52 protein-coding genes and 3 tRNA genes (2 of these 55 cut by a window edge) are annotated in these 57671 nt (G+C 53.3%); 15 read left to right on the forward strand and 40 right to left on the reverse strand.

Translation table 11 applies throughout. The features are described 5' to 3' along the window. From HUF18_RS00520 to HUF18_RS00540, 5 genes are all read right to left on the reverse strand, one after another. Positions 1-330, reverse strand: the 5' end (the start) of a protein-coding gene (locus HUF18_RS00520; RefSeq protein ID WP_145470370.1) for an MBL fold metallo-hydrolase. 432 nt of this gene lie to the left of the window's left edge; only the first 330 of its 762 coding nucleotides appear in the window; it begins with the start codon at positions 328-330; its stop codon lies off the left edge, out of view. Next, the gene (gene bamC / locus HUF18_RS00525; RefSeq protein ID WP_186436007.1) at positions 327-977 is read right to left on the reverse strand and encodes an outer membrane protein assembly factor BamC; all 651 of its coding nucleotides are present in this window, start codon (positions 975-977) and stop codon (positions 327-329) included. Before bamC ends, HUF18_RS00520 begins: the two co-directional genes overlap by 4 nt. A gap of 13 nt (positions 978-990) precedes the next feature. Next, positions 991-1866, reverse strand: coding sequence for a 4-hydroxy-tetrahydrodipicolinate synthase (gene dapA, locus HUF18_RS00530; protein ID WP_145470366.1), 876 nt, complete (start codon positions 1864-1866; stop codon positions 991-993). Positions 1867-1950: 84 nt separating this feature from the next. Then, positions 1951-3021: an AI-2E family transporter gene (locus HUF18_RS00535; RefSeq protein ID WP_145470364.1), complete on the reverse strand. Its 1071-nt coding sequence runs from the start codon at positions 3019-3021 to the stop codon at positions 1951-1953. A 4-nt stretch (positions 3022-3025) separates the two neighbouring features. Continuing rightward, complete coding sequence (locus HUF18_RS00540) at positions 3026-3268, reverse strand: sulfurtransferase TusA family protein (protein ID WP_225690714.1); 243 nt, start codon at positions 3266-3268, stop codon at positions 3026-3028. Positions 3269-3425: 157 nt separating this feature from the next. Here HUF18_RS00540 and HUF18_RS00545 point away from each other — a divergent pair, with 157 nt between their 5' ends. After that, positions 3426-4886 (forward strand): M48 family metalloprotease, encoded by a 1461-nt coding sequence (locus HUF18_RS00545; protein WP_225690716.1) that lies wholly within the window; start codon positions 3426-3428, stop codon positions 4884-4886. Positions 4887-4987: 101 nt separating this feature from the next. On the opposite strand, the gene nadA is transcribed toward HUF18_RS00545, so the two are convergent. From nadA to clpB, 15 genes are all read right to left on the reverse strand, one after another. After that, entirely contained in the window at positions 4988-6022 is a 1035-nt protein-coding gene (gene nadA / locus HUF18_RS00550; RefSeq protein WP_225690718.1) for a quinolinate synthase NadA, read from the reverse strand. Positions 6023-6184: 162 nt separating this feature from the next. After that, a tRNA-Lys gene (locus tag HUF18_RS00555) sits at positions 6185-6260 on the reverse strand. Between the two features lie 73 nt (positions 6261-6333). Continuing rightward, positions 6334-6409: transfer RNA gene (locus HUF18_RS00560), tRNA-Lys, on the reverse strand. A 185-nt stretch (positions 6410-6594) separates the two neighbouring features. Next, positions 6595-7371 (reverse strand): tol-pal system protein YbgF, encoded by a 777-nt coding sequence (ybgF, locus tag HUF18_RS00565; RefSeq protein ID WP_145470356.1) that lies wholly within the window; start codon positions 7369-7371, stop codon positions 6595-6597. After that, positions 7371-7922 (reverse strand): peptidoglycan-associated lipoprotein Pal, encoded by a 552-nt coding sequence (gene pal, locus HUF18_RS00570; protein ID WP_145470354.1) that lies wholly within the window; start codon positions 7920-7922, stop codon positions 7371-7373. Before pal ends, ybgF begins: the two co-directional genes overlap by 1 nt. A gap of 31 nt (positions 7923-7953) precedes the next feature. Continuing rightward, positions 7954-9234, reverse strand: coding sequence for a Tol-Pal system beta propeller repeat protein TolB (tolB, locus tag HUF18_RS00575; RefSeq protein WP_145470352.1), 1281 nt, complete (start codon positions 9232-9234; stop codon positions 7954-7956). Continuing rightward, complete coding sequence (gene tolA / locus HUF18_RS00580) at positions 9228-10049, reverse strand: cell envelope integrity protein TolA (RefSeq protein ID WP_145470350.1); 822 nt, start codon at positions 10047-10049, stop codon at positions 9228-9230. Before tolA ends, tolB begins: the two co-directional genes overlap by 7 nt. Before the next feature lies 1 nt (position 10050). After that, on the reverse strand, positions 10051-10500 hold the full coding sequence (tolR, locus tag HUF18_RS00585) for a protein TolR (protein ID WP_225690720.1): 450 nt from the start codon (positions 10498-10500) through the stop codon (positions 10051-10053). Beyond that, on the reverse strand, positions 10500-11219 hold the full coding sequence (gene tolQ / locus HUF18_RS00590) for a protein TolQ (RefSeq protein WP_222428601.1): 720 nt from the start codon (positions 11217-11219) through the stop codon (positions 10500-10502). Before tolQ ends, tolR begins: the two co-directional genes overlap by 1 nt. Next, positions 11216-11686 carry a tol-pal system-associated acyl-CoA thioesterase gene (ybgC, locus tag HUF18_RS00595; protein WP_222428600.1) on the reverse strand — a complete coding sequence of 157 codons (471 nt, stop codon included), beginning with the start codon at positions 11684-11686 and terminating at the stop codon, positions 11216-11218. Before ybgC ends, tolQ begins: the two co-directional genes overlap by 4 nt. A 1-nt stretch (position 11687) precedes the next feature. After that, positions 11688-12713 (reverse strand): Holliday junction branch migration DNA helicase RuvB, encoded by a 1026-nt coding sequence (gene ruvB, locus HUF18_RS00600; protein ID WP_225690722.1) that lies wholly within the window; start codon positions 12711-12713, stop codon positions 11688-11690. A gap of 8 nt (positions 12714-12721) precedes the next feature. Then, positions 12722-13333: a Holliday junction branch migration protein RuvA gene (ruvA, locus tag HUF18_RS00605; RefSeq protein ID WP_145470340.1), complete on the reverse strand. Its 612-nt coding sequence runs from the start codon at positions 13331-13333 to the stop codon at positions 12722-12724. 85 nt (positions 13334-13418) lie between these two features. Beyond that, positions 13419-13934, reverse strand: coding sequence for a crossover junction endodeoxyribonuclease RuvC (ruvC, locus tag HUF18_RS00610; RefSeq protein WP_225690724.1), 516 nt, complete (start codon positions 13932-13934; stop codon positions 13419-13421). Further along, the gene (locus tag HUF18_RS00615) at positions 13931-14368 is read right to left on the reverse strand and encodes a protease complex subunit PrcB family protein (protein WP_225690726.1); all 438 of its coding nucleotides are present in this window, start codon (positions 14366-14368) and stop codon (positions 13931-13933) included. The genes ruvC and HUF18_RS00615 overlap by 4 nt, the downstream gene beginning before the upstream one ends. A gap of 123 nt (positions 14369-14491) precedes the next feature. Continuing rightward, complete coding sequence (gene clpB / locus HUF18_RS00620) at positions 14492-17077, reverse strand: ATP-dependent chaperone ClpB (protein ID WP_225690728.1); 2586 nt, start codon at positions 17075-17077, stop codon at positions 14492-14494. A 259-nt stretch (positions 17078-17336) separates the two neighbouring features. Between clpB and HUF18_RS00625 the strand changes: the two genes are divergently transcribed. Beyond that, positions 17337-18239, forward strand: a complete 903-nt coding sequence (locus HUF18_RS00625) for a DMT family transporter (protein WP_225690730.1) — start codon at positions 17337-17339, stop codon at positions 18237-18239. Between the two features lie 216 nt (positions 18240-18455). Continuing rightward, positions 18456-19364: a LysR family transcriptional regulator gene (locus HUF18_RS00630; protein ID WP_145470332.1), complete on the forward strand. Its 909-nt coding sequence runs from the start codon at positions 18456-18458 to the stop codon at positions 19362-19364. A gap of 72 nt (positions 19365-19436) precedes the next feature. Here HUF18_RS00630 and HUF18_RS00635 read toward each other — a convergent pair whose 3' ends face one another. Next, complete coding sequence (locus HUF18_RS00635) at positions 19437-19880, reverse strand: acyl-CoA thioesterase (RefSeq protein ID WP_145470330.1); 444 nt, start codon at positions 19878-19880, stop codon at positions 19437-19439. 319 nt (positions 19881-20199) lie between these two features. On the opposite strand from HUF18_RS00635, the gene HUF18_RS00640 reads away from it, so the two are divergent. Then, positions 20200-22317, forward strand: coding sequence for a carboxy terminal-processing peptidase (locus HUF18_RS00640; protein ID WP_225690732.1), 2118 nt, complete (start codon positions 20200-20202; stop codon positions 22315-22317). A 78-nt stretch (positions 22318-22395) separates the two neighbouring features. On the opposite strand, the gene HUF18_RS00645 is transcribed toward HUF18_RS00640, so the two are convergent. Both HUF18_RS00645 and yaaA read right to left on the reverse strand, forming a co-directional pair. After that, the gene (locus HUF18_RS00645) at positions 22396-22992 is read right to left on the reverse strand and encodes a YajG family lipoprotein (RefSeq protein ID WP_186436005.1); all 597 of its coding nucleotides are present in this window, start codon (positions 22990-22992) and stop codon (positions 22396-22398) included. Further along, positions 22985-23773, reverse strand: a complete 789-nt coding sequence (yaaA, locus tag HUF18_RS00650; RefSeq protein ID WP_225690734.1) for a peroxide stress protein YaaA — start codon at positions 23771-23773, stop codon at positions 22985-22987. Before yaaA ends, HUF18_RS00645 begins: the two co-directional genes overlap by 8 nt. Positions 23774-23845: 72 nt before the next feature. Between yaaA and HUF18_RS00655 the strand changes: the two genes are divergently transcribed. The 4 genes from HUF18_RS00655 to HUF18_RS00670 all read left to right on the forward strand — a co-directional run bounded on the left by HUF18_RS00655 (position 23846) and on the right by HUF18_RS00670 (position 29320). Next, the gene (locus tag HUF18_RS00655) at positions 23846-24541 is read left to right on the forward strand and encodes an adenosylcobinamide amidohydrolase (RefSeq protein WP_225690735.1); all 696 of its coding nucleotides are present in this window, start codon (positions 23846-23848) and stop codon (positions 24539-24541) included. A gap of 254 nt (positions 24542-24795) precedes the next feature. Next, positions 24796-26106, forward strand: coding sequence for an acyl-CoA dehydrogenase family protein (locus tag HUF18_RS00660; RefSeq protein WP_225690736.1), 1311 nt, complete (start codon positions 24796-24798; stop codon positions 26104-26106). A gap of 15 nt (positions 26107-26121) precedes the next feature. Further along, positions 26122-27327 carry an acyl-CoA dehydrogenase family protein gene (locus HUF18_RS00665; RefSeq protein WP_145470572.1) on the forward strand — a complete coding sequence of 402 codons (1206 nt, stop codon included), beginning with the start codon at positions 26122-26124 and terminating at the stop codon, positions 27325-27327. Between the two features lie 118 nt (positions 27328-27445). Beyond that, positions 27446-29320, forward strand: a complete 1875-nt coding sequence (locus HUF18_RS00670; RefSeq protein ID WP_145470318.1) for a long-chain-acyl-CoA synthetase — start codon at positions 27446-27448, stop codon at positions 29318-29320. Positions 29321-29351: 31 nt separating this feature from the next. Here the strand turns inward: HUF18_RS00670 and HUF18_RS00675 are convergent, their stop codons facing one another. Then, positions 29352-31703, reverse strand: coding sequence for a PAS domain S-box protein (locus tag HUF18_RS00675; RefSeq protein WP_225690737.1), 2352 nt, complete (start codon positions 31701-31703; stop codon positions 29352-29354). 421 nt (positions 31704-32124) lie between these two features. Here HUF18_RS00675 and purE point away from each other — a divergent pair, with 421 nt between their 5' ends. From purE to HUF18_RS00690, 3 genes are all read left to right on the forward strand, one after another. Next, a complete protein-coding gene (gene purE / locus HUF18_RS00680) occupies positions 32125-32619 on the forward strand; it encodes a 5-(carboxyamino)imidazole ribonucleotide mutase (protein WP_145470314.1) in 495 nt (164 codons plus the stop codon). A 61-nt stretch (positions 32620-32680) separates the two neighbouring features. Continuing rightward, complete coding sequence (locus tag HUF18_RS00685) at positions 32681-33751, forward strand: 5-(carboxyamino)imidazole ribonucleotide synthase (RefSeq protein ID WP_225690738.1); 1071 nt, start codon at positions 32681-32683, stop codon at positions 33749-33751. Positions 33752-33760: 9 nt separating this feature from the next. Further along, positions 33761-34315, forward strand: a complete 555-nt coding sequence (locus HUF18_RS00690) for a DUF2058 domain-containing protein (RefSeq protein WP_225690739.1) — start codon at positions 33761-33763, stop codon at positions 34313-34315. Between the two features lie 129 nt (positions 34316-34444). On the opposite strand, the gene HUF18_RS00695 is transcribed toward HUF18_RS00690, so the two are convergent. The 4 genes from HUF18_RS00695 to HUF18_RS00710 form a co-directional block, all read right to left on the reverse strand. Beyond that, complete coding sequence (locus tag HUF18_RS00695; RefSeq protein WP_225690740.1) at positions 34445-35527, reverse strand: hypothetical protein; 1083 nt, start codon at positions 35525-35527, stop codon at positions 34445-34447. Positions 35528-35963: 436 nt separating this feature from the next. Continuing rightward, positions 35964-36266, reverse strand: a complete 303-nt coding sequence (locus tag HUF18_RS00700) for a hypothetical protein (protein WP_225690741.1) — start codon at positions 36264-36266, stop codon at positions 35964-35966. A gap of 157 nt (positions 36267-36423) precedes the next feature. After that, on the reverse strand, positions 36424-36933 hold the full coding sequence (locus HUF18_RS00705) for a ClbS/DfsB family four-helix bundle protein (protein ID WP_225690743.1): 510 nt from the start codon (positions 36931-36933) through the stop codon (positions 36424-36426). Between the two features lie 184 nt (positions 36934-37117). Then, positions 37118-38452 (reverse strand): APC family permease, encoded by a 1335-nt coding sequence (locus HUF18_RS00710; RefSeq protein WP_225690745.1) that lies wholly within the window; start codon positions 38450-38452, stop codon positions 37118-37120. Between the two features lie 204 nt (positions 38453-38656). On the opposite strand from HUF18_RS00710, the gene HUF18_RS00715 reads away from it, so the two are divergent. From HUF18_RS00715 to HUF18_RS00730, 4 genes are read left to right on the forward strand one after another with little or no spacing between them, the layout of a single operon-like run. Next, positions 38657-39826, forward strand: coding sequence for an efflux RND transporter periplasmic adaptor subunit (locus HUF18_RS00715; RefSeq protein ID WP_225690747.1), 1170 nt, complete (start codon positions 38657-38659; stop codon positions 39824-39826). Further along, complete coding sequence (locus HUF18_RS00720; RefSeq protein WP_225690749.1) at positions 39823-40593, forward strand: ABC transporter ATP-binding protein; 771 nt, start codon at positions 39823-39825, stop codon at positions 40591-40593. The genes HUF18_RS00715 and HUF18_RS00720 overlap by 4 nt, the downstream gene beginning before the upstream one ends. Continuing rightward, on the forward strand, positions 40590-41807 hold the full coding sequence (locus HUF18_RS00725; RefSeq protein ID WP_222428599.1) for an ABC transporter permease: 1218 nt from the start codon (positions 40590-40592) through the stop codon (positions 41805-41807). Before HUF18_RS00720 ends, HUF18_RS00725 begins: the two co-directional genes overlap by 4 nt. Positions 41808-41815: 8 nt before the next feature. Next, positions 41816-43012, forward strand: a complete 1197-nt coding sequence (locus HUF18_RS00730) for an ABC transporter permease (RefSeq protein WP_225690751.1) — start codon at positions 41816-41818, stop codon at positions 43010-43012. Here the strand turns inward: HUF18_RS00730 and HUF18_RS00735 are convergent. The 12 genes from HUF18_RS00735 to thrS all read right to left on the reverse strand — a co-directional run. Continuing rightward, on the reverse strand, positions 42975-43955 hold the full coding sequence (locus tag HUF18_RS00735; protein WP_225690753.1) for a 5'-nucleotidase: 981 nt from the start codon (positions 43953-43955) through the stop codon (positions 42975-42977). The two genes, HUF18_RS00730 and HUF18_RS00735, sit on opposite strands and share 38 nt — an antisense overlap. A 3-nt stretch (positions 43956-43958) precedes the next feature. Further along, entirely contained in the window at positions 43959-49736 is a 5778-nt protein-coding gene (locus HUF18_RS00740; protein ID WP_225690755.1) for a DUF3320 domain-containing protein, read from the reverse strand. Between the two features lie 116 nt (positions 49737-49852). Then, the gene (locus HUF18_RS00745; RefSeq protein ID WP_225690756.1) at positions 49853-50119 is read right to left on the reverse strand and encodes a hypothetical protein; all 267 of its coding nucleotides are present in this window, start codon (positions 50117-50119) and stop codon (positions 49853-49855) included. 727 nt (positions 50120-50846) lie between these two features. Further along, positions 50847-50923, reverse strand: a tRNA-Pro gene (locus tag HUF18_RS00750). 107 nt (positions 50924-51030) lie between these two features. Further along, positions 51031-51399, reverse strand: a complete 369-nt coding sequence (locus tag HUF18_RS00755) for a MerR family transcriptional regulator (protein ID WP_145470294.1) — start codon at positions 51397-51399, stop codon at positions 51031-51033. Then, positions 51377-51682, reverse strand: a complete 306-nt coding sequence (ihfA, locus tag HUF18_RS00760; RefSeq protein WP_015487305.1) for an integration host factor subunit alpha — start codon at positions 51680-51682, stop codon at positions 51377-51379. Before ihfA ends, HUF18_RS00755 begins: the two co-directional genes overlap by 23 nt. A 1-nt stretch (position 51683) precedes the next feature. Then, positions 51684-54077: a phenylalanine--tRNA ligase subunit beta gene (pheT, locus tag HUF18_RS00765; protein WP_225690757.1), complete on the reverse strand. Its 2394-nt coding sequence runs from the start codon at positions 54075-54077 to the stop codon at positions 51684-51686. A gap of 26 nt (positions 54078-54103) precedes the next feature. Next, positions 54104-55108, reverse strand: a complete 1005-nt coding sequence (pheS, locus tag HUF18_RS00770) for a phenylalanine--tRNA ligase subunit alpha (protein WP_225690758.1) — start codon at positions 55106-55108, stop codon at positions 54104-54106. A gap of 139 nt (positions 55109-55247) precedes the next feature. Beyond that, positions 55248-55601 (reverse strand): 50S ribosomal protein L20, encoded by a 354-nt coding sequence (gene rplT, locus HUF18_RS00775; RefSeq protein ID WP_145470288.1) that lies wholly within the window; start codon positions 55599-55601, stop codon positions 55248-55250. A 21-nt stretch (positions 55602-55622) separates the two neighbouring features. Continuing rightward, positions 55623-55817: a 50S ribosomal protein L35 gene (rpmI, locus tag HUF18_RS00780; protein WP_145470287.1), complete on the reverse strand. Its 195-nt coding sequence runs from the start codon at positions 55815-55817 to the stop codon at positions 55623-55625. A 130-nt stretch (positions 55818-55947) separates the two neighbouring features. Further along, positions 55948-56496 (reverse strand): translation initiation factor IF-3, encoded by a 549-nt coding sequence (gene infC, locus HUF18_RS00785; RefSeq protein ID WP_145470286.1) that lies wholly within the window; start codon positions 56494-56496, stop codon positions 55948-55950. Beyond that, a protein-coding gene (gene thrS, locus HUF18_RS00790; RefSeq protein ID WP_145470285.1) for a threonine--tRNA ligase crosses the window boundary here: on the reverse strand, positions 56493-57671 show its 3' portion. The gene runs 753 nt beyond the window's last position; only the last 1179 of its 1932 coding nucleotides appear in the window; its start codon lies beyond the right edge, outside the window; it ends in the stop codon at positions 56493-56495. The genes infC and thrS overlap by 4 nt, the downstream gene beginning before the upstream one ends.

Here is a 57671-nt window from a genome sequence, read left to right on the forward strand (position 1 = left end):
CACCGCCAGACCACCCACACTGGTTACCTGATCAGAGCTGATACAACGCCAGAGCGGATGTTCCGTCCATTCCATTTTGCGTGCCGTGCCAAAGGAGGCATAAAACGGAATGCTCAGAGCTTCACATAACGCTGCCACCCCTTTGGCATGATCACCATGCTCGTGAGTAACAAACACACCATCCAGCTGGCGCGGGTCAACACCGGACTCCTGCAGCCGCAGCAGAATATTTTTGCGGTTAAAGCCGCAGTCAATCAGCACTCCGCGGTCATTCTGTAAAACAATGGTGGCATTTCCGCGACTGCCACTGCCCAAAGATGCGTATCTCACTTTTCCAGCTGGGCTTTAATCTCGTTCAGCACATCAGCCGTTAAGGCTTCGCCGGCCAGATTGTCGGCATCGGTCAGCAGAGATAAATACACTCCCTGGCGAGCGCGGTTCATCTTCAGCAGATAGGTTTCTGTCACGACATTGTCGCCCCCCCAGAAACGATCCCACCAGCTCAGCTGCTCTGCATCGTTGCGGGTCGTCATTTCCAGATAATAGGTACCGGTGCTGCGGTTAAGGTCGGTCAGTTTCAGATCAGAGGCACTCAAAGCCTCCGTAACCGAGGCCCAAGCGCTGGCAAAACCACCATCAAGACGCAGGATCAGCGTACCGGCGCCATCTTTTTCCAGACGCGGATTCAGCGCTTCAGAACGGTATTCACTCAGAGAGGCAACGTTATCAGCCTCTTCGTCTTCCGCAATATAACGCTGCGGCTGTGGTGTCTCGAACGAGGATGGTTTTTCCGGAGTAACCGGCAAGGCCGGGATTGCATAGGCATCGGATGTTACCAGGCGGATATCCTGCTCCGTCCGGGTTGGCGCCTGCTCTTCTGCATCCAGATAGTCCATCGCACGGTCACGGAAGGTATCACCGAACATCCAGCTGCAACCGGACAGCATAACAACGGCTGGCAACAATAAAATACGCATGCAATCGCCTGCTTTAAATGAGTTCAAGAGCAGCCAGAGACAGCTCAACTTTTGGCTTGTAACGCTCATCCAGCTCGACCAGCGGCAGACGGATACCACGTCCCATCAGCCCCATTTTATGCAAGGCCCATTTCACCGGAATCGGGTTGGCTTCGCAGAACATGGCATTGTGCAGGTTCATCAGACGCTCATTCAGCGCTTTCGCTTCCGCCGCCTGACCATCCAGCGCCAGCATACACAGCTGATGCATTAAAGCTGGTGCCACGTTGGCCGTTACCGAAATATTGCCTTTACCACCCAGCAGGATCAGCTCATAAGCCGTAGCATCATCACCGGAATAGACCGCCATACGGTCACCCACCAGTTCAATGACTTTACGCGCACGTTCCAGATCACCGGTCGCTTCTTTAACGGCCACAATCTGCTCAACATCCGCCAGGGCTGCGATGGTTTCCGGCAGCATGTCACAAGCAGTACGGCCTGGTACGTTGTACAGAATCTGCGGAATATCCACGGCAGCAGCAATGGCCTCGTGGTGCTTGATCAGGCCACGCTGCGGAGGCTTGTTGTAATACGGAGTAACCAGCAGACAGGCATCGGCCCCCAGATTTTTTGCTTCCTGGGTCAGCTCAATCGCTTCTGAGGTTGAGTTAGCGCCGGTTCCGGCAATGATCGGACGACGACCGGCGGTGACCTTAACCACACGCTCAATCACCGCACAGTGCTCTTCTGTGCTCAGGGTTGCCGATTCACCGGTGGTGCCCACGGCAACAATAGCATCGGTGCCCTGTTTGATGTGGAACTCCACCAGTCCGTCCAGACTTTCCCAATCCACACTGCCATCAGCGTGCATAGGGGTTACCAAAGCCACAATACTGCCGGTAATCATTGAGCTCTACTCCAAAATATCCGCCCGGAACGGGCGCAGAAAAACAAAGGCGCAAGTCTACTGATGCAAGGGATTGGTGACAAGTCAGACGCAGTCACTATCGCTTACTCTGTTATCGGGCCAGGCCTGTAACACCGCTTTAAACAGGGTTGCCAGCGGAATCGCAAAGAACACGCCCCAGAACCCCCAAAGCCCGCCAAACACCAGCACCGCCACAATAATGGCCACCGGATGCAGATTCACCACTTCAGAAAACAGCAACGGCACCAGTACATTGCCATCCAATGCCTGAATGATGCCGTACACCACCATCAGCCAGATGAAATCGTTGGTCCAACCCCACTGCACATACCCCACCAGGGCAATCGGAATGGTGACCACCGCCGCACCGATATAAGGCACCAGCACCGACAACCCCACTGCAATGGCCAGCAGCGCCGCATAGTTCACGCCAAGAATCAGAAAGGCCACATAGGTGACACCACCGACGATAACAATTTCCAGCACCTTACCGCGGATGTAGTTGGCAATCTGCACATCCATTTCAGACCAGATACGGTTCAGCAGTTGCCGGCGCTGCGGTAAAAATGCCGTACACCAGGCCAGAATCTGATCGGAGTCTTTCAACAGGAAGAACACCAGAATCGGCACCAGCACACAATAAATCAGCACCGCCATAACACCGGTAATCCCGGTAATGGAAAAACTCACGGCAAACTGCCCGACCGACGCCAGCTCATCACCTATCTGTTTGGTCCAGACTTTCACCTGATCGACCGACACCAGATCCGGATACTGCTGTGGAAGCAGCATCAGAAGTTCCTGCCCCTTACTGGCCATACGCGGCAATTCATAGAAAAACTGTGTCAGCTGCTGCCAGGTGGCGGGCAGAATAATCAGCAATAACAGCATCAGTACGCTGACAAACAGCATAAAAACCAGCACGGTTGCGCCCAGATGACCAAGCCCCCGGCGCTTGCAGTAATTCATTGTCCCCTGCAACAGATACGCCAGCACAATGGCGGTCAGGAACGGTGCCAGTACCTTGCCTAACGTGATAATAACCAGCAACACCGCCGTAATAAGCAACAGCAACAGCAGCGCTTCTTCGTCGGAAAAATAGCGGTCAATCCAGCGCCGGAATACCTTAATCATGCCCTCAGGCTCCTTTTTTAATCCAGAACTGATAGCAACCATCGACATCGGAAGCGGCCACCAGTTCATTATTGGTCATTGCAATATATTTGCGGATATCACGCCACGAGCCGGCATCGGTTGCCTTCACCCACAACACTTCACCAATCGCCAGCGCTTTAAGCGCCAGCTTGGTTTTTAACAATGGCAATGGGCATTCCAGTCCGGAAGCATCAAGAGCCTGATGATATTGGTTTGAATTAGACACAGCGCACGCCTTTTGCCAAACTGAAGCCTCATTATATACGGATGTCTGCTGATAACGCCTGCACAGGGAATTGCAGTTCAGCGACAATGATCCATAAGACCTGCTGAACTCCTGCACCCTGGCGGGTCTAACGCAAATCAACTTCAGGAATCCGGGCTTGAACTTCCGCCTAACACGTCTGGCGCTGTTGCTGCTGAGCAGTTATGCCGCCCTTAGTATCCCAACCACCCAGGCTGCGACCGCCGATCTGCCGGATCTTGGCGACAGCGCCTCCAGCTATGTATCCCTGCAGGAAGAACATGATCTCGGACGGGTCTGGCTGCGCCAGCTGCGGGCACAGGCAAAAACGTTAGATGACCCGCTGATAACCGAATTTCTGGAAAACCTGATTTTCCGCCTGGTCCCCCACAGCGAAGTAAAACAATCCGAATTTGAATTTGTTGTTGTTGATCGCGCGGAATTAAATGCTTTTGCCGTACCCGGCGGCATTATTGGCATCAACTTCGGCATTTTGTTACACACCCGCGACGAAGACGAGCTGTCAGCCGTTCTGGCACACGAACTGGCTCACCTGAGTCAGCGTCACTTTGCCCGCCAGATCGAAGCCGCAGAAAAACAGGAACCCATCGCCATCGCCACCCTGTTGGCAAGCATTCTGCTGATTGCCACCAACAACCCCGATGCTGGCTTTGCCGGACTTCTGACCAGCCAGGCAGCCAGCATTCAGAGCCGCCTGGCTTACTCACGCGAATGGGAGCAGGAAGCTGACCGTATTGGCATGCGCACCCTGTCCACGGCAGGGCTTGATCCTTACGCCATGCCGTCGATGTTTCAGCAGATGCTGCAGGCCAACCGCTACAATGAACGTCCACCTGAATTCCTGCTGACTCACCCGGTCACGGAATCACGGGTCGCCGATGCCGCTGACCGTGCGCAAAAATACCCACGCAAACCCCGTCTGGCGAGCTTTGAATTCCGGGTACTGCAGAACGAAGCCATAATCCGCTACCAGCTTAATGCTGACAAGCGCGTGGATTACTTCACCCACCAGTTACAGGTCACACCGCGCAGCAGCGCCGAACAGGCCGCTGCGCTGTACAGCCTGGCCAGACTGGCACTGGAAAATAACGACAACAGCGCCAGCCGTGCTTATCTGAAAAAAATCATCAGCCCGTGGCGCGATCACTCTGCCGTAGTCGCCCTGAATGCCAGCAGCATGGCGGCGGAAGATAAATACGCCGAAGCCATCGACGCCATTAACGACGCTTTGCCTTTCGATCCCCAGGATTATCTGCTGCTGAGCACCAAAGCCTCCCTGCTGCGCCAGTCTGGCCAGAAAAATGAGGCAGTAGCCATTCTCAAACAACTGAGCGAATTGCGCAGTACCAATCCGGCGGTCTGGCGCATGCTGGGTGAAGCCGCAGGTGATGCCAATATGATTTTATTGGGCCATCGTGCCAATGCTGAATATCTGTTTTATTCGGGCTACCACGCCAAAGCGCTGCGACAGATGGAACTGGCCTTACAGCTGGCGAAAAAGAGCCATGATTTTCAGCAGGAAGCCGCACTGGGGCAGCGGCTGCGGGTAATGGCCAATACCGCCGCAGTTCTTCCCTGATCGCACTCATAACACCTGAAAAACAGACATAAAAAATGGGCCAGAAGGCCCATTTTTATTTGCTGTGCTCAGGCTTCATTCTATAAAGGCTTTATTAAATTTCAGTCTTTATTGAAATTCAGCATGCGCTGCAGGCTGACCACCGCCTGCTGACGCAGACCTTCTTCAATCAGAATTTCCTGATCGGCATTGACCAGCACATCACGGATGCTCTGCAGACCATTCATCGCCATCCACGGGCAATGCGCACAGCTGCGACAGGTTGCACCGTTACCTGCAGTTGGCGCTTCTATAAGAAGCTTATCCGGCGCCGCCTGCTGCATTTTATAAAAGATGGCTTTATCGGTAGCCACAATCAGCACAGGGTTCGGCAAGTTTTTGGCTGCCGCAATCAGCTGACTGGTCGAGCCGACGGCATCGGCCATTTTCACCACCGACTCCGGCGATTCCGGATGCACCAGCACCGCCGCATCCGGATGAACCTTCTTCAGATCTTCCAGCGCTTTGGCTTTAAATTCATCGTGAACAATACAGGCACTGTCCCACAGAATCATGTCAGCCCCGGTTTCACGCTGCACATAATTACCCAGGTGCTTATCCGGTGCCCAGATCAGCTTCTGCCCCTGCTGTTTAAGATGATTGACCACATCAAGAGCAATACTCGAGGTAACCACCCAATCGGCACGCGCTTTTACCGCCGCCGAGGTATTAGCATACACCACCACGGTGCGATCCGGATGCTGATCACAGAAGGCCGAAAACTCTTCTACCGGACAACCGATATCCAGCGAGCAGGTTGCTTCCAGCGTCGGCATCAGAATGCGTTTTTCCGGACTGAGGATCTTGGCGGTTTCACCCATAAAGCGTACACCGGCCACAATCAGCGTGCTGGCTTTGTGGTCACGGCCAAAGCGGGCCATTTCCAGAGAATCCGCCACACAACCGCCGGTTTCTTCCGCCAGAGCCTGAATTTCAGGGTCGGTGTAATAGTGGGCAACCAGAGCCGCATCTTCCTGAATCAGTAATTCACGGATCTCCTGCTTAAGTGCATCGCTTTGCTCGGCCGTCAGCGGTGCCGCTGGTGCAGACCAGAAATCACGGACAATCTGTTGTGCGGCAGGTATGGTTTCGTTCATACATCTCTCTGTCAGACATGGATATAACGTGGCAATTTTATCACAGACAGAACACTGTCCGCTGCGTCACTCTGCGGACCAGAACCCTGCACAGAACAGATGGGGTTCCGGGAGGCAAATAAAAAGGGGAGAAAGCTTTTCGCTTTCTCCCCTTTTAGATGTTGGTGGGTCGTGCAGGATTCGAACCTGCGACCAATTGGTTAAAAGCCAACTGCTCTACCAACTGAGCTAACGACCCTTAAGTGCTGCGTATGTTACCGGGTTCTAAAAAAAAGTCAACCTTTTCAGTAACTTACCTCTTCCGTAAAAATTGGTGGGTCGTGCAGGATTCGAACCTGCGACCAATTGGTTAAAAGCCAACTGCTCTACCAACTGAGCTAACGACCCGGAAGAGGCGCATATAATACTTAATTTTCCGGAGCTGACAACCCTTTTTTCGAAAAAAGTTTCACTATCAGGGACTTAGCGTCATCCGGTGGCTACAAAAGACAGGTTATGAGCCCAGAATTCATGGGCTTTCAGGCGCGATAACAAAGAATATTCAGAAAGAAAAACAGGCCTTAAAAGGCCTGTCAGGAAAGCTTTGCAAGATAGGACTTGGCCAGTCTGACCGTACCGTCGGCCTTGCCGGTGTACAGATCAATAACCTTCTGCAGCCAGACCTTTGCCTGCGCCACATCACCCTTCTTATGCAGTGTGATTCCCATTTTATAGGTCGCATCGGCTGCTTTGTCATGATCAGGATATTGGGTAACCACCTTACGGAAGCTCTCCAGGGCTTTATCCAGATCGCTCTGAACCAGATAAACCTCACCAGACCAATACAGCGCATTACCTACTAACGGATCCTGCGGGTAATTTTTCACAAAATCGTTAAAGGCTACGTTGGCTTCAGCGAATTTTTTCTCACGCACCAGCGTCATCGCATTTTTATAGGCTTCTGCAGGAGATTCTTTCACTACCGCCACCGGAGCAGCCGCAGGTGAACCACCAGCCAGTAAAGCAGCTATCCGGCGATCAAGATCCAGGTAACGTTCCTGTTGCTCCTGAGTCAGACGTCGGATCAGATTATCCTGCTCTTCTACACGACCACGCAGCTCAGCAATTTCCTGTTGCATCTGTTCCATTTGCATGGACATTTCAGATAACAAACCAGAAGAAGCAGCGGGAATAACAGCAGGAGCATTGTTTGCCGGGGTTGTTACAGCAGCCCGGACAGAGGAGTCGGTCGGAGTGTTCTGGGTTGCCGGTGCGACCGGACGGGCCGCACCAACAGATACCCACTGATCATCCGCATTGGCGCTGGCAGTTACTGCAACCAGCGCAAAGGTCAGGACGACAGATTTCATTAACGGCTCTGGTATTTCACTTCAACGCGACGGTTCTTGGCGTAAGAGCCTTCGTCGTGACCCATCATTACCGGACGCTCTTCACCAAAGCTCACAACTTTCAGCTGAGAACCGTTGGCACCGTTAGCCATCAGAAAACGACGTACGGTCATAGAACGACGCTCGCCCAGAGCCAGGTTGTATTCAACGGTACCGCGCTCATCAGCGTGACCTTCCAGAACAACAGAGGCTGCTGGGTTAGCCGCCAGGAAAGCCGCATGAGCCATCAGAGCCGCTTTGCCTTCGCTCTTCAGAGTGCTCTGATCGAAGTCAAAGTAAAATACAGTTTGTTCACGCAGTGCAGCCTGAGCTTCGTTTGCTTCTGCTTCCAGAGCTTCACCATTTACACCAGCGCTTTCAACAGCATTGGTATCTTCGGCCTGTTGTTCAGTAGCTGTTGGTGCAACAGTAGAACCTGCACCCTCATTTACGTCTCCCTTGCTTGCACAAGCAGAAATCAACATAGCCCCAAAGGCCAAACCTAAGGTTTTATACAGTGCAGTAGTTTGCATAACAGTCTTCCAGTCCGAAAGTGAGTTTGAATTATTGGAAAATCGGCGACCAAGCAGGCTCCCTGACGTCACCATATTTTGATGGTAAGCGGAACTTAACATCGCCATCGACCGATACGGCCGCCAGAATGCTTCGGTTCGCTTCACTCGCAGCATAAATTACCATACTTCCATTGGGTGCAACACTAGGAGACTCATCCAATTCCGTCTCACTGGTAAGAATGTGCACTAATCCACTTTTCACGTCCTGAGATGCGATATGAAAGCGGTCATTAGCCTTATGGACATACACCAGTTTACGACCATCTGCGGTAATCCGAGCACGGGCATTGTAGCCACCCTCAAAGGTTACACGCACTACCTCTTTGTTGGCAGTGTCCAGCTTATATACCTGTGGACCACCTGCCCGACTCGAGGTGAAAAACAGATGACGGCCGTCAACATCCCACTGAGGTTCAGTATCAATGGCATAGTGATTGGTCATACGCTCGATTTTCCGGGTTGCAAGATCCATCACATAAATGTCTGGATTGCCGAGCTTTGACAACACAAATGCCAGCTGGGTTCCATCCGGAGAAAAAGCCGGCGCACTGTTGGAGCCATCAAAAGCCACTACCCGCTCACGCTTACCGGTAGCCAGCTCCTGGAAGAAAATCTCACTGCGACCATTTTCAAAAGACACATAGGCCACTTTCTTCGCATCCGGTGACCAGGCCGGAGAAATAATCGGATGCTTTGAGCTGTAGATCAGCTGTTCCCGCGCACCATCCGCGTCGGCGTAATTCAGGTTAAACCGGCTGCGCTCGCGGTTGGTGGTTACATAAATCAGTTTGGTGGAAAACACACCCGGTACACCCGTCAGCTTTTTAAAGATGTAATCACTGATGTAATGCGCCAGGTCACGTAACTGGGATGCTTTACCTTTTACCCGGTGACGCAGAATTTCCACCTGCTGATGTACATCCATCACATGGAACTGCACCGCATAACCATCAGCCTGCAACTCCACGCTGCCGATGACGACAAAATCCTGTTTCAGGCGTGACCAGTCAGCGTAGATGACCTCACTTAACTGATGCGGCTGAGTAATCATATTGCTGGTAGCCAGCGTGCGGAAATAACCACTGCTGGCCAGATCGTTGGTCACAATAGCACTGACATCTTCCGGCAGAGCACTGCTGCCGTTCCAGCTGAAAGGCACTACGGCAACCGGAATCGCGCTCTGCTTCCCCTGAGTGACTTCAATTAATAACTCGGCCTGACTCAGGCTGGCAAACAGCCACATCAGGACAATCAAACTGTGCTTTACCACGTTGCATTCTCCGGTCTGAATTTCATTAAAAAGCTGCGGAAGTTCTCTTCAAATACCCGCACATCTTTTGGTACCGGCAGTGGCGAGGCTTTATAAACGGCCTGTTCAACGGAACGGTCAAGCGCCGCATTACCACTGCCTTTGGTAATCTGAACCTGAATCACCTGCCCGGTCGGTACCAGAGTAATCCGTACTTCCACTTCCTGACTGGCCGTCACCGCCGGAGGGTATCGCCATACCGACTCCACCCGGGCTTTAATCTGATCGGTAAACTCCAGTGTCAGAGCTGCAGCGCGTTCAGCCTGAATCTTAGCTTCCTGCTGTTCTTTCAATTCTGCGGCAGCTTCTTCCTGTGCCATCTGCTCCAGCAATGCCTGCTCCTGAGCGGCTTTCTGTTTTGCCTGCTCGGCGGCTTTTTCTTTACTGGCCTTTTCTTTTGCTGCTTTGTCTTTTGCCTGCTTTTCTGCCAGTGCTTTTTCTTTTAACGCTTTTTCCTGTTCACGCTTTTTCGCAGCAGCCTGTTTTTTCTTTTGCTCAGCTTCGCGTTTTTTCTGTTCAGCCAGTTTTTTCTTACGCTCCGCTTCCCGTTTGGCCGCCAGCTCCTGACGCTTTTTCTGTTTCTCTGCCTGTTGTTTGCGCTGCTTTTCAGCCGCACTTTCCACCTGCACGACCGTGGCCACTACATGCGGTGGTACAGGTTCAGGTACGCGGTGCTCTGTTGGCCATTCAAGCAAAAACAGCGAGGCCACCAGAATATGCAGCCCCACAGACAATACAACCGGCAGCGAGTACCGTTCCGGATTCAGCCAGCTCATATCAGCGGCGAGCCTCCGGGTCCGGCGCTTCAGTAATCAGGCCAACATTATTAATACCAACACTCTGCAGCCCGCCCATCAGCGCGACCACTTTGCCGTAGGGTACGGCTTCATCACCGCGGATCATCAGACGGGTTTCAGGTACAGCGCCAATAATTTTCTGCGCATATTCCTGAATTTCGCCCAGCGTCATGGCCGTGGGCTGACCTTCATCACGCTCAATAAAATAAATACCGCGTTCGTTAACCGACACGATAATGGTGCTGTCATCCGGCTCAATTTCGGTCGGTGTCGCGTCCACATCCGGCAGGTTAACCGGTACGCTCTGCACCAGCATCGGTGCTGTCACCATAAAAATAATCAGCAGCACCAGCATCACATCGATGTAGGGCACCACATTAATTTCGGCCATCGGCCGGCGCTTGGCCGCAGGAGGAGCCATAGGTTCCATTATTTTTTCTCCGCCGCCTTTTTCTCTTCGGCTTTGACGGCCTGCTGAATTTTATGTGCCTGACGGTACAGCAATGACGAGAACTCATCGGCAAAGGTATGCATGCCGGTTACTGTCTGATCGACGCGGCTGGCGAAACGGTTATAGAAAATCACCGCCGGAATGGCCGCCAGAAGACCCATCGCCGTGGCTACAAGCGCTTCAGAAATACCAGGAGCAACGGTGGCAATAGTCGCCTGTTTAACACTGGCCAGCCCCTGGAAGGAATGCATGATGCCCCACACGGTACCGAACAGACCGATATACGGGCTGGTAGAGCCCACAGTTGCCAGAAATGGCAGATGGGTATCCAGCAATTCAGATTCGCGGGTAATGGCAATACGCATCGCACGCTGTACACCGGCCATTACCGCATCCGGGTCATTGGTATTTTGCTGGCGCATTTTTCCGAATTCTTTCAGGCCCGCCATAAAGACGTTTTCAACTGCACTTGGCACCGCCTTCTGCTGACATTCGCGGTACAGATCGTTGAGATCCACACCCGACCAGAAACGTTCTTCAAAATCGTGCAGCTGCTCACGGCTGGCGGATAACAAACGGGTACGCTGTACAATTACAACCCAGCTCATTACCGAAGCCGCCAGCAACATCAGCATCACCAGCTGCACAACAAAACTGGCGTTGATAATCAACGAAAAAATAGAAACAGACTCGTTCACAACGTCTCCTGACATTCATCATTATGTTCGGACGGATAAGCGGCCCCTGCCGTCATCCGTTTAAGAATGTCCGCGGGTACCGCCTGCGGACGTCCGGTATCGCTGATACAGGCGATGGTTATTTGCGCCTCTACCAGATATTCATGCGGATCAACCGCTTCCGCGCTTTCTGCTGCCGGTTTGCGCCAGACCTTCTGACTCAGCACCAGACTGGCTTTGCGGCTGTGTTCGACGGCCACGGACACCAGAAGTTCATCATCCAGTCGTGCCGGACTCAGGTATTTGGCCTGTACCTCACGCACCACAAATAACACATTCTGATGACGTAATTGTTCCTGACCGTAGCCCAGTGCGCGTAACCACTCGCTGCGCGCGCGTTCCAGAAAGCGGAAATAATTGGCGTAATACACAATGCCACCGGCATCGGTGTCTTCGATATACACCCGCAGCGGCCAGGTAAATGCCATGTTATTGCGCATCCTGATTAAAACGAACCGGTAAATCCAGACCAAAATGCAGATAGGCCAGTTTGGTCGCCATGCGTCCGCGTGGTGTACGGGTAATGTACCCCTGCTGCATTAAGTAAGGCTCCAGCACGTCTTCAATGGTGTCACGTTCTTCACCAATGGAAGCCGCCAGACTGTCAACGCCCACCGGGCCACCGTCGTATTTTTCCAGCAGGGTCAGAAGCAGGCGGCGGTCCATATGATCGAAGCCCTGCACATCGACATTGAGCATATTCAGCGCCGCATCGGCACAGGCATGGTTAACCGTACCATCGCCTTTCACCTGAGCGTAATCACGTACACGGCGTAACAGACGGTTGGCAATACGCGGCGTGCCGCGTGCACGGCGGGCAATTTCTTTGGCACCACTGTCATCCACTTCCAGCTGCATCAGACGCCCGGAGCGCGACACAATATGGGTCAGATCGGCGATATTATAAAACTCCAGCCGCTGCACAATGCCGAAGCGATCGCGCAGTGGCGAGGTCAGCAGACCTGCGCGGGTGGTCGCGCCGACCAGGGTAAAGGGTGGCAGATCGATTTTAATCGAACGGGCCGCCGGTCCTTCGCCCACCATAATATCCAGCTGATAATCTTCCATGGCCGGATACAGCACTTCCTCCACCGCCGGACTCAGACGGTGAATTTCATCAATAAAGAGAACGTCGCCTTCTTCGAGATTGGTCAGCAATGCTGCCAGATCGCCGGCTTTTTCCAGCACCGGGCCGGAGGTCGACTTAATCGCCACGCCCATTTCTTCGGCAATAATATTCGCCAGCGTAGTTTTCCCCAGACCCGGCGGGCCGAATACCAGCGTGTGATCCAGCGCTTCGTTACGGGCCCGTGCCGCGCCGATAAAAATTTCCATCTGCTCACGCACATGGGGCTGACCGATGTATTCGCTCAGCGATTTGGGACGGATAGCCCGGTCCTGATGTTCTTCGGCCGGTTGCGGCTGAGGGCTGATAAAGCGGTCAGTTTCGATCATGGATCACCTTATTTAGAACCCAGAGTGCTGCGCAGTGCCAGGCGGATCATTTCTTCCGCGCTGTCGACACCGGCACTGACTTTATTCAGCATTTTCGCCGCGTCCTGTGGCTTATAGCCCAGCGCGACCAGTGCACTTTCCGCTTCGCGCAACAGATTATCCTGTGAGGCTTTTTCGGCATTATCTGCGGCCGCCCACAATGGCGCCGGCGCCTGCCATTCGGTCAGACGATCGCGCATTTCAACAATTAAACGTTCGGCGGTTTTCTTGCCAACACCGGGAAGTTTGGTCAGCGCCGTGACGTCTTCGTTATGCACACAGACGGCAAAGGCGTTGACATCCATACCGGATAAAATCGCCAGCGCCAGTTTGGGCCCGACACCGCTGACTTTAATCAGGGTGCGGAACAGCGTGCGCTGACTCTTATCACTGAAGCCATATAACTGGTGCGCATCTTCGCGGATGGCAAGGTGGGTATAGAGCACCGCCTGGGTGCCGGTTTTGCCAAGCATGGCAAAGGTGGAAATCGGCGCCTGAATCTCATAGCCCACGCCGTTGACGTCAAGAAGCAGCTCCGGAGCCTGCTTCTCAAGAATAACGCCCTGTAATCGTCCGATCATGATTGCATTCTGACTGCATAACTGGAAAGCGGCCTAGCCTACCAGCATGGCCGGGGCGGCTCAATGGAAGGTAGTGGCAGAGACGCTAACGCATCCGTCCGCGGGTCACGCCTTTCACTCCGGCCTGAGCCATCAGGCTGGCGCTGGTATGGGCATGGCAGATGGCAATGGCCAGCGCATCGGCGGCATCCGCCTGCGGTATACCCGGCAGTTTTAACAGGTACTGCACCATATGCTGAACCTGCTCTTTCGCCGCGCTACCTTTACCGACAACCGCCTGTTTAATGGTGCGCGGGGCATATTCTGCTACCGGCAAGCCCTGCTGTACCGCCGCCACAATGGCCACCCCACGGGCCTGACCCAGTTTTAATGCGGAGTCGGCATTCTTGCCCATAAACACCTGCTCGATGGCAAATTGCTCTGGCTGGTAGGTACTGATTAATTCGCTGACGCCGTCGTAAATTTTTTTCAGACGACCGGGTAATTCGCCCTCGCCGGTGCGGATACAACCACTGACGACGTATTCAATTTTCTGGCCCGTACGGCGGATCACACCAAAACCGGTAATGCGTGATCCCGGGTCAATGCCAAGAATAATCATGGGACTTTCACGGGCGCCTGTTTCTTCAGCGGAGTCGGACTTTGAAGAGCGTCTTGCGGAGTAAATGTCCATTCACGGCCACTGACCTGATCGGTCACCGTCAGATGCTGCCAGCCCGCCGGAAGAATAACCTGCAGACAAGGTGAGGTAATCACCTGAGCGTATTTTCTGTCCGGGTCGGGATAGCGCTCACGGAAGATCAGCTGGTAATCGCCGTCATCCTGCTGCTGCCCCACCAGATCGATACCATAACCGGCGTGTGGACGCTCACCCAGAGCAATGGTCAGGGCATTGAAACGCAGGCTGACACCTTCAGGGGCAGCACACTGATCCATGGTACTGAGTGGCAGGCTGAGCGGCATCACCGTGGTGCAGGCACTCAGCACCATCGTCAGGCCAGCCACAAGCAGGGAGGGTTTTAATAAACGACGCATCACAATCCGTCCTCCGTAACGATCACAGATAGATAAAGACGCCAGTATACACAAAACCCCCGCCACAGAGACTGCAACGGGGGTTTTGTCAGTGGCACTCAGCCGGTTTAAACGGCGCGGAGCTTACCCCGCACGGAAAACCAGCTGATCGTTGTCAACATCGGCAACGATGGTGGTACCCGGCAGGAATTTACCCGCCAGAATATCCTGCGCCAGCGGGTTTTCGATCCAGCGCTGAATCGCACGCTTTAAAGGCCGTGCGCCAAACACCGGGTCGTAACCCACATCCACCAGCTTGCTGATGGCCGCGTCGCTCATCTCAAACGCCAGATCGCGTTCTTTCAGACGGCCGCGCAACAGATCCAGCTGAATATCCGCAATGCCGCGGATCTGATCTTTCAGCAGCGGATGGAATACCACCGCCTCGTCAATCCGGTTAATAAATTCCGGACGGAAGTGGCTGCCGACAATATCCATCACCGCATCGCGCATTTCCTCGTACGGCTTATCGGCAAACATGGTCTGGATCACATCCGAGCCCAGGTTCGAGGTCATCACCAGTACGGTGTTTTTAAAGTCGACCCGGCGTCCCTGACCATCGGTCAGCTGACCATCATCCAGCACCTGCAGCAGAATGTTGAACACATCCGGATGCGCCTTTTCCACTTCATCGAGCAAAATCACCGAATAAGGTTTACGCCGCACGGCTTCGGTCAGCAGGCCACCCTCTTCGTAACCAACATAACCCGGAGGCGCACCGATTAAGCGGGCCACGGAGTGTTTCTCCATATATTCCGACATATCGATGCGCACCATGGCGTCTCTGCTGTCGAACAGGAAGGTCGCCAGCGCCTTACAGAGTTCGGTTTTACCGACACCGGTTGGCCCTAAGAACAGGAATGAACCATTCGGCCGGTTAGGGTCAGACAACCCGGCACGGGAACGGCGCACTGCGTTCGATACTGCAGCAATGGCTTGATCCTGCCCGACTACCGAATCGTGCAGTACCTCTTCCATGCGCAGCAGTTTTTCACGTTCGCCTTCCAGCATCTTAGTCACCGGCACGCCGGTCCACTTCGACACCACTTCGGCAATTTCATCTTCGGTTACTTTATTGCGCAACAGGGTAAATTCCTGCTTACCGGAGGTTTCTGCCTCGGCGGCCGTGGCCAGCTGCTTTTCCAGCTCCGGAATACGGCCGTACTGCAGTTCTGACATACGCTGCAGATCGCCGGCACGACGCGCCGCTTCCATCTCGATTCTGGCCTGTTCCAGCTGTTCTTTCGACTTGCTGGCACCTTCAAGCAGGGCTTTTTCTTTCTTCCACACCTCTTCCAGCTCGACGTAGGCACGTCCGGCTTTATTGATCTCTTCGTTGAGATCGCTCAGACGTTTTTTCGCCGCTTCGTCTTTTTCTTTACGCAGTGCTTCACGCTCGATTTTCAGCTGAATCAGGCGTCGTTCGAGCTTGTCCATTTCCTGTGGTTTGGAGTCGATTTCCATACGGATAACCGATGCCGCCTCATCCACCAAATCGATGGCTTTATCCGGCAGACGACGATCCGGAATATAACGCTGCGACAGCTTGGCCGCGGCAATAATCGCACTGTCGGTAATCTGCACACCGTGGTGCACTTCGTAACGCTCTTTTAAACCACGCAGAATCGCAATGGAGTCTTCCACGCTCGGCTCATCAACAATCACTTTCTGGAAACGACGCTCCAGTGCCGCGTCTTTTTCAATAAATTCGCGGTATTCATCCAGTGTGGTCGCACCCACGCAGTGCAGTTCACCCCGTGCCAGAGCAGGCTTAAGCATATTGCCGGCATCCATAGCGCCATCGCCCTTACCGGCGCCGACCATGGTATGCAATTCATCGACAAACAGAATGATGCTGCCTTCGGCCTTGGTGACGTCTTTTAAAACGGCTTTTAAGCGCTCTTCAAATTCACCACGGTATTTGGCACCGGCCACCAGCGAACCCATATCCAGCGACAGAATGCGCTTATGCTTCAGGTTTTCCGGCACTTCACCATTAACGATACGCTGCGCCAGACCTTCCACCACCGCGGTTTTACCCACGCCCGGAGGTCCGATCAATACCGGATTGTTTTTGGTACGGCGCTGCAGCACCTGAATGGTACGGCGGATTTCATCATCACGGCCGATCACCGGATCCAGTTTGCCCGCTTCGGCACGCTCGGTCAGGTCGATGCAGTATTTATCCAGCGACTGACGGTTATCTTCGGCATTGGCGTCCTGCACACTTTCACCGCCACGCAGTTCGTTAATGGCTTTATTAACGCCGTCTTTCTTCAGACCAGCCGCGGCCAGTGCCTTACCTGTGCTGTTTTTATCGTCCAGCGCCACCAGCAGAAAGACTTCGCTCGACACATACTGGTCACCGCGTTTCTGCGCTTCTTTATCCGCCAGATTGAGCAGACGGCCCAGCTCCGGCGCCAGCTGAATATTGCCATCCGGACTGCTGACTTTGGGCTGCTCGTCCAGCAACGCACGCAGGGCACGGCCAAGCTCAACGACATTGGCACCACAACGGCGCACCACATCTTTAACCGAGCTGCTTGGCTGTTCGAGCAATGCCAACAGTAAGTGGACGGTATCAATCTGATTATGATCCTGCCCCAGCGCCAGACTCTGGCTCTCGGCCAGAGCGTTCTGCAGACTGGTGGTCAACCGATCCATACGCATATTCCAATCTCCTAAATAGACGCTCAGGGCAGACCCGAGCAGAGTTGATTCATTACCGCTTAGATGCGACCAGATTAATTTTTTTCAACACCTTCAAGATTAAATTTAGTAAAACTAATAGAAATTCATCTTGATGCAGCGCAAAGACCCGGCTGCCAAACGTGTGATCGCGTATAATCACCAGCCTTCATCCGTATCGTCAGCCTTCATTTATATAGTGGCGCGATTCACCTTTTAAAGCGTAGGACACAAACCAGCCATGACAGCCCCTGCAATGACCGACGCCCTGCGCCGCGGTGCGTTATTCCTGCTGCTGGGTGAAGCCCTGCTGGCATTAATGGGCGCGCTGGTCAAAGACCTGTCGGACGTGCTGTCGACCGAGCAGATTGTGTTCTTCCGTAATATCGCCGGTCTGATCGTACTCGCCCCTTTATTGCTGCGTACCGGCTTAAGTGAACTGAAAACCCGGGTCTGGCACTGGCATTTGCTGCGCGGTCTTGTTGGTGTCAGCGCCATGTACTGTTACTTCTGGGCGCTGGCTCATCTGCCGCTCACCGAAGCCTTTCTGGTGAAGCTTTCGGCGCCGCTGTTTATGCCATTACTGGCACTCTGGTGGCTGAAAGAACCCGCCGGGCGCCACAGTTGGCTGGCGCTGCTGATCGGCTTTGCCGGGGTCAGTGTCATCCTGCAGCCCGGCGCTGAACATCCGGCCATGCTGGGTAATGGCGACAGCTACAACACAGCGCTGCTGGTCGGTCTGCTCGGTGCTTTTCTGGCCGCACTGGCCAAGGTCACCATCCGCCGTATGTCGGCTACCGAATCCAGCCAGCGTATTGTGTTTTATTTTGGCCTGACCGCCGCACTGGTTTCAGCCCCCGGCGCCCTGCTCAACTGGCAGCCGGTTCCTGACAGCACCTGGCTGTGGCTGCTGGCGCTTGGCGTGGTCGCTACCAGCGGCCAGCTGGCGCTGACCCGCGCCTACCGCATCGCGCCAACCGGCAAGGTCGGTGTTTACGTTTACAGTGCGGTTATTTATGGCGCCCTGATGGGCTGGTGGTTCTGGGGAGAGATTCCGCTGTGGACGACCTGGGCCGGGGCCATTCTGATCGTACTGGCAGGCTTACTGAACCTGTATGCGCCGAAAAGCGGCGCTAAAAGCTGACGAAGTTCAGGACCGGTATCGCCTGACTATGCGCCAAAGCAGCACTGAAACCTGATTTCTGCAGCGTTGTGGCGGCAAGCGGAGAATTCCCGGCACAGGTATAAGGCGTCATTCTCTTAGATATAAGTCTAATTTATGATCAAAACAGGCTTATTATTTCCTCAGAATTAAATATACTGGCTGTTCTAATGGATTACTCAGAATGAATCATTAATTATGTCCCGTATCGACTCATTGCAAACCTTTGTCTCTGTTGTGCGCTCGCGCAACTTTACCTCGGCGGCCGATTCACTGGGAGTGACCCCATCTGCCGTCAGTAAGCAGATCAGCGGTCTGGAAGAGCGCCTTGGCGTACGTCTGCTGAACCGCACCACCCGCTCCGTCAGCCCGACCGAAGCCGGACAGATGTTCTACCAGCACTGCGAGAATATTCTTGAGTCGATCACGGAAGCCGAAAAGCTGGTCACCGACTTTGACGTCACGCCACGCGGCCGTCTGCGTATCACCGCGATGTCGAACTTCGGCCGCCGCGAACTGGCGCGCATGTTCACTGATTTCTCCCAGAAGTACCCGGACATCAGCTTCGATCTGCATATTTCCGACCGCCCGCTCGACATTGTGAAAGAAGGCTATGACTTCGCCCTGCGTCTGGGTTCACTGGAAGATTCCCGCCTGATTGCCAAACCGGTGGCCGAGCAAAATATCGTGATCTGCGCATCAAAAGAGTATCTGGAGCGCTGGGGCACACCGGAAAAACTGGAAGACCTTAACAACCATCGCATTCTGATTGTCGCCAACGCCGAATACGCCCGCATCAACTGGCTGCGTCAGTTCGAGAAAGATCATGGTTTCAGTCTGTCCAGTGTTGAACGCAAGCTGGCTGTGAATGATATCGATCTGGTATACGAAGCCTGCCTGGCCGGTATGGGTATCACCGCCCTGCCAACCTATATTGCCGAACGGCACCTGGAGGTCGGTGAACTGGTGCGCCTGTTTCCGGAAGTGGATATTCCGGTACGCAGCATCAAAGTGGTATTTCCACAGAACCGTTATCTGGCAAACAAAAGCCGCGCTTTTCTCGACTTTATTACCGCCTATTTTGACGATCCGAGTCAGAGCAACTGAGCACTGCAGTAAGCACATAAAAAAACGGGCCTTATCAGAGGCCCGTTTTTTTATGCAGTGAATGCCGCCAGATTATTCCTGAGGCAGCAGCTGGGGCGCGCAGCGCTCGTAAAAAACCCGCGGTACCTGAGCAATTTTACGCTCGTCATAATCAAAAAAGACGATACCGGTTTTGGCTTTCACCACCTGTTTGTCCTGAGCCTGATTTTCGACCCGGTAAATAAAGTCGCAACCGTATTTATTGAAGTCGGTCACGCCGACATGGAAGGTCAGAATATCGCCAACAAAGGATTCTGCGGTAAAGCACACCACCAGATCCGACACCATTAACCCCAGGCCGCCAATATTAAATTCACCAAAACCATGTTCGCGTAAAAAGCGCAGCCGGGCTTCGTGTAACAAAGACACCATGCGGTCATTACCCACATGATTGCCGTAATTAATTTCCGTTACCCGCACATCCAGCGTTGTACTGAAGGTAAATTCATCGGGTAATTCGAGTTGTACTCTGGCCAAAACAGCCTCCTGATCGTCTGTTTTGCTGCCAATGCAGCAAAATCCGGGGAATTATTCTGGCAACTGCGATTCCAATGCGGTCTACTATACCGCAGCAGCCGGGGTGTTCAGATGAGCCATACGTCTTACGCCAGCTCTCTGTGCTTTACACCAATGGCACCCAAACGGATGTTCGGCCCGCCTGAGAAACAGGCAAAAACAAAGGCCAGACACCGTAACGGTACGTGCGTACAGGCTTTACCCTGACAAAGCGCCGGCATGATAACGGCGCCCGGCGCACAGTACAAACAGATAACAACAAGGAAATCTGGCAACGACTATGCTTTCCATTTGCTTCCGCACATTGAAAATTGCGCTGACCCTTACAGCGCTGCTCACGGCCCAGCTGAGCCAGGCCACCATCCCGGAAATTGCCCCCGGCACCGCCTTCAAACCCCTTGAGCCGACCCGTGATCACGCCATGATCACCCAGCAGATCATGAACAACCTGCTGCGCGGCCATTACGAGCATCAGCGTCTGGATGACAAACTGTCATCACGGGTGCTCGATATCCTGCTCGACGATATCGACAGCACCCGCAGCTATCTGCTGGCTGCCGACGTCAAAGAATTTGAGCAATACCGTTACAGTCTGGACGAAGCCCTGAACCGCGGTGATATGCGCCCGGCCTTCATCATCTTTAACCGCTTTCAGCAGCGCGTGTCTGAGCGCCTGTCGTTTCTGCTCAACGAACTGCACAGCAAAGCCGCCGACTACCACTTCGACACTGACGAGCGGCTCGATCTCGATCGCGAAAAAGCGCCGTGGGCGACCACCAGCGCCGAGCTCGACGATCTGTGGCGCAAGCGCCTGAAAAACTCCATCCTCAATCTGAAAATGGCCGGCAAAGAAAAAGACGCCATTATTGAGTTGTTGAGCAAGCGCTATCAGAACCAGCTGAACCGTGTCCATCAGTCACAATCTGAAGACGCCTATCAGACCTTTATGAATGCCGTTACCCGCGCCTTCGATCCGCACACCCAGTACTTCTCGCCGCGCAACACCGAGAACTTCAATATCAATATGAGCCTGTCCTTACAGGGCATTGGCGCCGTGCTGCAAACTGAAGACGAGCACACCAAGGTGGTACGTCTGGTGCCGGCCGGCCCGGCGGCCAAAGCCGGTAACCTGCAGCCTGCCGATAAGATCATCGGCGTTGGTCAGGCCGAAGGCGATATCGTTGATGTGATTGGCTGGCGTCTGGATGAAGTTGTCGAGCTGATCCGTGGTCCGAAAAGCACCACCGTACGCCTGGAAATTCTGCCGGCGAACTCATCCGGCACCGACAGCAAAATCATTTCCATCGTGCGTGATGAGGTCAAACTGGAAGAGCAATCCGCCCAGAAAGACGTTATCGAGGTTAAAGATGGCGACGTAACCCATAAAATCGGTGTGATCGATATTCCGACCTTCTATATCGACTTTCAGGGTCGTATGGAAAACAAGCCGGACTATAAGAGCACGACCCGTGACGTCACTGTGCTGATTAACGAACTGAAAGAAGAAGGCATCGATGGCCTGATCATTGATCTGCGCAATAACGGCGGCGGTTCGCTGGAAGAAGCCATTACCCTGACCGGCCTGTTTATTCCGCAGGGCCCGGTAGTACAGGTACGCAGCACCCACGGCCGGGTTGAAGTGTTACCTGACCAGGACCCTTCCGTGCTGTACGACGGGCCGATTACCGTTCTGGTTAACCGCCTCAGTGCGTCGGCCTCGGAAATTTTTGCCGGTGCTATTCAGGATTATGGCCGCGGTTTAATTGTCGGTGGCCAGACCTTCGGTAAAGGGACGGTTCAGAGCCTGCGTCCGCTGCGCTCCGGCCAGCTGAAAATTACCCAGGCCAAGTTCTACCGGGTATCCGGTGACAGTACCCAGCACCAGGGCGTTATCCCGGATATTCTGTTCCCGTCGCTGTTCGATAAAGAAAAAATCGGCGAAAGCGCGCTGGAAGAAGCCCTGCCGTGGGACACTATCCGCCCTGCAGAGTACAGCAGCAATAAAGGCATCGCGGCGACCCTGCCGGCGTTACGCCAGCTGCACCAGACCCGCATCGAACACAATCCGGATTTCCGTTTCCTGCGCGAGCAAAAAGCACTGATTACCGAACTGCGTCAGCAGACTCAGGTATCACTGAACGAAAAAGTGCGCGAGCAGGAACGCAAAGCCAACGATGACAAACGCCTGAAGCTGGAAAACGAACGCCGCAAAGCCAAAGGCATGCCGCTGTTAACCAGCATCGACGATGAAGAAAGCGATAATGCTGCTGACGCTGAGAAAAAAGACGATAAAAAACCGGAAGAAGACGATGCCCTGCTGATCGAAGCCGGACATATTCTGGTGGATTATATGAATATTCAGACAGCCAGCCTGACCGCGCAGCGCGAAGCGAAATAACCGTCTGACGTTATTTTCAGCCATAAAAAAGCCCGGAATATTCCGGGCTTTTTTATGCATCAGTCATGCTGTAAAAAATCAGCCCTGCACCGTCACATTCAGTGCCTGCTGCAGTTCTTTATCGTTAAACATGTGCTGCCACAGTTTATCCAAAACCTCGTTCACCCATTTCTGGTTATATTCCACCGCTGGTGACGCCGCCAGAGAGCGGGTTTCGTTGGCGCTGTATGGCTTGGTGAAGGTTTTTCCGTTATCCATAACGGTAATCATAAAGCGCATTTTCATGCCGCATTCGTTTACGATTGCGCCTTCATTACACTGATAAGAAAACTCTTCAACCGTCAGCTGTACACGCACCGGATCAACCGGGCTGGCAGAGCCAAAACCCAAAGATTTCAGCGACTCCTGCATGCGTGCCGTTAACACATCGCTTAATGGTTTTTCTGACAGCAGCGGAGAATTTTCCGGCGCCCGGCCACCGCGGTGTCCCAGCACATCGGCACCTTGTCCGCGCTCATCCACTACCCGCACCAGGGCATCACGCTGAATAGCCGGCATGCCGCCGGGTACACTGACGCTTTCATTCAGGGCAATGGTTTGTGGTGCCAGTACACAACCACTCAGACCCGCTGCCATGGTGCCAGTTAACAGGCTGGCGATTACTAACTTACGCATTCGGAATATCCTTCTCTGCTCGTTTAAATACCCAGGTATCGCCGCGCGAATCTTCGGCGCTGAAGCGATAACCCGCCACATCAAAATCCTGCAGGGCTTCAGCCTTTTGCAGCTGCCTGCGGATAATATAAGCCGTCATCAGACCGCGGGCTTTTTTCGCGTAAAAACTGATGATTTTATACTGGCCGTTTTTTTCGTCTTTAAAGACCGGTGTAATCAGGCGGGCGTTCAGTTTTTTCGGCTGCACCGATTTAAAATATTCATTCGACGCCAGATTAACGACCACATCTTTACCCTGTTGTTCCAGCTCACGGTTAAGTGCCTCAGTAATGGTGTTACCCCAGAAGCTGTACAGGTCTTTACCACGGGCATTATTCAGTTTGGTGCCCATCTCCAGCCGGTAAGGCTGAATTAAATCCAGCGGTCGCAGTAAACCATACAGACCACTTAAAATACGCACATGATTCTGGGCAAAATCCAGCTGCTGCTCATCCAGTGTGTCGGCCTGCAGGCCGGTATAGACGTCACCTTTAAAGGCCAGAATAGCCGCCTTGGCATTGTCGGCATTAAACGGCAGACGCCAGTCGTGGTAGCGTTGCACGTTCAGTTCCGACAGCGCCGGGCTGAGTTTCATCAGCGCGCCGACATCATCCGGAGAATACTGTTTAAGCACATCCACCAATTCGGCAGAATGTTGCAGAAAATCGGCCTGGGTTGCTTTTGCCGTGGTCGGCGGCGTGTCAAAATCCAGCGTTTTCGCCGGTGACAGTAACGTCAGCATGCGGGCATCCTGTAAATGAAAATTGTGCCTATCATAACGAGTCCCATCCCATGACCCAAATAGAGTCCGCCTATGTCCCTGCTTAAACAGGATAATCAAGGCGGAATCCGCTTTGCACACAGCACCACTCATATCGCTCTGACGCTACCTGAGCCCTGGCCGGTGCTGAGTTCTGCGGTACTCAACGGCGGCTTTACCAGCACCCACAGCCTGCTGAACCTGCGTGTCGATCAGCATGCGCCGCCCCCCTGGCCACCGGCAGAACAAAGCCTGCAGCAACAGGCTGAACAGCTTATGCTGCCTGCACCCTGCTGCGGCATGATGACCGCCGCCTCCATGCAATCACTGGGCTACAGCAGCCTGAGCCTGAAACAACTGCGCGCCGAATGCTGGGTAACCGCCGGACTTTCCAATTTGCGCCGCAGCGGCGATCCGGCCGATGCTTTTAACGGTGCCGGAACCATTAACATCTGGCTGCTGCTGCATTTTGCCCTGACCCCGGCTGCCATGGCCGAAGCCCTGATCCAGCTGACCGAAGCCAAGGTTACCGCCATCCGCGATGCCGGCTTACTCAGCCCGTTATCCAGCCTGCCCGCCAGTGGTACCGGCACCGACAGTCACGCCGTCATCTGCCCGCCGCAACCCGGCGCAGAAGGTCCCCTTGCCTTTTGCGGTAAACATACAACCGCCGGCGAGTTGATTGGCCGTGTGGTGCTGGATGCTTGTGAGCAGAGCATCGGCCACTGCTTACGCGCGGCAAACGGCTGACACACCCGTCTCCCACCGGCTGAACTGCCGCAATATGACCACTTTGCCCGGCAGCAACTGACACCTCTGCCAATGCGCCACCGGCGCCAAACTGCGAACCTGCCAACGCTGCCTGTGTTTTATTCTGCCAGGCAGAGGGCCGGTCGCGCTGCATCTCCCCCGCAACACCCCATCGCAACACCCCGTCGCGATACCGCCACCGCAGCGTCCGGCCCAAACAATAATTACAACGATTCACACTGAGGGCAGATTGTATGGCTAAAGATATTCAGGGACTGGGCCTTGGCCTGGCCAGTCGTTTTGCTGGCAGCCGCTGGGCGGAAAAATACGGCCTGCGCAAACCCGCCGAGCGCATCGCTTACCTTTCCACCCGTGCCGGTTTTAAGTTTGCCGGCGAGATGATGCAGAAGCGTGCACAAAAGCAGGACAGCACCCGTGGTGAACGTCTGCCGGAACGCAAGCCCCAGGCACTGTTTGATCTGAGCTTAAGTGAAGAGCAACAGATGATCCGCGACAGCGTGCGCTCCTACGCGGAAGAGGTTGTGCGTGGTCTGGCCCACGACGCCGACGAAAACCTGCAACTGCCCGACAGTTATCTGCAGGACGCCATGGCCCTGGGTCTGAATCTGTTCTCGGTGCCCGAATCTCTGGGCGGTGCGGCACAAAGCTACAGCCCGACCACCAGCGCCATCATTGCCGAAGAACTGGCCTGGGGAGATTTCACCCTGGCCTATGCCGCCCTCGCCCCCGTAGGTGTGGCCAACGCACTGGTTCGCTGGGGCACACAGCAACAACAGCAACGCTGGTTGCCACTGTGGCTGGCCGAGCAACCGGTAACCGCCGCCATTGCCCTGCAGGAACCGCATCCACTGTTCGCCCCCGATAAGCTGACCTGCAGCGCAAAAAGCAATAAGCAGGGCTATGTGCTGAATGGCGTGAAAACTCTGGTGCCTTTTGCCGGTAACGCCGATCTGTATCTGGTGGCCGCACTGCTGAATGGCAAACCACAACTCTTTATTGTGCCCGGCGACAGCCATGGCCTGAACTTTACCCGCAGCCCGGCGATGGGTCTGCACGCCGCCGCCACCGGCACCCTGACACTGGATAAAGTGCAGGTGAACGTCGATGCCCTGCTGGGTGGTGAAGACAGTGATTTCGATTACCGCGCCTTTGTCGATCTTGGCCAGTTGCACTGGTGCGCCCTGGCCATTGGCACCTGTCAGGCGGCACTGGATTACCTGATTCCTTACTGCAACGAGCGTGAAGCCTTCGGCGAGCCCATCAGTCACCGCCAGTCAGTGGCCTTTATGATCGCCAATATCGCCATCGAACTGGAATCCATGCGCCTGCTTACCTGGCGTGCGGCCGCACTGGCCGAACAGGGTCAGCCATTCCACCGCGAAGCCTATCTGGCCCATGTTCTGTGTGCCGACAAAGCCATGGAAATCGGCACCAATGCCGTGCAACTGCTCGGCGGCCACGGCTTTACCAAAGAACATCCGGCTGAGCGCTGGTACCGCGACCTGCGCATTCTGGGTTGTGTTAACAGCGGTCTGCACCTGTAAGGAGAACAGCACATGATGAATCTCGAAATTCCGAAGAAATTCCGCCCGCTGGTCAATCAGGCCCGTCAGGTTGCCGAAAATGTCTTCCGCCCGATCTCGCGTAAATATGACCGCGCCGAACACGCTTATCCGGTCGAGCTGGATATGCTGGCCGCTATTATGGATGGCATGAACGACGGCACCCTGGGCGAAGGCGCCGGTGCCGGAAAACTCAAACAGGATAAGAAAAAAGCCGACGGCATCGTTAACAGCACCAATATGACCACGGTACTGGGGCTGCAGGAACTGTGCTGGGGTGATGTTGGCCTGTCATTAACGCTGCCACGCCAGGGATTGGGTAACGCCGCGATTGCCGCAGTGGCCAATGACGAACAGCTGGCCCGTTTCGGCAAAAAATGGGCCGCCATGGCGATTACCGAACCGGGCTGCGGTTCTGATTCGGCCGCCATCCGCACCACCGCCATCAAAGACGGCGATCATTATGTGCTGAACGGCGAAAAAATTTACGTTACCTCCGGTGAGCGCGCCGAAGCCGTGGTGGTCTGGGCCAGCCTCGACCGTAATATCGGCCGCGCGGCCATTAAATCCTTTGTGGTGGAAAAAGGCACCCCGGGCATGGAAGTGGTGCGCCTGGAAAAGAAACTCGGCATTAAAGCTTCTGACACCGCCGCCATTACCTTTACCGATTGCCGTGTGCCTGCGGCCAACCTGCTGGGTTCACCGGAAATTAATGTCGATCAGGGCTTTGCCGGTGTCATGCAAACCTTCGACAACACCCGCCCGGTGGTTGCCGCTATGGCCGTCGGCGTGGCTAAAGCCGCCCTCGACCGCACCCGCGAGCTGCTGAAAGAGTACGGCATCAGCGCCGGCTACCGCACCAGCATTAAAAACAGCAGCCAGATCGAAGCGCAGCTGTACCGCTACGAAGCCGACTGGGAAGCCGCACGTCTGCTGACCTTAAAAGCCGCGTGGATGGCCGATAACGGCATGCCCAATTCGAAAGAAGCGTCGATGTCAAAAGCCAAAGCCGGACGCAGTGCCAACGCCATTACCTTAGGCTGTGTCGAGCTGCTCGGTTCTCTTGGTTACAGCGAAGATGAATTACTGGAGAAATGGGCGCGGGATTCAAAAATTCTCGATATTTTTGAAGGCACGCAGCAAATTCAGCAACTGATTATTGCCCGCCGTTTATTGGGTAAAAGCTCAGCCGAATTACGCTGATTTGCACACTATTCAGAGGTGCCCTAGATAAAACCTGACATAAATCCTGTGGCCCGGCCAACAGGATTTATGTCATTCTCAATTTCATAACTATAAATACATCACCAAGGTCAGATTCATGAATCGTTCAGCGACTACCCGCCTGCCCGCCGAAGGCATGAGCCAGCCGCCACTGAAGCCGCGCACTGTCAGTCTGGTTAATATTATCCGCAGCGCCATCAGCGGATTGCCGGATATCGGCGTTACCCTGAAAGGCGTACTCGCCCTGGTAACCACCAAGCCGGAAAAAAACAAATCCATTGGTTTATTGCTGGAGCAACACGCCGCCCGCCAGCCGGATCATATCGCCATCCGTTATCAGCAGCAGCGCATCAGCTACCGTCAGCTGAACGAAAAAGTGAATCAGCTGGCCCACTATTTTGCCAGTCAGGGCATCAGCCATGGTGATACCGTCGGCGTTATGCTGGAAAACCGCCCGGAAACCCTGCTGGCCGTACTGGCTACGGTAAAACTCGGTGCCATTGCCAGTATGTTTAATACCTCCCAGCGCGGTGAAGTTCTGGAACACAGCATTAATCTGGTAAAACCAAAATTGCTGGTTGTTGGTGAAGAAATGCTGGGCAATATGGCAACGGTAGAACATGCCCTGCCTGCTGCATTAAAAATGCAATTATATTTCTGGCAGGATGGTGCTGACAGTCAGCACGAATGTCCGGGGCATTATCAGAACCTGGAGCAGGTCATCGCCTCACAGGAACAAAATAATCCGGCCAGTACACAACAGGTAAAAATGCATCAGCCCTGCTATTACATTTTCACTTCCGGCACCACCGGCCTGCCAAAAGCCTCGGTGATGAGTCATTACCGCTGGTTTAAATCGATGGCGGGCATGGGCCTGGCATCGATGAAATTACGTAAGGACGATGTGCTCTATGTCAGCCTGCCGCTTTACCATAATAATGCGCTTACCGTATCGATGGCTGCGGTATTGGGCGCTGGTGCCTGCATTGCGATTTCACGCAAATTCAGTGTCTCGCGTTTCTGGGATGAAATCCGCGAATACGGCGCCACCGGTTTTTGTTATATCGGCGAATTGTGCCGTTATCTGCTGAATACAGCGCCCTCAGACAAAGACCAGCAGCATAATATCCGCGTGATTATCGGCAACGGTCTGCGCCCCGATATCTGGATGGAATTCAAACAGCGTTTCAATATTAAACACATCAACGAATTTTACGGCGCCAGCGAATGCAATCTGGTATTTACCAATGCGTTAAATCTGGATCAGACTGCCGGTATCTGTCCGTTGTCTTACAACATCGTGGCTTACGATATTGAGAATGACGAACCCCTGCGTGATAAAAAAGGCTTTATGCTGCCGGTTAAAAAAGGCGGCACTGGCCTGTTAATTACCGAGGTCAACGATAAGCAGCCGTTTGAAGGTTATACCGACGCCGAAGCGAGCCAGAAAAAACTGTTCCGTGATGTATTTAAAAAAGGCGACTGCTGGTTTAACAGTGGCGATCTGGTGCTGAACCAGGGTTTTAAACACGTCGCTTTTGCTGACCGTCTGGGGGATACCTTCCGCTGGAAAGGCGAGAACGTGGCCACCACGGAGGTGGAATCCATCCTGATGGAATTTGCCGATATTGAGCATGCGGTGGTGTATGGCGTGGAAGTGCCACACACCGATGGCCGTGCTGGCATGGCCGCCCTGACCTTACGTGCCGGTGCCGATATCAACTGGAATGCTCTGACCCTGCACCTGCGGGAAAAATTACCGGCCTACGCCATCCCGCTATTTTTACGCCTGCGTCCGCAGGAAGAAGTTACCGGTACTTTTAAGTACCGCAAAGTGGAATTAAAAGACGAGGCTTTCCATCTGGCCAAAGTCAGCGATCCGCTGCTGGTGCTGAGCAATAAAAATGATCCTTATCAGCCATTAACACCGGCATTAGAGCAGGCCATTAATAACGGCCAGCTCAGTCTGTAAAGCGCACTTTTACACCGGCAGCCCACAGCAATTATTGCTGTGGGCTGTCAATCATATCGCCCAGCGCCTGCAGGTCGAAGGGCTTGGTCATATAACCATCGACACCGGCATCCTGTGCCTGACGGATCTGATCCGGCAAAGCATCAGCACTGACCCCATAAATACGCGCATGCCGTAACTCCGGCATAGCGCGTAATTTTTTCAGCACATCCAGACCATGAATATCCGGCAGACGCATATCCAGCAGAATAACGTCCGGTGCATGCTGCTGCGCCATATCCATCCCTTCGCGGCCGGTACGGGCAATAGCAACATGGACGTTATCACGGCGCTTCAGCCCCAGCTCAACAAAGCGGGCATTAATCGGGTTATCTTCGATATAAAGCACACGCCGCTGATTATCGCTCTCCCCATGCTTTTTCGCTGAGGTCACAGCGCTGAAAGCAGGCTGAATAGCATTAAACGAGTACATCGGTGCCGCCTGTGGCAGCTCCAGCCAGAAACAACTGCCCTCACCTTCTTCACTGCTGAATGCCAGCACACCGTTCATACGCTGTGCCAATACCCGGCTGATTGCCAGACCCAGACCACTGCCCTCAACCCCGCTCTGCTGGGCGCCCAGACGCTGAAACGGCATAAACATATCGGCCTGATGTTCCGCCGCAATGCCACAGCCAGTATCACGTACACTGATCCGTACACGCTCGCTTTCCGCCGGCTCAATGCGGATATCCACACTGCCACCCTCGCAGTTATATTTGATCGCATTGCTGAGCAGGTTCAGCACAATCTGCTTACAGCGTACCCGGTCGGCGCAGACCCAGGGCTCAGCAACCGCGCTGTGCATGCGGATACGGATACCGCGGGCAAACGCATCTGCACGTACCAGCTCCTGACACTCCTCCAGCAATGCCAGCAAGCCGACCGCTTCGTTCTGCGGTTCGAGGATATGTCCTTCCAGCTTCACCAGATCCAGCACCTGATCCACCAGCGCCACCAGATGTTTACCGGCACGCTCAATCAGATCGATGGCTTCATTCTGCTCAGGAGTCTGCAGTTCCGGCTTCAGCAGCTGACTGAAACCAATCACCGCATTTAACGGCGTGCGCAACTCATGGCTGAGCCCGGCGATAAAACGCGCGTTATCGGTCAGTGTCTGGAAATGTTCACCTGCGGCCGCAGAGCGGTTACCGGCAATTGCGGATACCGGTGCAGAAACCGTGGCACTGTGCGGACTGGCGGTCAGTAATATCAGTTTCTGCCCGTCTTGCTGATGGGTCTGTAATTGCAGCTGCCAGGGTTCTTCGATATGGCGCGACGCTGCTAATTCTTCCTGCAACTGAAAACGGCGGAACCAGCCAACAAAGCGCTCCGACTCCAGTAACTGCACATTACAGCCTTTCACCGAGCGCGCACTCAGGCCAAAACGGCGGGCGTAGGCATCGTTGGCCTGCAACACTTCACCATCGGCGGTTAATAATGCCAGCGGCTGTGGTAACACGTTCAGCAGATGCACATCAGCCTCTGCTGCCGGGTGACTGAGCACCGGCAGCGCCGAAATATCCAGGCGGATGGCAACAATGCCCATGGCTTCACCGGACGCATCACGCAGAACATTCTTACTGGTCAGAAAACTGATGGTACTGCTGCCGTGGTTATTATCATGTTTACCGGTAACGCCTTCCTGACGGTTACCGATAAAGGGCTCGATAAATACCCGTGCACCATCGGCGTGGCTCACTTCCTCATCACTGCGCTGTTGTAATACCGCCCATTGTGGCGAAAACAATTCGGCATCGCTGCGCCCGACGGCATCACGGGAACGGATACCCAGCAGGCTTTCGGCGCGATGATTAAGCAACAGATAACGGCCCTGCATATCCTTAACAGTTACCGCAGCGGGGGTGTGATCCAGCACACTGCCAAGCCAGACCTGATCACGCGCTTGCTCATGGCTGTGGCCGCTCAGCGAGGCTGTCAGGTCGTGCACAATCGCAGTAAAACTCGGTGAACCATCCAGATTCATTTCGCTTACCGACAGATGCAGCAAAAACTCCTCACCGTTTTTACGCAGCCCCGGTAACTCGCGGCCACGCCCCATTACCGTGGCGTGGCCTTCACGCAGATACTGCTCGATATATCCCTGATGACGCTGGCCATGACGGGCCGGCATCAGCATCGCGATGTTCTGGCCCAGTAATTCCTCTGCTTCATAACCGAAAATACGGCAAAGCGCCGGATTACAGGCCTGAATATCTCCTTCACTGTTAATACTGACAATCCCTGCGGCAGCCGTATCAAACAACACCTGATACAGCTCGCTGTCGTTTTTCATATTAAGGCGGGTCACCATCTGTCTGACCCGGCCATAAAGACCTGGCATCCGTTTCAACTCCTCAGGCTATGCCAACAACAATCTGGCCCCACATTCCGCTTCATCCGGAATTTGATTATAATTTACTCAACTGTAGACCACTAATCCACACAAAGTAAATGGTTTTAGTCCTTACAGGAAGAGCCAGTCAGGCCAGAAGCAGAAGATTTTTTGCCTGCTGTAAGAGCATGACTAATGCCGACAAGGCATAAATACTGGCTTTTCAGACCTGACAACCACATATCTGCCCCAGCCCCCTGTTCACCCTGATCCAGAAACTGAACCTGCTTTAAAGCTTGTGGTAGCTCGGACCCACTTTCCTGCCCCCGTATCCGCTTAATCATGCTGTAAACCTTGTGATAGAATGCGCCGCTTTCCTGCACCGGCCGCCACTTTGGCTGCCCTGACTGAATTCAACGAGGATGACCCGATGACCGTAGCGGTTGGTATCATCATGGGCTCTAAGAGCGACTGGCCCACCATGCAACACGCAGCAGATATGCTGGATAAACTGGGCGTGGCCTACGAAGTAAAAGTGGTGTCTGCCCACCGCACCCCGGATCTGCTGTTTGATTACGCCAAAACCGCTCAGGGCCGCGGCATTAAAGTCATCATCGCCGGTGCCGGTGGCGCTGCTCACCTGCCGGGTATGTGTGCCTCCCAGACCTCGTTGCCGGTACTCGGCGTGCCGGTTAAATCCCGCGCCCTGAGCGGCCTGGACTCGCTGCTGTCCATCGTGCAGATGCCTGGTGGTGTTGCCGTTGGAACTCTGGCCATCGGTGATGCCGGTGCGAAAAACGCCGGTCTGCTGGCCGCCCAGATTCTGGCCACCAGCGACAACGACCTGCTGGCCAAAATCGACGCCTTCCGCGCCGAACAGACCGACAGCGTGCTGGCCGAACCCGATCCGCGCACCGCACTGTAAGCGTTAACGACCTATCCGGGCCCGGTACTGCCGGGCCCGACTTTTCTGAGAGTGAAGAAGCATGAAAATCGGTATTTTAGGTAACGGCCAGCTGGGCCAGATGCTGTCTGACAGTGTGCAGGACATCAGCGATATTGACGTATCGCTGTACGATCTGCGTGCCCACAGCGACGAAGCTCTGGATGCGTTTCTCGCCAGCGTTGAGCGCGTATCGTTCGAAACCGAAAATATCCCGGCACACATCGTTGCCCGTCTGGAAAGCGTTGCCGACAAGCTGTATCCCAGCCTGAAAGCACTGAAAACCTTCCAGAACCGTCTGCTGGAAAAAACTGCCCTTCGTGCCGCCGGCATCGACACCGCCGATTTCTGTGCCGTTAATTCACTCGACGATCTGCACGCCGCAGTAGAACAGCTGGGCCTGCCTATCGTGCTGAAAACCACCACCGAAGGTTACGACGGTAAAGGTCAGTATGTGCTGCGCAGTCCGGCTGATGCCGAACCGGCCTGGGCTGCCATTGGCGGACGTGAACTGATCGCCGAAGCCTTTGTCAGCTTTGAGCGTGAAACCTCCGTCATCGCCAGCCGCGACGTTAACGGCAATATGGTGATCTGGCCGATGACCGAAAACGTACACCACGAAGGCATTCTGCGTTACTCGCTGTTCCCGGCCGCCGACCTTAGTGCCGAAAAAGCGCAACAGGCCGAGCGCTATATCCGCCAGCTGGCCGACAGCCTCGACTACGTGGGAACCATCACGCTGGAACTGTTCGACACCGCAAACGGCCTGGTCGCCAACGAAGTGGCACCGCGCGTACACAACTCCGGCCACTGGTCGATTGAAGGCGCCACCACCAGCCAGTTCCGCAACCATATGCTGGCCATTGCCGGTCGCGCCCTGGGCGATACTACCGCCAAATACCCGGCCGTTGCCATGCTTAACGTCATCAGCGATGAAACCCCGGCCGAAAAAGCCGCCACTATCGGCAACGCCTTCCGCCACTCCTATGGCAAAGAAGCGCGCCCGGCGCGTAAGCTCGGCCACGTTACCGTGGTTGCCGCCGACGTTAACGAACGCGATAACACCATCGACCAACTGGCAGATTTAATTCCTGCCGGTGTATGGCAACGCTGAGGAATTATTATGGCCAAGTCATTACAGGAACAGCTGCTCGCCGCCGGTTTAATCGACAAGCAGAAAGCGAAAAAAGCCGCTAAAGAACTGAAAAAGCAGGATCACCTGCAGCGTACCGGACAAGACAACCAGATCGACGAAGCCAAGGCCAAAGCCGAAGCTGCGCGTAAAGAAAAAGCCGAGCGCGACCGCGAACTGAACCAGAAAAAGGAACAGGAAGCACAGCAAAAAGCCATTGCCGCTCAGGTGCGTCAGCTGGTTACCACCAACGCCATTAAAAGCGAATATGCCGATATTAAATATCAGTTTGTTGATGGCAAAAAAGTAAAATCCATTTACGTTGACCAGGCCATCTGGGACCGCTTAAGCCGCGGCCAGCTGGCGGTTATCGCATTGGATTTACCGGGCGAGAAAAAATACGAAGTACTGCCACTGCAGATTGCTGAGAAAATCCGCCAGCGCAAAGATAATCACTTTATTTATATTGCAGAAAGCACCGCCGATGCGATGGATGAAGATGATCCGTATGCAGCGTATCAGATTCCGGATGATCTGATGTGGTGACACACGATTAAAAAGAAGCCCGCTGATGCGGGCTTTTTTGTGGCTGCTGGTTTGGGTTGCGCTATGACTCCCACGCAGAGCGTGGGAGCAAGATGACATGCCACTTATCAGCCACCGCACCCTACAGTGTTAAGCCGCCTTCGGCGCGCTCCAGGTATCAACGATATACGGATTCAGCAAATGAGACAGTGTCTTTGGTAAAACCATATAGACAGCAAAAACACCCACAATAATACCGGCAACCACGTTGTCGAAATACACAATCAGGGCAAGCAGAAGACTAAGTACAATGATGGATGGCAGGGCTGCCATAATACGCGCTTTCTGCTGACGCTGGTGCGACAAAGCCTCTGGCAGATATTTTTTAATTTCGTTGAGCGCATGGGCTTTCATGGCACGATTCAGGAATTCAAACGAATGATCGTCATCCCCCTGATGAATGGTCAGAACGTCGGAGTTGAATGCACTTTCGATACCGGTGACTTCGTTTAATGGGACCGAGATAAGCTTGGATGCTTTAGCCAGACCTTTCAGTGTTTCAAAATCCGCACCCGACTGGTAAGCATCCTGAACGGCCGCCACTTTCTTTTTATCAATTTTAAACGATTGCAACACGCCATCAGCGACGGCAACCAGATAGCCGTCGTCCACATCCAACCAGCTGTTTTCGGTAAAAAACCCTTCGGGCATTGCGTCTTTGGATTCGCGCACAAAGGTTAACAACAAGAAGAGATACAGCACATAGGCAACAGAGCCACTGACCGGCGCAACCTTGGTCAGCGCCTGCACATGAATATTACGGGCGTTCGATTTCTGAATGTTGGCGACCGTATCGTTGTTCAGATAAGGCTCCTCTTCATCGTAACCGACCGCCACCGCATCCCCTTCGCTGTAACCGAGATAGTCAGATTCAGAAATGGTTGTACTGCCTTCGACGGTCTGATCGCCGGCGTTGAACTGGTAGTACAGCGTGTATACATCACGGGTTTTGGTCTTACCCTTGCGCCCGACGTATTCTTCTTCGGCGTATTCTTTGCTGGTCACCACGGCATCAGCCGGGGTATAGGATTCTTTCCAGGCGGGCTTAAGAGCATCGGCAAAGATGTATTCAAACCCTGCTGTTCCCACCAGGGTAATAACCAGAAAAAGTGCGATGCACAGGCCTCTGACGAAGGATTTCCGTTTTTGCCCCGGTGTTTTGAATTTAGCCATAAAGTCACTTCCTTATTGTGTGAAATTCCACGACATCCGTTCATGGAAACCTGCCTACTACCCCAATGGTTATGGCAGAGATATTGCTACCAGCCGGGAGTCGTCATGTTTGAGTAAGGTATCAGGTATTAATCAGTCTGAACAGTTTGCAGGAAGCCGCACATGCCCGTTTTATCGGGACCAGATCAAGGCGTTAGCCATTCTGCCTGCTGTCAGCCAGCAGCTGGAGCAATCGAATAATAATCTGCACGCCGTTAACCGTCAGAAACCTTATACCCCCGCACCGCATTCACCTGCGCAAACATCAGAGCACCAAGCGTTAACAAGCCATACAGCACCAGCATAAGGACTCCCACGCCTCTCGTTCCTACGCTCCGCGTGGGAATGCAACGGTGCCCGCAAGGTCTCCCACGCAGAGCGTGGGGCCAGATGAAAACTACTCGCTACGATGCATACCTTCAAGCCACACCTGATACCGCTCTTTTGCTCTGTCAGTAATCCGAATGGTTTTACCGGCAACCCATGCCGGGCTGTATCTGCGGTTCAGTATGGCAATATTGATTGTCTCGCCCTGATCCGAGGTACAGCCATCGCCACCCATACAGCGCAGATTCCGCAGCCAGCGCTTGTCCTGAAAGTAATATGAATGCCCGTTACGGGTGAGTTTCACAAGATCAATCAGTACCTCGCCGTTTCCCGGTTCAATATAAGCCAAAAGCTCGCGAATCTTATGTTTCATAGGGATTGTGCTTCATAGCGACTAAGATTTCATATTTGTTTCCAAGTGACAATTCAATCACTGGATTCATTATTCTGCATCCATTAAAGCGGGGGACAACCTCAGTGTGAATTAAAATAGTTATTCTATTTATTTTTAACCTGTCCTTAACGCTTCTTTATAAAAATTCTCGCTTGAAACGCCGAACTTTTGTACGCATATTTTTCATAGGAGATGACGTATTGAACTGAATCATGCGACCAAGAGTCCATTGTTCATACCAAGCAACACCATACAGATCATGATCAGTTAAACCTGAAATAAGTAAAAGTATTTCATTTATCGTAGACTCTAATTCAACAAGCAGATCATCGTATTTCCAGTCACGATACTCTTCGTGAAAATGTTCAGCGAGTAGACCCAGTTGATTCCATTTATAACCCGTTTCAGGGAAATCTACATACTGATTTTTAGATTTAAGGTGATGCCATTTAAGAACAAGTTTCCCCCAACCAATCAAGTAAGCAACCGTATCACTAACGCTAATCATCGTACCCTTAATGTTTCCCTCGACCCCGGATTTACGCGCTTTGCTTTCTGGAATGGAGCGATAATCAGCCATTAGTTTTGGAAATATTGAATTTATGGCCAGTTCCAATTCTTCCTTGTTCTTGGGTACAGAAGACAATAGAGATCTCCATTCACATAACAATCTATTAACGTGCATGCGCATTTATTAGCGGCGGTAGTCAGGCCTTGCACGTAAATTTACAAGCCAAACCCACAAACTGTTGATTTGAATATCAAATAAGCTAACACCGGCCTGAAAAACGAGCAAGCGCGAATAAGCCACTACTCTACAGGCATCGCAGCTATGGATTGCTGTTATAACCGCGCACCGTATTCACCCGCGCAAACACCAGAGCACCCAGCGTTAACAAGCCATACAGCACCAGCATAAAGATCAGTTGTTCAGGGTTTTCGGTGTATTCAAAATGCAGAATCAGGCCGCCACCGATAGCCAGACCAATAATGGATAACAGGGTAATAAACAGCGATGAGTCGGTCAGCTTACGGGTACGGAAGTTGGCGATGGCCATTAACAATGACACCAGTAAAAAGGTAACGCTGCCGAATTCGAGTATTACTTTTAAGCCACCGGCCAGAATCAGCGCCATCGCTAATACCGCCATCATGGCGATGGCCGCCACCGGTATATTATTGCTGCGTTTTTCCAGACTTTTAGGGAAGAAGCCATCACCGGCAATCACCGCAACCTGGCGTGAGGCTCCGAATAAGGTGCCGTTAATGGCACTGCTGGTTGCCAGTACCGCCCCCAGTACCACAATATCGGCGCCGATATGGCCGAGTATTTTTCCTGCTCCGGCGGCCAGTGCGTATTCTTCGTTGGCGATAATATCGGCGGCGGGAATGGCGAGAATGGCGGCCACAGCGATTACCACGTACAAAATGATGGCAATGGCGATGGCGCTGTAAATCGCACGCGAAATATTTTTATCGGGGTTTTCCATTTCTTTTACCGCATTAATCACCAGCTGAAAGCCTTCATAAGCCACAAAGGTAACGGCCGCAACGGTAAGAATATTGAGCCAGGAGAATTCAATCTCCGGATGCACGAGCAGTTCAGTCAGACTGCTTTCGCGGTGCAGCAGTAAAATCACGGCAATCAGCAGCAATAAAGCCAGTTTGCTGTACACCATGATGTCTTCGATTTTACCCATGCCGCGCACACTCCAGACATTAACCAGAGTAAAGAGCGCAATCACCCCACAGGCCACGGCTTTACGCAGATCGTCATTACCAGCAAAGCCTGTGCCGCTTAAGGCATAGGAAGAAAAGGTGTAGGCATAGAGGGCAATAGTGCTGATATAACCGAAAATCACATACCAGCCAATCAGCGCGGCGGCCAGTGGCGAGTTGGGAAAGGTACGTTTAAAAAAACCATAGGTCGCGCCTTCATCGCGGTAATACACACCCAGTTTTACGTAAGAATAAGCGGCCAGCGCGGCGATTATACCGCCGGCCATAATCGCCAGAGGCGTATAGGGGCCGATCAGGGCAACGGAAATACCGAGAATAGTAAAAATGCCACCACCCACCATGCCTCCCAGAGCAATGGCGATCAGCTCAGGGAGCCCCAGCGCTTTGCCTTGGCTGCGTACGCTGAACCAGTGGGGTAATTTCATAGGGGCTCCGGGCGGAATATCGGTGATAAATAATAACGGTAACAATGAGCATGACAGGGCGTGAACCCAAGCTGAACTGATGGTGCCCGATAAAAAAGGAATTGTGTTGCAGCAGCACGAATAATCCTATGACTTATATCACTGGGCAAGCATATGAAAAAGCTCTAAGGTAACTCCTCAGCTGCCGCAACAGGACGTTATACCGTGAAAAAACTGCTGATATCCGCTGGCGTTCTTGCCGCTTTAATTGCTGCTTTTATGCTGCGCCCGGCCAAACCCATTGAAGTACGCATGAGCCAAGCCGCTCCGGGGCTGGTCGAAGCACTGGTGTCCAATACCCGCTCCGGCACGATTAAGGCCTGTCAGCGCTCCCGCCTGTCTCTGGCGCTGGGCGGCCAGGTGAATCATTTATACGTTGATCAGGGCGATAAAGTCGAAGCCGGCGCGTTATTGCTGGAATTATGGAACGACGATTTAAAAGCCGCGCTGGAGCAAAGCAAGGCACAGGTGCGCATGGCGGAATTAAATAAAGCCTCCGCCTGCCGCCAGGCCCAGGCCGATGAGCGCGAAGTAAAACGCCAGCGTGAATTATTCAAAAAACAGCTGGCCTCGGCCGAACAGCTCGACCGGGTAGAAACCAGTGCCGAAATTACCCGTTTAAGCTGCCAGCAGAATGAAGCCCAGGTGCAGAATGCCAAAGCCAGCGTGGCGGTGCAGCAGGCACGCTTGGCGCAGACACAATTGCGCGCGCCGTTCGCCGGTATTGTTGCCGAAGTGAATGGCGAAGTCGGTGAATACGCCACCCCTTCTCCGCCAGGTGTTGCCACACCACCCGCCATTGATCTGATCGACGAGCGCTGCCTGTATGTGCGCGCACCGATCGACGAAGTGGACGCTTCGGTCATCCGTGTCGGTATGGATGCACGGGTTACGCTCGATGCCTTCCGCGATCAGGCCTTTACCGGCAAGGTCAGCCGCATTGCCCCTTACGTGGAAGATAAAGAAAAGCAGGCACGCACCGTGAATGTGGATGTCACCTTAAATACCCTGCCCGACGATGTGCAGCTGCTGGTTGGTTACAGCGCCGATATTGAAGTGATTACCGCCGCCAGTGAACAGACCCTGCGTATTCCCAGCGAAGCGTTGCTGGAAGGTAATCATGTGCTGACCCTGGCCGCTGACGGTAAAACCCTGCAGAAAAAAGCGCTGACCCTGGGCCTGAGTAACTGGACCTGGACCGAAGTAAAAGAAGGCTTAGAAGCTGACCAGCCGGTATTGCTATCGCTTGATAATCCGGCGGCGGTCGATGGTGCCGAAGTGCGTGTATTAAATGAGATGGATGCGCTGCACACCGACAAGGCTGCCAAGCCATGAAAGAGGCTGCCATGAAAGCGGCTGGCATAAATCCCGCAGCCGATGCCCTGATCCGCGTGCAGGGGGTGAATAAAACCTTCCTGCTCGGTGATGAGCCGGTACACGCGCTGAATAATATTGGCCTGAGCATTCAGGCCGGTGAGTATTTATCGGTGATGGGGCCATCCGGTTCCGGTAAATCCACCCTGCTGAATATGCTCGGCCTGCTGGATGTACCGGATAACGGTCAGTACTGGCTGAACGGTGCCGATACCGTGCCCATGAGTGAAGAACAGCGCGCAGCTTATCGCCGCAGCCATATCGGCTTTGTTTTTCAATCGTACCATTTAATTCCGCGTTTAAGTGCCAGCGAAAATATCGAGCTGCCGTTAATTCTGGCCGGTATTGCTCCGGCAGAACGCAAACGCCGGCTGGCACCGGTGATTGAGCGTCTGGGCCTTGGTAGTCGCGCCGGGCATTTACCCAATCAGTTATCCGGCGGCCAGCGTCAGCGGGTGGCCATTGGCCGCGCCATTATTATGAAACCGCGCCTGCTGCTCGCTGATGAACCAACCGGCAACCTCGATAGCCAATCCGGTGCTGAAGTTGTACAACTGCTGGAAGAGCTGAATGCCGACGGCATTACCTTAATTGTGGTTACCCACGACGCCGATCTGGGCCGCCGCGCCAGCCGCCGTATCCGCATGGTGGATGGCGTGATCGTAAGCGATGACCGCACGTCTTCTTCAGACGCTCAAAGCCGTACAGATCAGAGCGACGCGCCATGATCCGCACCCGCGACCAGCTTAATTTCAGCATCCGCGCCCTGCTGCGCCAGCGTTTCCGCACGCTGATGCAGCTGATTGCGATGTCGATTGGTGTGCTGGCGGTAGTGCTGTTAACCGGCCTCGGTGAAGGCGCGCGCCAGTATGTGCTGGGCGAGTTTTCGGTACTGGGAAAAGATATTCTGATTATGCTGCCGGGACGCAAAGAAACCTCCGGCGGCATGCCCCCCATGACCGGCGAAGGCACCCGCGATATTACCCTGCAGGATGCCCAGAGCCTGCTGCGCCTGCCCGAAGTAGAGCGCATTGCGCCCCTAGTGGTCGGTAATGCCGAAATCTCACGCGGCGCACGCAGCCGTGAAACTCTGGTGCTGGGCACCAACAATGCTTTCTTTGATATCCGCCATATTCAGCTGGCGCGCGGCCAGATTCTGCCCGACCTGCCCCTCGATCAGCCGAGCCCGGTCTGTGTTATCGGCACCACATTAAAACAGGAACTGTTTGCTGCCGAACCGGCACTTGGCCAGTGGGTTGGCATCGACACTTACCGCTGCCGGGTAATTGGTATTCTGGCCGATACCGGCACCGGCCTCGGCATGAATATGAGCGAAGCGCTGATCATGCCGGTAGCCAGCAGCATGCAGCTGTTTAATACCGAAGGCGTGTTCCGGGTGATGATTGATGTGCGCTCGGCGATGGGCATGGGCGTGTTAAGCCGCCAGATCGAAGACATTATGCGCGAGCGCCATGACGGCCAGCTCGACGTCACCCTGATTACTCCCGACTCCCTGCTGAAAGCCTTCGACAGCATTCTCTCGGTGCTGACCTTTGCCATTGCCGGTATCGGCGCCATCAGCCTGTTTGTCGCCGGCGTACTGATTATGAATATGACGTTAATTACCGTATCGCAGCGCACCGCAGAAATCGGCCTGCTGAAAGCGCTGGGGGCTTCCAGCCGCGAAGTACGCCAGCTGTTCGTGACCGAAGCGGTGATGCTGTCGCTGTTTGGTGCCCTGCTTGGCACCCTGCTGGCAGAAATTCTGTTATGGCTGGTACGCATGCAGTATCCGGAAATTCCCTTTGCCGCACCGCTCTGGGCGACGGCCGCCGCGGGCGCTATCGCCGTAGGTTGCGGCTTTCTGTTTTCCTGGATTCCCGCCAGCCGCGCCGCTCATATGGCACCGGTAACCGCCCTGCAACATCAGAACGGCAAATAGGAGGCCCAATGCACAGTGCTGACTGGTTACATCTGGTGTTTTCCTCGGTACGTTACAACCCGCTGAAAAGCCTGCTCACCGCGTTGGGCATCGCCATCGGTATTGCCGCCGTTACCCTGCTGACTTCACTGGGCGAAGGCGTACGCATGTATGTGATGGATAACTTCTCGCAGTTCGGCACCCGCATTATTGCCGTCAGTCCGGGCAAAAACGACACCTCCGGTATGGGCGGAGTACTCAACTCGGTACGCCTGCTGACCATGGAAGATTACCGCAGCCTGATTAACCTGCCCTACGCCGAGCACGTGGTCGCCAGCGTGCAGGGCACCGGCCCGATTGAGTTTGGCGAGCGGGTACGCAACACCGATATTTATGGCACCACACCGAGCATGGTGCAGGCCTGGGATTTTCCGCTGGCCAGTGGGCGTTTTCTGCCCGAAGCTCAGGGCGGGAATTCGCGCGCCTTTGTCGTGCTTGGCCATAAGGTCTGGCAGGAATTGTTTAAAGGCAGCAATGCGCTGGGGCAGTTTATCCGCGTTGGTGGTCAGCGCTTTCGCGTGATTGGTGTGATGAAACCCAAAGGCAGCATGCTCGGCTTCGACCTCGACGATATGGTCTACATTCCCGCCGACCGCGCGCTCACGCTGTTTAACCGCGAAGGATTAATGGAAGTGGACGTGGTGTTCTCCGCCGCCACCACCTCAGAAAATATGCGCGAAATTGTGCGCAAACGGCTGATTGAGCGCCACGGCCAGGAAGACTTTACCATCGTCACCCAGGACGAAATGCTGGAAAGCCTGAACAGCATTCTGTCGGTGTTGACCATGGGCGTTGCCGCGCTCGGCTCCATCTCATTACTGGTCGGCGGCGTCGGTATTTTCACCATCATGACCACCAACGTACGCGAGCGCACGCCGGAAATCGGTCTGCTGCGCGCCATTGGCATTTCCCGCCGGCAACTGCTCAGCCTGTTTCTTGGAGAGGCCGTTTTATTATCGGTTATTGGCGCCCTCGCCGGCATGTTTGGCGCCCTCGCCCTGCTCGCCATCACCGGTTTAATAATGCCGGATTTCCCGATACAACCCAGCCCGCTGTACCTGATGATTTCCCTGATTTTTTCCGCACTGATTGGCTTAATGGCCGGCATGGGCCCGGCCTGGCAGGCGGCTAAATTAAGTCCGATTGAGGCGCTGAGGGATGAATAAAGGTGGGATCGCTGATCTCCAGCAGAGTCTGATTCGCCACTCCAAACGGCACGTGCACCATGGCAAGGTCTTTGGCTTTCAGGTGGTCTAATTGATCATCGAAGAAGATATGAGGCTTGAGTACATTCAGAATCCGGCGTTTATCCATGCCGCCGAGAAAGAAGGTTTCATTGGCCTCAACCCCCCAGCTCTTTAATGTGGTAATCACCCGTTCGTGGGCAGGAGCATTGCGGGCGGTAATAATGGCCGTGCGCAGCAAACGCTGATAATCCGGATTTTTAGCACGCAGCCTGTCTTCCAGTTCCTGCAGTTTCGACAACTTACGAAATAAATCCGCCAACAAACCCGGATTATGTTCTTTCTCGGAGTGCAGTGCTTCGTATTCATGGAAGCGCTCTAACCCTTCCTGCTTGAACACGGTTTCAGCTTCATCATCGGCAAGCACGCCGTCAAAGTCGAAAGCGATGCGCAGCTCTTTGTCATCCTGCTGATCGGTTACAGCACCGGGTAACAGTAAGCCCGCAGGCGACCCCGCCGCCACCGCCGAACGCACATCCTCTTCATTACCCGACAAAAACAACGATGCATTAAACGCAGGAATATAGGGGAAAGGAGATGCGCCACCAGTAAAAGCGGCGCGGGAAATATCGAGTCCATAATGAGCAATGGAGCGGAACACGCGCCGCCCTGTCGCGGTGGAATTACGCGACAGCAATACCACCTCCACCGGAGTTTCTTGCGGAAAATGCTGGTTAAAGGCCAGAAAGCGGCGGATAAACGGAAACGCCACTCCCGTGCCCAGCACGGTATTCAGCTGCTCTTCCTGAAACTGCTTATAGGCTGCCGGGCCTTGCTCTCGGAATACCTTGTCAGATTCCGATAAATCAAACAGCGCACTGGAAGATACGGCGATAACGAGCTTATCTTCGATGGGGAATGGCATAGTCTACAAAACCTCTTCCATTTGCATCAGTGCATTGAGACGCTCTTTCACATTGGCCGTCAGTCGCTGAATTCCCAGCACGCGACACAATCCAACCAGATCATTATCCAGCCCTTTAGCTCTGATGATATTTCGTACCTCAGTGTCACAAATCCATTCAGGCTTGGATGCTTCTTCCGGTCGGTTACTTGTCCGGGCATATCGCTCTTTAACTTTCTCACCAATCCCTTCTGGCCACCAGAACTTACCTGTGCTCTCTTCACTCAATTCACAATGAGCAGAGGCGAGCTCATTCACTCGGTCAAGCATTTTTGTTCCTGCACGCTTGAAAGAGTGTGCTCTGGCAATACGCTGTAAAAGCAGTAATTCATGAATTGGGCCTTCTGTATTGATTACCCCTCTAATCATTTCCTGCAAAGAAGCGTCGTAACTGTCTTCATAAAACTGGACAGGCTCAATGGTATAGCCAGAAAAATCCATCACCCTGTAGCTTTCAATAGTTTCAGAATCTGAGTTGTTCTCTAACAGATGCTCGGATACAGAAGCAGCAACCACTCCCGCAATTTGAGTACTAATTGCCCCAGGTTCGCTTTGTGCTTCTTGAGTATCTGAAGACACCACATCACCAGTAGACTTAAGGCCCTTCTGATCCTCTCGGCGTTTGCGATCATCAGCCAAACGCTCGGTGAGTTTGGTGTGAAGCAAGTCGATTTCGTATTTCTGATTTACCCACCAGTTGGTCGACCAGACTCGCACCATGTGCCAACCCAGGCCTTCCAGAACCTGCTGACGAATCTTGTCGCGCTCTCTGGCATAGGCAGAGCTGTGATACATCGCACCATCACACTCAACTCCAGACAAATAAATGCCGGGAATATCCGGATGCACAACACCAAGATCAATCCGATAAGCCGAAACCCCAACCTGGGGATGAACTGTCCAGCCTTTTTGCTGCAAGCCTCTGGCAACCGCCACTTCAAACGGTGATTCAAAGTCTCCCAGCGAGCCATGTACAGCCGCACCAAGCGCAGAAGCGCCACGCTCCGCATACTCGAGAAAATGCTTCAGATCAGCCACTGCCGACGCCTTGGTACGGCCTAGGTTAATCTGATCAGGTGATAGTGTTGAAAACACCACCATTTCAGAGCGTGCCCGCGTCATCGCAACGTTTAACCTGCGCTCGCCACCAGTACGGTTAAGCGGTCCAAAGTTCATTGTCACATGGCCAGATTCATCCGGCCCATACGTTATGCTGAACAGAATCACATCGCGTTCATCACCCTGCACCGATTCCAGATTCTTCACGAAAACCGGTTCCAGCGAATGTTCTTCTGAAAAGGCCCATTCAATCGAAGGATCTGCCGAACGTGCCTTGTCGAGTAAATCTTCGATCAGGCTTTGTTGCTCGGTATTGAAGGTTACAACACCAATCGACTGCCTACGGACGTTTTCATCCGAAGACGTCAGGCGATGCAAAATTTCCTCAACAATCGCCTTCGCTTCACCCTGGTTATGGCGCGCTTTACCTCGCGCATAAAAACCATCAGGTTTAACCAGACGCACCCCTTTGTCCGGATGAACAGGAGCAGGGAACGTCACCAGAGAATTGTCGTAATAACGACTGTTCGAAAATGCGATAAGGCTTTCACGGCGCGAACGGTAATGCAGATTAAGTATGCGGGTTGGAATACTGGCGCCAATCAGCTCATCTAGAATACTTTCCAAATCGCCTTCGTCCAGATCACCATCAGGATCATTATCTGCACGTGCGAAGAAATTGGTCGGTGGCATCTGCTTAGGGTCACCGGCAACAATAACCTGCTTACCACGGGCCAAAGCCCCAACCGCATCCCAAACGGTAATTTGCGATGCCTCATCGAAAATAACGACATCAAAGAGTGACTGCTCTGCCGACAAAAATTGAGCAATCGACAGTGGCGACATCATAAGACAAGGAGCCAATGTCGTTACCGCATCAGGCATCAGCTCCAACATTTCACGCACGGGTTTATGTTTGCTTTTCTTCTGCAACTCGTGACGCAAAATCCCCCAGGAAGAACTCTTTTGTACATCATCCTGATCCGGAATCTGCCCCGATAACTTAGCCGCGATATACTCGGCTGTTAGTTGGCTGAAACGCGTATCCAGCTCCCGGAAAGACTGAATGGCCGCTTCGTGTTCTGCAGACGAGAACGAACTCAGTAAACTGTTTTCACCAATAACGGCTTTCGACCACCATTGACAGTAAGCTGCCTCAAAGGTGTCACGAATATCCCCTGCAGCTATAAGCCCCTGCTCAATACCGGTAACCAGCGAGCCAAGCTGTAGATCAATCGCCTCATTACGCCGGCGAACCCAGGCACACCAATCGCGCAACAACTGTCGCTTACTACTTATGCGCTGGCACCATTCAGAAATAGCCGGCAAAACAGGGACAGAATTGTCCAGGGGTGACCATACCGACGCACCCGCCAATTGTTCGACCTGAGTTTTTAAATCATCGAATCGTGCTAACTCTTCCATGAAAGCCAACACACTGCGCCCTACCGGAGCATCGGCAGCCAACAAATCATTACCATCATATAGCAAGGTTCTGATCCGGCTTCTGCATGCCATCAGCATCTCGGCATCATCGGCCAACTTACCCACAGCAGAGCGGGCACGGGCACCCAATAACTGCAGCTGATTTAATACTTCAGGGTCAGTCTCGTATGATTGCCATCCTTTCAGACCAGCAAGTAAGCTTTCCAGCTGATCAATTTTCTCTGCAGAGAACTTCATCAGCTTCAGTAGTGCAATATCCACATTGAGATCTGGCTTTCCCTGTGCGCCGGCCTGCACCGTCTGCTTAATCAATGCACGCTTGGCAAACCAACGTTTAGGCCACCACATAGCATTGGCATCCTGCCAGCGCTGCTCTAATTGAATGGGATCAAGATTTTGCCAGGCCCGGGCTGCATACTGGCAGCTCAACCCTGCCTGGGCTTTCACATAATCCTTCAACAGCCGGATGACGGTTTCCATCGCCTCCAGACGATCGACCCCATCCGGTTCCAGAGCAAAGGACGATGACTGCCGGTAAGAATCCAGCAATACCTGACCCAACTCCCGTAATGCCTGCAAACGCTCAAATTCCCGAACCCGAATATCAAGGCCTAATGCGGCTAGCAAATCCGACAAACGCTTATCCAAAGTGATTGCTGAGCGATCGAGCTGCTGAACCTGTGCAATCAACTTCTCTTGCCACTGAGGCGTCCAGTCCGAATGATCAATCGAGGCCAGCTCATGCTGGCACACATCACCAATCGCCAGCGCCTGAACCTGCAGAGTGTCAGCCGCTTCACGTAATCGGTTCAGGTCATCCTGAGTATGCGCATTGGCAGAACTCCAACTGAACTCTGCTTTATCGGCTAAGTCTTTATCACGAATGCTCACGCCCATGGCGTAATGCGGAGTAAGACCATTGGGGTAACGCTGATGCAGACTGTTCACCAACGTATTCAGCCGATCCCGTAACGACTTCAGGCGTAAAGCTTCACTCTGCCATTCTGCCGCCAATGACTTCCCAGCCCGAGCCCAGGACAAGCGTAACTGATCCAACACGTCTGCCTTACGGGCCTTGTTGGAATGTAATTCAAGGCAGAAATTACCCAGACCAATGTCTTTCAGACGTCGATGAACCACTTCCAGTGCTGCCGTTTTCTCTGAAACAAACAACACTTTTTTACCTTTACCCAGCATGTGGGCAATCAGGTTACTGATGGTCTGACTTTTACCCGTACCTGGAGGGCCGATAATGACAAAATCCTTGCCACGGTCAGCAGTTGCAACCGCTGCCATCTGCGAAGAATCCGCAGGCAGCGGTGTCAGTAAGTCCGAAGGTGCATAATCGCGATCAATATGGTCGGCATCGACAAAGCGGATATCGCTTTCGTATGCATCCCTGGGGGTATCGAGCAAATGGCGAACGACCGGATTTTCTCGCAAGGCATCTGCGCGATCGACCAGATCTTTCCACATCAAATACTTAGCAAAAGAAAAATGCCCCAGCACCACCTCTTCAATCACTTCAAAGCCCGGTACATCTTTAATCGCCAGACGCACCTGATGCCATATACCCTCAACATCAACCCCACTGGCATCTTCCGGTAACGTTCCATGCAATCCACGCAACTCAATACCAAAGTCTTTCTTCAGCATTTCCAGCAGCGTGGTGTTGAATCTGGGTTCATCATCGCTGGCAGCGATCTTGATACCACTGCGAACGGATTTACGCTCAAGCGTTACCGGTAACAGAATCAGGGGGGCACGATAGCGCTTCGGATCTTTTTCATTCTGCTTCCATAACAAAAAGCCAATCGCCAGAAACAACGTATTAGAACCACCTTCCTTCAACGACGTCTGGGCTTTGCGATAAATTTCAACAGTCGATTTATCCAGTTCTTCCTGGCTTCTATCAACCAGCAATTGCTTTTTCTGCAACGCATCGCGCGCGTAACTTTCTTTCAGATCGTCACCGCTGCGCTGGCTATAAATCTCTTCGTCCTGATCGGCACCATTCAGCTTTGGAAACGGTGATACCGTTATTCGGGCTCCCGCCGCTAACATATCTTCCAGTTCAGCCGGATTAGCATGTATAAACGACAAACTGCTTTTACCCGGCCGATGATTCAGCAACGGGTTGCGCGCCGATAAATCCAGTAGTTTGCTTTGCCAGCGCTCCATGCGGCCTGCGGCACTATGCGGAATTTCATCCTCGCCGACAGGCACAGTAAACGACGGCAGAAGCGGTGCATCTTCAAACGCAGGCTCAACGGATTCTTCCACCTCACCACTGGTTTCATTATGACGCTGTACAACCAGAGCCAACGGATTGATACGATGGTCACGCGCCCGACGGATATCCACCGCGGCCACAAATTCATCATCTTTGTCCAGCGATACCACTTTGCTGCCGGCTTGCACCGCTTGAGAGAATGGCACTGACGGGTGCTGAGTCACTAATGTCGTTTCTATCAGCACCAGTTCATTCAGAGCCAGCCTCTGCCGTAACAGCTCAGCATCGGTGATCATCACACTGCTGAAATCTTCCGGCTCCAGCCACAGCCCCACCAAGGCATGCCCCTCAGTGAGCACTACAATCGGATTCAAAGCCGCCTGTTCAAATGCCGCAGAAAATAACAGCGTGGTATCCAGGCAGGTGGCCACTTTGCTGTCATCAATGGCACCGGGTGAACGAATCTTCTGGCCATTACATTCAAAACTGGAGGGAGGTAAGGCATAGCCAATTTGCTGATGCACAATAGCCGAATAAATAGCCGATGCCAGCTCCCATACCCGCTGACGGTTACCACCACGATAGCCGTCAATGGAATCCGCTTTACCAGCCTTGCGTAATACCTGACTGGCCTTACCCAGAATACGATCAACAGCCGGATCATTGGGGGTACAAAAAGCCGCCAACAACTCAGGCATATACTGGTTGCCGCCCCACTCGTTGTACGCCAACAACTCCACAGGCAGTACCCGCTCGCACAGAACCTCCTCGTTCTGCGACAACGTAAAGCGTACAGAGCCTTTCATTGACTCGGTTAAACCCAGCAAAAAACCACCATCCAGCTGAATATCACGATCTTTGATATTCAGTTGCGCACCCGCGCTGAGCCGATCAATTGTCCAGCTTTTCTCCGCGACAAAGGCCGGGGATGACTCCATACGCAGTACCAGATTTTCCAGCGCGCATTCTTCATCCAAATTGCCAATAATCAGTTCACGCAGCACCGAAAATGCACTCTGATGGCAGGCAAAATTGATTTTTTCCAGTAATGTGACGTTGATCGCAACGGCAGACCGGTCAGTGAGGCTCATAGATAATCCCTGTAATGAGTAAAGTTAATTCAATTTTTTGGCAGCAGTAGCATAAAAGTTCTGTCAAAATCCGGAGTCACCATTGCTTTTTCAGCCTCATCCAGTTTGTACATTTCATCATCAATCACAACGACTTTTGCAAACTCGGCCCACAGCTCGGCGGTATATTTATCCAGATCATCTACGACCCAACTACTGCCATAATCCAGAGCAATAACCTTGGCGTCATACTTAATATCAACGAAATCCTCAACAGTATGCTGCCCCATATCATAGATCCTCAATGTGAAATCCATGAGGCATTTTCTTTGCGCCTAAGACATACCATCAACATCTAAAATATCGATTTTTCCCGAATCATTATATCTTTAATATCCATATCTATTTCCCTTCAAGAAGTTAATTTTCAAAAAAAATTAACTTGAATAAAGTATGAGGTATTCCGATAAAGATTCATCCAGTCTCAACATAACCAATACTAAAATCAGTACATTAAAACGGAGGAGAATTCGATACCAGCTTTGCAACCAGAGGAGATAGGAATTTACCTGATATTCCGGATAGTTATAGAACAGCTCAACGACATCGAAAAATTCGGCTTTCAAAGTTTCAGCTATTGAGCTAAATACCTTCCTCTCCGCATTACTGCTGGCAACATTCAGATCAGTAGCACCAATCCAGCTAACAAGTGTGTGTAGCTTTGCCTTACTCATCCGTGATCCCCAACACGCCTGAGTGCAATCCCAAGCTTTTCACAAATTATCATCCCTGCTTACACGCGCCTTTTATTGCGAACAAAAGAACACAGAACGGCATATGGGGACAAATAATAACGTAAGATGCTGATAAAACTAAAGATTAAAAACCAGCATTAAATGGGTGCCGCGCGCAGCTCTAAATAAAGAAGCACTCAGAGGAATAGCCAGAAAAATACGGCCCCGGTCAATACATCGCCTTGCTGAATCACACATACAAAAAAGGCCAGTCATTACTGACTGGCCTTTTTACAGGAATTCTGAAAATTGGTCGGGACGGCGGGATTCGAACTCGCGACCCCTTGCACCCCATGCAAGTGCGCTACCAGGCTGCGCTACGCCCCGACACATGTTCAGAAACGAGCTGAAAAGCCGCTTAAGAACGCGCTCAAGTATACTTAAGCTACTGAAAAGTTAAAGATTTTTTTAGAATTCGGTGCTGTGCGGGAGGCTCAGGAATGGCTGTCCGGGGTAAGTAAATCAGCCAGTTCTTTAAGCTCGGCAATCATGTTTTTGATGAGCGCCTGATCCATCGCCACGGCATTGGATTCACCCTCTTCACTCAAACGCTGGCGGGCACCACCGATGGTGTAGCCTTCGTGATAGAGCAAAGCGCGGATTTCACGTACAAGAATCACATCCTGACGCTGGTAATAACGGCGGTTGCCACGGCGTTTCACCGGGCTGAGTTGCGGAAATTCCTGTTCCCAGTAACGCAGAACATGAGGCTTCACGTCGCACAATTCGCTCACTTCACCGATGGTGAAATAGCGTTTGGCGGGAATGGGGGGGAGTTCGTTATTGTGGCTGGGTTCCAGCATATGCCTCTACCCGAACCTTAAGTTTTTGCCCCGGCTTAAAGGTCACAACACGACGGGCGGAGATAGGGATTTCTTCGCCTGTTTTTGGATTGCGACCCGGCCGTTGACGCTTATCACGCAGGTCGAAGTTGCCGAAACCCGACAACTTCACCTGCTCATTACGGCTTAAGCTATCGCGGATCTCATCAAAAAAGAGATCCACCATATCTTTCGCCTCGCGCTTGTTGAGACCAAGATCTTCGAACAGTTTTTCTGCCAGTTCTGCTTTGGTCAAAGCGGTCATGCTAACCCCTTAGCGTTGCTCCCAGACTCTCTTCAAGATGAGCCAGTACTGATGAAACAGAATCGTTCACTTCTTCATCAGTTAATGTGCGCGAAGGATGCTGCCAGGTCAACCCCAAAGCCAGACTTTTTCTATCTGGATCAATGCCTTTGCCGACATACACATCAAACAGGTTGAGCTTTGTCAGGTAATCCCCTGCTTTCGCACGGATTGCCTGTAAAACCTGATCAACCTGCACATCCTGAGCGACCACCAGAGCCAGATCGCGGCGCATTTCCGGGAACTTCGACAGTTCGGAGAAATCCGGAATCGCAATCTCACGCACAGCCGCCAGATCCAGCTGCACCAGATACAGCGCCTGCTTAACGCCCAGAGGCTTCTGCAGGCTCGGATGCAGCGCACCCATTACGCCAACTTCCTGCCACTGACCGTCCGCGTCGAGCTTTTCGATGCGTGCAGTCTGGCCCGGATGCAGTGCCGGATGGCTTGCCGCAACAAAACGGTAGCGGCTCAGCTGACCGGTACGTGCCAGCAGAGATTCCACATCGCCTTTGGCATCAAAGAAATCGACGCCGGCATCGGTATCAGCCCAGGACTGCGGCAGGCGGTTACCGGTCAGGGCGAAGGCCAGGGTCGGAATCTGATCCAGCTGACCATCGGCCTGTGGCACAAAGCGCAGGCCGGTTTCGAACAGACGCACACGCGGCTGCTGACGTTTGAGGTTGTAGCTGACGGCCTGTACCAGACCGGCGAGCAGATCGGTACGCATTACCGACATTTCTGCCGAAATCGGGTTCAGCAGTGCAATCGGTGCATGTTCAGGGTCCATGGATTTCTGCAGCTGAGGTTCAACAAAGCTGTAGGTAATAGCTTCCTGATAACCGCGCGCCACCAGATGACGACGCAGATCACCCATACTCAGGCGGTTTTCAGCCACGCGCGCCAGCGGCGAGGCCGCACTTGGCAGACGCACCGGCAGACGCTCGTAACCGTAGATACGAGCCAGTTCTTCGATCAGGTCGGATTCAATCGCCATATCGAAGCGGTAGCTTGGTGCAACCACATCCCAGCCATCATCGGTCGCAGTCAGTTGCATACCCAGACGGGTGAGGATGTCTTCAATCTCGCTATCGGCCAGTTTCAGGCCCAGAATCAGCTCGGCACGGGCACGACGCAGATGAATAGTCGGTGCTTTCGGCAGATGCGCTTCACTCGCCACTTCCACCACAGGGCCTGGCTGACCACCGCAGATCTCCAGCAGCAATGCCGTCGCACGTTCCATGGCTTTGGCCGCCAGGTTGTAATCCACGCCACGCTCAAAGCGGTGGGAAGAATCGGTATGCAGGCCATAGTTACGGGCACGGCCGGCAATCGCCAGCGGCGCGAAGAAGGCCGCTTCGAGCAGCAGATCCTGAGTATCGTCCGCCACACCGGAGTGCTCACCACCCATAATGCCGGCAATGGCCAGCGGCTTGGCGTGGTCGGCAATCACCAGGGTATCGGCGTTCAGTTCAACGTCCTGGCCATCGAGCAGCGTCAGTTTTTCGCCCTGTTCTGCCATACGCACACGGATGCCGCCGTCAATCTGTTTCAGATCGAAAGCGTGCATCGGCTGACCCAGCTCCAGCATCACGTAGTTGGTAACATCAACCACCGGATCAATGGAGCGGATACCGCCACGACGCAGTTTTTCCACCATCCACAAAGGGGTAGCGGCTTTTACGTTGACGCCTTTGACGATACGACCCAGATAACGCGGGCACTGCTCGGCTGCCGAAACTTCGATGGCTGGCTTGTCATCAATAGCGGGAGCTACAGCGTTAACGACCAGCTCGGTCAGATCGGCTTTGTTCAGTACACCCACTTCACGTGCGAGACCGGCCATACTCAGACAGTCAGCGCGGTTCGGGGTCAGATCCACTTCGATGATGGCATCGTCGAGGTTCATGTATTCGCGGAAATCGGCGCCAACCGGTGCATCTTCCGGTAACTCCATCAGACCATCGGAGCTTTCGGCCATACCCAGCTCGGCTTCGGCACACAACATGCCGAAAGATTCGACACCGCGCAGTTTGGCTTTTTTGATTTTAAAGTCGCCGGGAAGCACCGCGCCGATTTTCGCCAGCGGGATCTTCAGGCCGGTACGGACGTTCGCCGCACCACAGACAATCTGGAAGGTTTCATTGCCATCGGTCACCTGACACAGACTGAGCTTATCGGCATCCGGGTGTTGTTCACGGCTGACCACCTGGCCCACCACAACGCCGGAGAACATACCGGCAACGGCTTCTACGCCGTCAACTTCGAGGCCTGCCATCGTTACCTGGGCGGCCAGTTCTTCAGTGCTGACAGCCGGCTGCACCCACTCGCGTAACCATTGTTCGCTGAATTTCATGTTGTACTAAATCCTGTAATAAGCGATTAACGGAACTGCTGCAGGAAGCGCAGATCATTTTCGAAGAACAGACGCAGGTCGTTAACGCCGTAACGCAGCATCGCCATACGCTCCATTCCCATACCAAAGGCAAAGCCGGTGTACTCTTCCGGATCGATGCCTACATGGCGGAATACCTCCGGGTGCACCATGCCGCAGCCGCCAATTTCCAGCCAGCGGGTTTTGGTGCCTTCCGGGGTTTCAATCACCCATTCAATGTCGATTTCCGCAGAGGGTTCGGTAAACGGGAAATACGACGGACGCAGGCGCACCTTGATGTCTTTCTCAAAGAAGGCGGCCATAAATTCCTGCAGAATGCCTTTCAGGTCGGCGAAGCTGACGCCCTTATCAACCAGTAACCCTTCCATCTGGTGGAACATCGGGGAGTGGGTCTGATCGTAATCGCAGCGGTAAACACGGCCCGGGCAGATAATACGCAGCGGTGGTTGCTGGGCTTCCATGGTGCGCACCTGTACCGGCGAGGTATGGGTACGCAGCAGACGTCCGGCGTCAAAATAAAAGGTGTCGTGCATAGCACGCGCCGGGTGGTGCGACGGAATATTCAGCGCTTCGAAGTTATGGAATTCGTCTTCGATTTCCGGACCTTCCATCACCTGGAAGCCGGCACCGGCAAAAAAGGATTCGATACGTTCGATGGTGCGGGTAACAGGATGCAGACTGCCTTCCTGCATTGCTCTGCCCGGCAGAGTAATGTCGATGGTTTCAGCGGCCAGCTTGGCATCCAGAGCGGCACTTTCCAGCAGCTGTTTACGCTGGCTGATTGCATTCTCAACCTGGTCTTTGGCTTCGTTGATGATCGCACCCATTTTCGGACGATCTTCCGGCGCCACGCTGCCAAGGTTTTTCATCAGGGAAGTGATTTCCCCTTTTTTGCCCAGAAATTGAACCCGTACCTGATCCAGCACCGCTACATCTTGCGCTTCACTTACGGCGGCCAGGGCTTGCTGTGTCAGGGCCTCAAGGTTTTCCATCGTTGCTATCCATCAATTGACGTCAGATTGACAAAAAAATAGGGGAATCACCTAGATTACCTAAGCTCATCCCCTATTTCGCAGGCGTTGGTCAGAGCTTACACACTGACCATTACCGTTTTCCGGCTAAGCGGTGAAATTACAGGCTGGACTTGGCTTTTTCAACCAGAGCCGCAAACGCTGCTTTTTCGTTAACCGCCAGATCAGCCAGTACTTTACGGTCAATTTCAACAGCGGCTTTTTTCAGGCCGTTGATGAACTTGCTGTAAGACAGACCGTTAGTACGTGCACCGGCGTTGATACGCGCGATCCACAGCTGACGGAACTGACGCTTACGCTGACGACGGTCGCGGTAAGCATACTGACCAGCTTTGATCACAGCTTGTTTAGCTACACGGAATACACGGCTACGCGCACCGTAATAACCTTTAGCCTGCTTCAGAATTTTCTTGTGACGACGACGAGCGATCACACCACGTTTTACACGAGCCATAGTTTATCTCCTGAATACCGATTAAAGATTAGGCAGCATGCGTGCTACCAGCTTAACGTCAGAGGCGTGAACCTGAGACATACCGCGCAGATGACGCTTACGCTTGGTGCTCTTTTTGGTCAGGATGTGACTACGGAACGCACAACGGTGTTTGAAGCCGTTCGCGGTCTTCTTGAAGCGCTTGGCTGCGCCGCTCTTAGTTTTGATTTTAGGCATTGTGTTACTCCAAAAGGTTATGGTGCATACAGAAACTAAGACCCTGTATAACACCTGCCATAATGAGCAGTCGGTAGAACGCATAAACCCGGCACTGAGCCGGGGTTATGTGATTCATTTAGGAACCAGACTACTTCTTCTTACCCGGGGCGATGACCATCACCATTTGACGGCCTTCCATTTTCGGGTGTTGTTCCACAGTGCCGAGTTCCTTCAGGTCCTCTTCAATGCGTTTCATCAACTCCATCCCGATATGCTGGTGAGCCATCTCACGACCGCGGAAGCGCAGAGACACTTTCGCTTTATCACCACCCTCAAGGAAACGTGTCAGATTACGTAATTTAATCTGATAATCACCTTCTTCAGTGCCCGGACGGAACTTCATTTCCTTAATCTGGACCTGATGCTGGCGTTTTTTGGCTTCGGCTTTTTGCTTCTTCTCTTCGTAAAGCTTCTTACCGAAGTCCATCACCTTACATACGATCGGATCGCCATCTGAAATCTGTACCAGATCCAGGGCTGCTTCTTCCGCCATACGCAAAGCGTCTTCAATACTGACGATACCAACCTGGCTTCCATCGGCGCCGATCAAACGTACCTCGGTTGCACGAATTTGATCGTTAATGGCAGCTCGATTGTCTTGACGGCCGCCCTTTCTGTTATCGCGTCTGATGATCAGTTCTCCATTCCAAACCGTCCGCGCTGTGCAATGCTGCCTTCTAAGAGTTCTATAAAGGCATCGATGCTCATTACACCCAGGTCTTCACCTTTACGGGTACGCACAGCGACGGTGTTTGCTTCTACTTCTTTATCCCCTACAACCAACAGGTAGGGTACCTTGTGCAAAGTGTGCTCGCGGATTTTAAAGCCGATCTTCTCGTTTCTCAAGTCCGCAACGGCCCGGAAGCCTTTTGATTTCAGGTTTTGGGCCAGATTCTGACAATATTCACCCTGATTGTCGGTGATATTGAGAACCGATACCTGCTGCGGTGCCAGCCATGGCGGCATCGCACCCGCATAGTGCTCGATCAGAATTCCGATAAAGCGTTCGAAAGAGCCCAGAATCGCCCGGTGCAGCATCACGGGTGTTTTACGCTCGCCGTCTTCATCGACGTACTGAGCACCAAGACGCTCCGGCAGCATGAAATCGAGCTGCACAGTACCACACTGCCAGACGCGGTTTAAGCAATCACGCAGTGAGAATTCAATTTTAGGGCCATAGAAAGCACCTTCACCCGGCTGCAACTCCCATTCCAGACCCGCATCGTTGAGCGCGTCTTCCAGTGCCGCTTCGGCCTGATCCCACAGTGCATCATCACCAATACGGCCTTCCGGACGGGTGGACAGCTTCATCTCAACCGCATCGAAGCCGAAGTCTTTGTAAACGGCCAGAGTCAGCTTGATGAAGTCAGAGGCTTCTTGACGGATCTGCTTTTCCGACACAAAGATGTGCGCATCGTCCTGGGTAAAGCCACGCACACGCATAATGCCGTGCAGCGCACCGGACGGCTCGTTACGGTGACAGGAACCGAATTCCGCCAGACGCAGCGGCAGATCGCGGTAGCTCTTCAGCCCCTGATTGAACACCTGAATATGACACGGGCAGTTCATCGGTTTAACCGCGTAAGTACGCTTCTCGGACTCAGTGGTGAACATGGCATCGCCATAATGTTCCCAGTGGCCGGATTTTTCCCACAGCGAGCGGTCAACGACCTGCGGTGTTTTGATTTCCTGATAGCCGGCGTCCTGCTGCACTTTGCGCATGTACTGTTCCAGTACCTGCCACATAGTCCAGCCATTCGGGTGCCAGAACACCATACCCGGCGCTTCTTCCTGCAGGTGGAACAGATCCAG

This window comes from Thalassolituus sp. ST750PaO-4 (assembly GCF_020320405.1).
Lineage (GTDB): Bacteria > Pseudomonadota > Gammaproteobacteria > Pseudomonadales > Oceanobacteraceae > Venatoribacter > Venatoribacter alkanivorans.

Excerpts from the sequence above, each read along its gene's own strand:
- ruvB (WP_225690722.1), bottom strand. The coding sequence starts at position 12,713 with ATGATCGAAACTGACCGCTTTATCAGCCCTCAGCCGCAACCGGCCGAA.
- HUF18_RS00615 (WP_225690726.1), bottom strand. The coding sequence starts at position 14,368 with ATGCGTCGTTTATTAAAACCCTCCCTGCTTGTGGCTGGCCTGACGATG.
- HUF18_RS00645 (WP_186436005.1), bottom strand. The coding sequence starts at position 22,992 with ATGCGTAAGTTAGTAATCGCCAGCCTGTTAACTGGCACCATGGCAGCG.
- clpB (WP_225690728.1), bottom strand. The coding sequence starts at position 17,077 with ATGCGTATGGATCGGTTGACCACCAGTCTGCAGAACGCTCTGGCCGAG.
- HUF18_RS00695 (WP_225690740.1), bottom strand. The coding sequence starts at position 35,527 with ATGGCTAAATTCAAAACACCGGGGCAAAAACGGAAATCCTTCGTCAGA.
- pheT (WP_225690757.1), bottom strand. The coding sequence starts at position 54,077 with ATGAAATTCAGCGAACAATGGTTACGCGAGTGGGTGCAGCCGGCTGTC.
- HUF18_RS00745 (WP_225690756.1), bottom strand. The coding sequence starts at position 50,119 with ATGGATTTCACATTGAGGATCTATGATATGGGGCAGCATACTGTTGAG.
- tolR (WP_225690720.1), bottom strand. The coding sequence starts at position 10,500 with ATGGAACCTATGGCTCCTCCTGCGGCCAAGCGCCGGCCGATGGCCGAA.
- HUF18_RS00720 (WP_225690749.1), top strand. The coding sequence starts at position 39,823 with ATGAAAGAGGCTGCCATGAAAGCGGCTGGCATAAATCCCGCAGCCGAT.
- HUF18_RS00690 (WP_225690739.1), top strand. The coding sequence starts at position 33,761 with ATGGCCAAGTCATTACAGGAACAGCTGCTCGCCGCCGGTTTAATCGAC.
- rpmI (WP_145470287.1), bottom strand. The coding sequence starts at position 55,817 with ATGCCTAAAATCAAAACTAAGAGCGGCGCAGCCAAGCGCTTCAAGAAG.
- ruvA (WP_145470340.1), bottom strand. The coding sequence starts at position 13,333 with ATGATCGGACGATTACAGGGCGTTATTCTTGAGAAGCAGGCTCCGGAG.
- HUF18_RS00700 (WP_225690741.1), bottom strand. The coding sequence starts at position 36,266 with ATGAAACATAAGATTCGCGAGCTTTTGGCTTATATTGAACCGGGAAAC.
- HUF18_RS00625 (WP_225690730.1), top strand. The coding sequence starts at position 17,337 with ATGACAGCCCCTGCAATGACCGACGCCCTGCGCCGCGGTGCGTTATTC.
- HUF18_RS00660 (WP_225690736.1), top strand. The coding sequence starts at position 24,796 with ATGGCTAAAGATATTCAGGGACTGGGCCTTGGCCTGGCCAGTCGTTTT.
- HUF18_RS00710 (WP_225690745.1), bottom strand. The coding sequence starts at position 38,452 with ATGAAATTACCCCACTGGTTCAGCGTACGCAGCCAAGGCAAAGCGCTG.
- yaaA (WP_225690734.1), bottom strand. The coding sequence starts at position 23,773 with ATGCTGACGTTACTGTCACCGGCGAAAACGCTGGATTTTGACACGCCG.
- HUF18_RS00725 (WP_222428599.1), top strand. The coding sequence starts at position 40,590 with ATGATCCGCACCCGCGACCAGCTTAATTTCAGCATCCGCGCCCTGCTG.
- dapA (WP_145470366.1), bottom strand. The coding sequence starts at position 1,866 with ATGATTACCGGCAGTATTGTGGCTTTGGTAACCCCTATGCACGCTGAT.
- HUF18_RS00640 (WP_225690732.1), top strand. The coding sequence starts at position 20,200 with ATGCTTTCCATTTGCTTCCGCACATTGAAAATTGCGCTGACCCTTACA.
- HUF18_RS00670 (WP_145470318.1), top strand. The coding sequence starts at position 27,446 with ATGAATCGTTCAGCGACTACCCGCCTGCCCGCCGAAGGCATGAGCCAG.
- HUF18_RS00655 (WP_225690735.1), top strand. The coding sequence starts at position 23,846 with ATGTCCCTGCTTAAACAGGATAATCAAGGCGGAATCCGCTTTGCACAC.
- nadA (WP_225690718.1), bottom strand. The coding sequence starts at position 6,022 with ATGAACGAAACCATACCTGCCGCACAACAGATTGTCCGTGATTTCTGG.
- HUF18_RS00665 (WP_145470572.1), top strand. The coding sequence starts at position 26,122 with ATGAATCTCGAAATTCCGAAGAAATTCCGCCCGCTGGTCAATCAGGCC.
- ihfA (WP_015487305.1), bottom strand. The coding sequence starts at position 51,682 with ATGACCGCTTTGACCAAAGCAGAACTGGCAGAAAAACTGTTCGAAGAT.
- ybgF (WP_145470356.1), bottom strand. The coding sequence starts at position 7,371 with ATGAAATCTGTCGTCCTGACCTTTGCGCTGGTTGCAGTAACTGCCAGC.
- HUF18_RS00675 (WP_225690737.1), bottom strand. The coding sequence starts at position 31,703 with ATGCCAGGTCTTTATGGCCGGGTCAGACAGATGGTGACCCGCCTTAAT.
- ruvC (WP_225690724.1), bottom strand. The coding sequence starts at position 13,934 with ATGATTATTCTTGGCATTGACCCGGGATCACGCATTACCGGTTTTGGT.
- HUF18_RS00730 (WP_225690751.1), top strand. The coding sequence starts at position 41,816 with ATGCACAGTGCTGACTGGTTACATCTGGTGTTTTCCTCGGTACGTTAC.
- pal (WP_145470354.1), bottom strand. The coding sequence starts at position 7,922 with ATGCAAACTACTGCACTGTATAAAACCTTAGGTTTGGCCTTTGGGGCT.
- HUF18_RS00735 (WP_225690753.1), bottom strand. The coding sequence starts at position 43,955 with ATGCCATTCCCCATCGAAGATAAGCTCGTTATCGCCGTATCTTCCAGT.
- HUF18_RS00755 (WP_145470294.1), bottom strand. The coding sequence starts at position 51,399 with ATGCTGGAACCCAGCCACAATAACGAACTCCCCCCCATTCCCGCCAAA.
- HUF18_RS00630 (WP_145470332.1), top strand. The coding sequence starts at position 18,456 with ATGTCCCGTATCGACTCATTGCAAACCTTTGTCTCTGTTGTGCGCTCG.
- purE (WP_145470314.1), top strand. The coding sequence starts at position 32,125 with ATGACCGTAGCGGTTGGTATCATCATGGGCTCTAAGAGCGACTGGCCC.
- rplT (WP_145470288.1), bottom strand. The coding sequence starts at position 55,601 with ATGGCTCGTGTAAAACGTGGTGTGATCGCTCGTCGTCGTCACAAGAAA.
- HUF18_RS00685 (WP_225690738.1), top strand. The coding sequence starts at position 32,681 with ATGAAAATCGGTATTTTAGGTAACGGCCAGCTGGGCCAGATGCTGTCT.
- ybgC (WP_222428600.1), bottom strand. The coding sequence starts at position 11,686 with ATGGCATTTACCTGGCCGCTGCGGGTGTATATCGAAGACACCGATGCC.
- bamC (WP_186436007.1), bottom strand. The coding sequence starts at position 977 with ATGCGTATTTTATTGTTGCCAGCCGTTGTTATGCTGTCCGGTTGCAGC.
- pheS (WP_225690758.1), bottom strand. The coding sequence starts at position 55,108 with ATGGAAAACCTTGAGGCCCTGACACAGCAAGCCCTGGCCGCCGTAAGT.
- tolA (WP_145470350.1), bottom strand. The coding sequence starts at position 10,049 with ATGAGCTGGCTGAATCCGGAACGGTACTCGCTGCCGGTTGTATTGTCT.
- HUF18_RS00535 (WP_145470364.1), bottom strand. The coding sequence starts at position 3,021 with ATGATTAAGGTATTCCGGCGCTGGATTGACCGCTATTTTTCCGACGAA.